This is a genomic window from Methylobacter psychrophilus (assembly GCF_025583945.1).
GTDB lineage: Bacteria > Pseudomonadota > Gammaproteobacteria > Methylococcales > Methylomonadaceae > Methylobacter_C > Methylobacter_C psychrophilus.
Genome location: NZ_JAOEGU010000025.1, coordinates 1 through 57,671 on the forward strand (window position 1 = coordinate 1; position 57,671 = coordinate 57,671).

55 protein-coding genes (1 of these 55 running past the window's edge) are annotated in these 57,671 nt (G+C 43.5%); 39 read left to right on the top strand and 16 right to left on the bottom strand.

Features of this window, described 5'->3' with window-relative positions; genetic code table 11:
* Positions 1-120 precede the first annotated feature (120 nt).
* The 10 genes from N7974_RS12375 (at position 121) to pdxJ (ending at position 8,230) form a co-directional block, all read left to right on the top strand.
* Positions 121-237 carry a type II toxin-antitoxin system PemK/MazF family toxin gene (locus N7974_RS12375; protein ID WP_262965917.1) on the top strand — a complete coding sequence of 39 codons (117 nt, stop codon included), beginning with the start codon at positions 121-123 and terminating at the stop codon, positions 235-237.
* A gap of 176 nt (positions 238-413) precedes the next feature.
* Entirely contained in the window at positions 414-593 is a 180-nt protein-coding gene (locus tag N7974_RS12380) for a hypothetical protein (protein WP_262965918.1), read from the top strand.
* Positions 594-669: 76 nt separating this feature from the next.
* A complete protein-coding gene (locus N7974_RS12385; protein ID WP_262965919.1) occupies positions 670-1,530 on the top strand; it encodes a DNA ligase in 861 nt (286 codons plus the stop codon).
* 546 nt (positions 1,531-2,076) lie between these two features.
* Positions 2,077-3,876, top strand: a complete 1,800-nt coding sequence (gene lepA / locus N7974_RS12390) for a translation elongation factor 4 (protein WP_262965920.1) — start codon at positions 2,077-2,079, stop codon at positions 3,874-3,876.
* 96 nt (positions 3,877-3,972) lie between these two features.
* A complete protein-coding gene (gene lepB / locus N7974_RS12395; RefSeq protein WP_262965921.1) occupies positions 3,973-4,749 on the top strand; it encodes a signal peptidase I in 777 nt (258 codons plus the stop codon).
* A 96-nt stretch (positions 4,750-4,845) separates the two neighbouring features.
* Positions 4,846-5,223, top strand: a complete 378-nt coding sequence (locus tag N7974_RS12400; protein WP_262965922.1) for a DUF4845 domain-containing protein — start codon at positions 4,846-4,848, stop codon at positions 5,221-5,223.
* Complete coding sequence (gene rnc, locus N7974_RS12405; RefSeq protein WP_262965923.1) at positions 5,220-5,903, top strand: ribonuclease III; 684 nt, start codon at positions 5,220-5,222, stop codon at positions 5,901-5,903. Before N7974_RS12400 ends, rnc begins: the two co-directional genes overlap by 4 nt.
* Positions 5,900-6,781: a GTPase Era gene (era, locus tag N7974_RS12410; protein ID WP_262965924.1), complete on the top strand. Its 882-nt coding sequence runs from the start codon at positions 5,900-5,902 to the stop codon at positions 6,779-6,781. Before rnc ends, era begins: the two co-directional genes overlap by 4 nt.
* Complete coding sequence (gene recO / locus N7974_RS12415; protein WP_262965925.1) at positions 6,744-7,481, top strand: DNA repair protein RecO; 738 nt, start codon at positions 6,744-6,746, stop codon at positions 7,479-7,481. Before era ends, recO begins: the two co-directional genes overlap by 38 nt.
* A gap of 2 nt (positions 7,482-7,483) precedes the next feature.
* A complete protein-coding gene (gene pdxJ / locus N7974_RS12420; RefSeq protein ID WP_262965926.1) occupies positions 7,484-8,230 on the top strand; it encodes a pyridoxine 5'-phosphate synthase in 747 nt (248 codons plus the stop codon).
* Between the two features lie 21 nt (positions 8,231-8,251).
* On the opposite strand, the gene N7974_RS12425 is transcribed toward pdxJ, so the two are convergent.
* From N7974_RS12425 to N7974_RS12440, 4 genes are all read right to left on the bottom strand, one after another.
* Entirely contained in the window at positions 8,252-9,211 is a 960-nt protein-coding gene (locus tag N7974_RS12425; protein ID WP_262965927.1) for a sigma-54 interaction domain-containing protein, read from the bottom strand.
* 11 nt (positions 9,212-9,222) lie between these two features.
* Positions 9,223-9,954, bottom strand: a complete 732-nt coding sequence (locus tag N7974_RS12430) for a sulfite exporter TauE/SafE family protein (RefSeq protein WP_262965928.1) — start codon at positions 9,952-9,954, stop codon at positions 9,223-9,225.
* Between the two features lie 70 nt (positions 9,955-10,024).
* Entirely contained in the window at positions 10,025-10,750 is a 726-nt protein-coding gene (gene pyrF, locus N7974_RS12435; RefSeq protein WP_243219077.1) for an orotidine-5'-phosphate decarboxylase, read from the bottom strand.
* Between the two features lie 162 nt (positions 10,751-10,912).
* Positions 10,913-11,308, bottom strand: coding sequence for a rhodanese-like domain-containing protein (locus tag N7974_RS12440; protein ID WP_262965929.1), 396 nt, complete (start codon positions 11,306-11,308; stop codon positions 10,913-10,915).
* A gap of 175 nt (positions 11,309-11,483) precedes the next feature.
* Between N7974_RS12440 and N7974_RS12445 the strand changes: the two genes are divergently transcribed.
* From N7974_RS12445 to N7974_RS12455, 3 genes are read left to right on the top strand one after another with little or no spacing between them, the layout of a single operon-like run.
* Complete coding sequence (locus N7974_RS12445; protein ID WP_262965930.1) at positions 11,484-12,416, top strand: AEC family transporter; 933 nt, start codon at positions 11,484-11,486, stop codon at positions 12,414-12,416.
* Entirely contained in the window at positions 12,413-13,636 is a 1,224-nt protein-coding gene (locus tag N7974_RS12450; protein WP_262965931.1) for a competence/damage-inducible protein A, read from the top strand. The genes N7974_RS12445 and N7974_RS12450 overlap by 4 nt, the downstream gene beginning before the upstream one ends.
* Before the next feature lie 55 nt (positions 13,637-13,691).
* Positions 13,692-13,928 carry a hypothetical protein gene (locus N7974_RS12455; protein WP_262965932.1) on the top strand — a complete coding sequence of 79 codons (237 nt, stop codon included), beginning with the start codon at positions 13,692-13,694 and terminating at the stop codon, positions 13,926-13,928.
* A gap of 122 nt (positions 13,929-14,050) precedes the next feature.
* Here N7974_RS12455 and fghA read toward each other — a convergent pair whose 3' ends face one another.
* The 5 genes from fghA to N7974_RS12480 form a co-directional block, all read right to left on the bottom strand.
* Positions 14,051-14,908, bottom strand: a complete 858-nt coding sequence (gene fghA, locus N7974_RS12460) for an S-formylglutathione hydrolase (protein ID WP_262965933.1) — start codon at positions 14,906-14,908, stop codon at positions 14,051-14,053.
* A gap of 12 nt (positions 14,909-14,920) precedes the next feature.
* Complete coding sequence (locus N7974_RS12465) at positions 14,921-16,030, bottom strand: S-(hydroxymethyl)glutathione dehydrogenase/class III alcohol dehydrogenase (RefSeq protein ID WP_243219093.1); 1,110 nt, start codon at positions 16,028-16,030, stop codon at positions 14,921-14,923.
* A gap of 542 nt (positions 16,031-16,572) precedes the next feature.
* A complete protein-coding gene (gene sucD / locus N7974_RS12470) occupies positions 16,573-17,460 on the bottom strand; it encodes a succinate--CoA ligase subunit alpha (protein ID WP_262965934.1) in 888 nt (295 codons plus the stop codon).
* Positions 17,461-18,657, bottom strand: a complete 1,197-nt coding sequence (locus N7974_RS12475) for a malate--CoA ligase subunit beta (protein WP_262965935.1) — start codon at positions 18,655-18,657, stop codon at positions 17,461-17,463.
* A 199-nt stretch (positions 18,658-18,856) separates the two neighbouring features.
* Positions 18,857-19,807 (bottom strand): HpcH/HpaI aldolase/citrate lyase family protein, encoded by a 951-nt coding sequence (locus N7974_RS12480; protein WP_243219097.1) that lies wholly within the window; start codon positions 19,805-19,807, stop codon positions 18,857-18,859.
* A gap of 267 nt (positions 19,808-20,074) precedes the next feature.
* Here N7974_RS12480 and N7974_RS12485 point away from each other — a divergent pair, with 267 nt between their 5' ends.
* Together N7974_RS12485 and N7974_RS12490 are read left to right on the top strand one after the other, a co-directional pair.
* A complete protein-coding gene (locus tag N7974_RS12485; protein WP_262965968.1) occupies positions 20,075-21,241 on the top strand; it encodes an aminotransferase class V-fold PLP-dependent enzyme in 1,167 nt (388 codons plus the stop codon).
* 107 nt (positions 21,242-21,348) lie between these two features.
* Positions 21,349-22,320, top strand: a complete 972-nt coding sequence (locus tag N7974_RS12490) for a 2-hydroxyacid dehydrogenase (protein WP_262965936.1) — start codon at positions 21,349-21,351, stop codon at positions 22,318-22,320.
* 158 nt (positions 22,321-22,478) lie between these two features.
* Here the strand turns inward: N7974_RS12490 and N7974_RS12495 are convergent, their stop codons facing one another.
* Positions 22,479-23,456: a malate dehydrogenase gene (locus N7974_RS12495; RefSeq protein ID WP_262965937.1), complete on the bottom strand. Its 978-nt coding sequence runs from the start codon at positions 23,454-23,456 to the stop codon at positions 22,479-22,481.
* 290 nt (positions 23,457-23,746) lie between these two features.
* On the opposite strand from N7974_RS12495, the gene N7974_RS12500 reads away from it, so the two are divergent.
* From N7974_RS12500 to pyk, 17 genes are all read left to right on the top strand, one after another.
* A complete protein-coding gene (locus N7974_RS12500) occupies positions 23,747-24,604 on the top strand; it encodes an NADP-dependent methylenetetrahydromethanopterin/methylenetetrahydrofolate dehydrogenase (RefSeq protein WP_262965938.1) in 858 nt (285 codons plus the stop codon).
* 42 nt (positions 24,605-24,646) lie between these two features.
* On the top strand, positions 24,647-26,017 hold the full coding sequence (locus tag N7974_RS12505) for a glycerate kinase type-2 family protein (RefSeq protein ID WP_262965939.1): 1,371 nt from the start codon (positions 24,647-24,649) through the stop codon (positions 26,015-26,017).
* Positions 26,018-26,029: 12 nt separating this feature from the next.
* The gene (glyA, locus tag N7974_RS12510; RefSeq protein WP_262965940.1) at positions 26,030-27,283 is read left to right on the top strand and encodes a serine hydroxymethyltransferase; all 1,254 of its coding nucleotides are present in this window, start codon (positions 26,030-26,032) and stop codon (positions 27,281-27,283) included.
* A 110-nt stretch (positions 27,284-27,393) separates the two neighbouring features.
* Positions 27,394-29,067: a formate--tetrahydrofolate ligase gene (locus tag N7974_RS12515; RefSeq protein WP_262965941.1), complete on the top strand. Its 1,674-nt coding sequence runs from the start codon at positions 27,394-27,396 to the stop codon at positions 29,065-29,067.
* Between the two features lie 111 nt (positions 29,068-29,178).
* Positions 29,179-30,783, top strand: coding sequence for an ABC transporter ATP-binding protein (locus N7974_RS12520; RefSeq protein WP_262965942.1), 1,605 nt, complete (start codon positions 29,179-29,181; stop codon positions 30,781-30,783).
* A 192-nt stretch (positions 30,784-30,975) separates the two neighbouring features.
* On the top strand, positions 30,976-31,608 hold the full coding sequence (locus tag N7974_RS12525) for a phosphoribosylanthranilate isomerase (protein WP_262965943.1): 633 nt from the start codon (positions 30,976-30,978) through the stop codon (positions 31,606-31,608).
* Entirely contained in the window at positions 31,605-32,807 is a 1,203-nt protein-coding gene (gene trpB, locus N7974_RS12530; protein WP_262965944.1) for a tryptophan synthase subunit beta, read from the top strand. Before N7974_RS12525 ends, trpB begins: the two co-directional genes overlap by 4 nt.
* Complete coding sequence (trpA, locus tag N7974_RS12535) at positions 32,804-33,607, top strand: tryptophan synthase subunit alpha (RefSeq protein ID WP_262965945.1); 804 nt, start codon at positions 32,804-32,806, stop codon at positions 33,605-33,607. Before trpB ends, trpA begins: the two co-directional genes overlap by 4 nt.
* Positions 33,608-33,652: 45 nt before the next feature.
* Entirely contained in the window at positions 33,653-34,582 is a 930-nt protein-coding gene (gene accD / locus N7974_RS12540) for an acetyl-CoA carboxylase, carboxyltransferase subunit beta (RefSeq protein ID WP_262965946.1), read from the top strand.
* Between the two features lie 23 nt (positions 34,583-34,605).
* Positions 34,606-35,877 (top strand): bifunctional tetrahydrofolate synthase/dihydrofolate synthase, encoded by a 1,272-nt coding sequence (gene folC / locus N7974_RS12545; RefSeq protein WP_262965947.1) that lies wholly within the window; start codon positions 34,606-34,608, stop codon positions 35,875-35,877.
* Positions 35,878-35,886: 9 nt separating this feature from the next.
* Positions 35,887-36,654 carry an SPOR domain-containing protein gene (locus N7974_RS12550; RefSeq protein ID WP_262965948.1) on the top strand — a complete coding sequence of 256 codons (768 nt, stop codon included), beginning with the start codon at positions 35,887-35,889 and terminating at the stop codon, positions 36,652-36,654.
* A gap of 49 nt (positions 36,655-36,703) precedes the next feature.
* Positions 36,704-37,195, top strand: coding sequence for a CvpA family protein (locus tag N7974_RS12555; protein ID WP_262965949.1), 492 nt, complete (start codon positions 36,704-36,706; stop codon positions 37,193-37,195).
* A 26-nt stretch (positions 37,196-37,221) separates the two neighbouring features.
* The gene (purF, locus tag N7974_RS12560; protein WP_262965950.1) at positions 37,222-38,721 is read left to right on the top strand and encodes an amidophosphoribosyltransferase; all 1,500 of its coding nucleotides are present in this window, start codon (positions 37,222-37,224) and stop codon (positions 38,719-38,721) included.
* Positions 38,722-38,832: 111 nt separating this feature from the next.
* Positions 38,833-40,017 (top strand): O-succinylhomoserine sulfhydrylase, encoded by a 1,185-nt coding sequence (locus N7974_RS12565; protein WP_262965951.1) that lies wholly within the window; start codon positions 38,833-38,835, stop codon positions 40,015-40,017.
* A gap of 41 nt (positions 40,018-40,058) precedes the next feature.
* Positions 40,059-40,937 carry a carbohydrate kinase family protein gene (locus tag N7974_RS12570; protein ID WP_262965952.1) on the top strand — a complete coding sequence of 293 codons (879 nt, stop codon included), beginning with the start codon at positions 40,059-40,061 and terminating at the stop codon, positions 40,935-40,937.
* 197 nt (positions 40,938-41,134) lie between these two features.
* Positions 41,135-42,148 (top strand): type I glyceraldehyde-3-phosphate dehydrogenase, encoded by a 1,014-nt coding sequence (gene gap, locus N7974_RS12575; RefSeq protein ID WP_262965953.1) that lies wholly within the window; start codon positions 41,135-41,137, stop codon positions 42,146-42,148.
* Between the two features lie 12 nt (positions 42,149-42,160).
* The gene (pyk, locus tag N7974_RS12580) at positions 42,161-43,609 is read left to right on the top strand and encodes a pyruvate kinase (RefSeq protein WP_262965954.1); all 1,449 of its coding nucleotides are present in this window, start codon (positions 42,161-42,163) and stop codon (positions 43,607-43,609) included.
* A 122-nt stretch (positions 43,610-43,731) separates the two neighbouring features.
* On the opposite strand, the gene uvrD is transcribed toward pyk, so the two are convergent.
* On the bottom strand, positions 43,732-45,921 hold the full coding sequence (gene uvrD / locus N7974_RS12585; RefSeq protein WP_262965955.1) for a DNA helicase II: 2,190 nt from the start codon (positions 45,919-45,921) through the stop codon (positions 43,732-43,734).
* A 104-nt stretch (positions 45,922-46,025) separates the two neighbouring features.
* Between uvrD and N7974_RS12590 the strand changes: the two genes are divergently transcribed.
* Complete coding sequence (locus N7974_RS12590; RefSeq protein WP_262965956.1) at positions 46,026-46,262, top strand: YgaP family membrane protein; 237 nt, start codon at positions 46,026-46,028, stop codon at positions 46,260-46,262.
* Positions 46,263-46,325: 63 nt separating this feature from the next.
* On the opposite strand, the gene N7974_RS12595 is transcribed toward N7974_RS12590, so the two are convergent.
* Positions 46,326-46,763, bottom strand: a complete 438-nt coding sequence (locus tag N7974_RS12595) for an FxsA family protein (protein ID WP_262965957.1) — start codon at positions 46,761-46,763, stop codon at positions 46,326-46,328.
* A 149-nt stretch (positions 46,764-46,912) separates the two neighbouring features.
* Here N7974_RS12595 and cutA point away from each other — a divergent pair, with 149 nt between their 5' ends.
* From cutA to N7974_RS12610, 3 genes are read left to right on the top strand one after another with little or no spacing between them, the layout of a single operon-like run.
* Positions 46,913-47,233: a divalent-cation tolerance protein CutA gene (gene cutA, locus N7974_RS12600; protein WP_262965958.1), complete on the top strand. Its 321-nt coding sequence runs from the start codon at positions 46,913-46,915 to the stop codon at positions 47,231-47,233.
* Positions 47,221-49,446, top strand: coding sequence for a protein-disulfide reductase DsbD (dsbD, locus tag N7974_RS12605; protein WP_262965959.1), 2,226 nt, complete (start codon positions 47,221-47,223; stop codon positions 49,444-49,446). Before cutA ends, dsbD begins: the two co-directional genes overlap by 13 nt.
* A complete protein-coding gene (locus N7974_RS12610) occupies positions 49,443-49,958 on the top strand; it encodes a TlpA family protein disulfide reductase (protein WP_262965960.1) in 516 nt (171 codons plus the stop codon). Before dsbD ends, N7974_RS12610 begins: the two co-directional genes overlap by 4 nt.
* A gap of 138 nt (positions 49,959-50,096) precedes the next feature.
* Here the strand turns inward: N7974_RS12610 and N7974_RS12615 are convergent, their stop codons facing one another.
* Positions 50,097-50,453: an FUN14 domain-containing protein gene (locus N7974_RS12615; RefSeq protein WP_262965961.1), complete on the bottom strand. Its 357-nt coding sequence runs from the start codon at positions 50,451-50,453 to the stop codon at positions 50,097-50,099.
* A 293-nt stretch (positions 50,454-50,746) separates the two neighbouring features.
* Here N7974_RS12615 and N7974_RS12620 point away from each other — a divergent pair, with 293 nt between their 5' ends.
* A complete protein-coding gene (locus N7974_RS12620) occupies positions 50,747-50,977 on the top strand; it encodes a PA3496 family putative envelope integrity protein (protein WP_262965962.1) in 231 nt (76 codons plus the stop codon).
* A gap of 107 nt (positions 50,978-51,084) precedes the next feature.
* Here N7974_RS12620 and N7974_RS12625 read toward each other — a convergent pair whose 3' ends face one another.
* On the bottom strand, positions 51,085-51,567 hold the full coding sequence (locus N7974_RS12625) for a CinA family protein (RefSeq protein ID WP_262965963.1): 483 nt from the start codon (positions 51,565-51,567) through the stop codon (positions 51,085-51,087).
* 413 nt (positions 51,568-51,980) lie between these two features.
* On the opposite strand from N7974_RS12625, the gene N7974_RS12630 reads away from it, so the two are divergent.
* Together N7974_RS12630 and mutS are read left to right on the top strand one after the other, a co-directional pair.
* On the top strand, positions 51,981-52,367 hold the full coding sequence (locus N7974_RS12630; protein ID WP_262965964.1) for a hypothetical protein: 387 nt from the start codon (positions 51,981-51,983) through the stop codon (positions 52,365-52,367).
* Positions 52,368-52,596: 229 nt separating this feature from the next.
* Positions 52,597-55,179, top strand: a complete 2,583-nt coding sequence (gene mutS / locus N7974_RS12635) for a DNA mismatch repair protein MutS (RefSeq protein ID WP_262965965.1) — start codon at positions 52,597-52,599, stop codon at positions 55,177-55,179.
* 402 nt (positions 55,180-55,581) lie between these two features.
* Here the strand turns inward: mutS and N7974_RS12640 are convergent, their stop codons facing one another.
* Positions 55,582-56,202: a PEP-CTERM sorting domain-containing protein gene (locus N7974_RS12640; RefSeq protein WP_262965966.1), complete on the bottom strand. Its 621-nt coding sequence runs from the start codon at positions 56,200-56,202 to the stop codon at positions 55,582-55,584.
* An 878-nt stretch (positions 56,203-57,080) separates the two neighbouring features.
* Positions 57,081-57,671: the 3' portion of a hypothetical protein gene (locus N7974_RS12645; RefSeq protein ID WP_262965967.1), read on the bottom strand. Its footprint extends 216 nt past the window's final position; the window shows 591 of its 807 coding nt (coding positions 217-807); the start codon falls outside the window, past its right edge — the gene reads right to left on this strand; its stop codon occupies positions 57,081-57,083.

Sequence of the window (57,671 nt, forward strand, 5' to 3'; positions counted from 1 at the left end):
CCGATGCAAAATCTTCAGAATTACCAAAGATGTTTATCGGGGTAAGCACAAGCATTACTCCCTGACATGGAATTTAGTGGCTGCTCTTGTTAACTTACGCTATGACTGTATTTAGGAAAGATGTCTAAAGTACAAACCATTCCACGCGAAAAAATAGGGAGCGTGCTTGGACGTCTAGCAGAAGAAGACATGTTGGCCGTTAATCGGGCATTAGCCGTGTTCCTGGGTGTTGTATAAAGATAACCATAGAAATTTTTCAATGCCAACAGATACGATTCCTTCAAGGGATGTTATCTGTTAGCCTATTTGAAAACCGGTGTGTGCCTGTGTGTGAGAAGTTTTAAAAGCGGCTTGACCAAAGCCGCAACAACCGGTGCAAAACAGCGTGAAAAACAGACCAGGAAAATGAAGCCTTGCTTGAAATACTAAAAAACTTGCCAAAAAATAAAATCAAAATACAAGAAACTGATAGCGATAACCGCTTGGACTTTGAACAGGAAATGGACTATACCCTGAAAAAAAACCAAGAACTTTATAAAAAAGTTTGTCATGATACGGCTGTTAACACTGGAGTAAACCCTGTTATTGCATAAATGAATCATTGAACAATCAAGTGGTTCAACAGGTATTCGTAATCAAGGTCTTTTAGAATCCGCAGAGGTTAAAACCATGTCTGCTTATCAATCTGCACAAAGCCCCCTTTCCTTCTCCCGTATCAAGTATTTTCTCATAGTGCTGCTATTGGCAATCACACTACCCGTTGTCGCAAATGAAGCGCCTGAGATAATGCTGGCCAACACTTATCGTCAAAATGAAGATGTTACGCAGTTTTGGGTAAGTGAAAAACTTGATGGAGTTCGAGCCAGATGGGATGGCAAACAACTGATCTCTCGTGGTGGCAGTATTTTTATGGTGCCTGCATGGTTTATACAAGGCTTTCCTGACCAGTTGTTGGATGGTGAATTATGGATGGGGCGGGGGCATTATCAAGACGTTGTTTCGGTAGTTCGAAAGCAAAGCCCCGATGATGGTTGGAAAGCGGTCAAGTTTATGGTGTTTGATTTGCCTGCTCATGGCGGTACTTTTACCGAGCGTGTTGAAGCCATGCGTCAACTGGCAACGACACCTCATCTGCAAATGATTGAGCAGTTTCGTGTAGCTTCCAATAAGGCCTTAATGGACAAGCTTGATACATTGGTCAAGCAAGGCGGAGAAGGTTTGGTGTTGCATCGCCAAAACGCGCTTTATCATAGCGGCAGAAGTGATGATTTGCTTAAATTAAAACCCTTTGAAGATGCAGAAGCCATTGTTATTGGCTATAAACCCGGTAAGGGGAAAAATACCGGCTTGATGGGCGCTATCAAAGTCCGCATAGATAACGGCAAGGAATTTTACATAGGCAGTGGTTTTACCCAGCAACAAAGAAAAAACCCGCCAGCGCTTGGAAGCTTGGTGACTTATCGATATCAGGGGTTTACTCGATCTGGAATACCTCGCTTTGCCGTGTTTATAAGGCAACGAAATGAATAATCGACATTAAAAACAGTCTGTTGTAATGTCATTAAGTTAAGCCGTTCGCTGAGCGGAGTCGAAGTGATTTTGCTCGCTTCGGCTCCGCTCAGCGAACGGTTTATCTTGCCATGAGACACTAAACTTAGGAATGCGCATTAAATAAAATCGCCAGCAAGACATTGCGAGCACCATGTAGGGGCGGATTTATCCGCCCCTACATGGTGCTCAAGTTATTTCGTGCCCGTTCCTTAACGGCATTGCCGTCTGTTGAATTTTTGCATCCCTGTCAGAATCACCAACCTTATCATCAGCTGAAACAAAATATCTATCCGAAAAGAGTATCACCACCAAGGAAACATAAAAGAAAACTTCGTGTCCTTCGTGCCTTTGTGGTGAATAAAAAACTATTAATTGCTTGCTTAACAGCATTTCGCGCTTAGCACATGACTAACTCTGTTATAATTTGCCACTTTATCAAGTACATAAAAATGCCTTGATGACATTCATTGCCGCAAGCGCTGAAGCAATATCGCCTTAACAACCTTAATAACCAGTTGAAACACAGTGGATTTAAAACATATCAGAAATTTCTCCATTATCGCGCATATTGATCATGGTAAATCAACACTCGCGGATCGTTTTATTCAAATCTGTGGGGGTTTAAGTGACAGGGAAATGTCAGCGCAAGTACTCGATACCATGGATATTGAAAAAGAGCGAGGCATCACGATTAAAGCCCAAAGTGTTACGCTGGACTTTAAGGCCAAAGATGGCGAAACCTATCAGCTTAATTTTATTGATACGCCCGGACATGTTGATTTCTCTTATGAAGTATCCAGATCATTAGCGGCTTGTGAAGGTGCGTTGCTGGTTGTTGATGCAGCGCAAGGCGTTGAGGCGCAAAGTGTGGCAAACTGCTATACGGCAATTGAACAGGGACTGGAAGTGGTTCCGGTACTCAATAAAGTTGATTTACCTTCTGCCGAACCGGAACGCGTACTGGCTGAAATTGAAGAAGTTATCGGTATTGCCGCAGATGAGGCATTAATGATTAGCGCCAAAACCGGTCTCAATGTTCTGGATGTTTTGGAACAACTGGTTATTAAAATACCGCCACCGGAAGGCAATATTGACGGCCCGTTACAAGCGTTAATTATTGATTCCTGGTTTGACAGTTATCTGGGCGTGGTATCTTTAGTTAGAATTATGCATGGCAGTATTCGCAAAAAGCAAAAAATTACCATCATGTCTACCGGCAAGTCGTTTATTGCCGATAAAGTCGGGGTTTTTACGCCCAAGCGTCTTGAAAAAGATATTTTAAATACCGGTGAAGTGGGTTATGTCGTTGCCGGTATTAAAGACATCTTTGGTGCTCCGGTTGGCGATACCATCACCTGGACAGATAATCCGGCTACCGAACAACTCACCGGTTTTCAACGGGTTCAGCCACGGGTATTTGCCGGCTTGTATCCGGTCAGTTCCGATGATTACGAAGATTTACGTGAAGCGCTTAACAAATTAAACCTTAATGACGCCGCTTTGCAATTTGAACCGGAAACCTCACAGGCTTTAGGTTTTGGTTTTCGCTGCGGTTTTTTAGGCATGTTGCATATGGAAATTGTGCAAGAACGTCTGGAAAGGGAATATGACGTTGATTTGATTACCACAGCACCGACTGTTATTTATGAAGTGATTACCCAGACTGACCAGATATTAATGGTCGACAATCCGGCTAAACTACCTGATGGCGGTACGGTCAAGGAAATCAGGGAACCTATTATTCGTGCCAATATTTTGGTACCGCAAGCCTATTTAGGCGGCGTTATTACGTTGTGTATTGAAAAACGTGGCGTACAAAAAGATATGCAGTACGTCGGCAGACAGGTTTCACTGCATTATGAGCTTCCGCTTAGTGAAGTGGTTTTGGATTTCTTTGATCGCTTAAAATCGGTGAGTCGCGGTTTTGCGTCATTTGATTATGAGTTTTTACGTTTTCAACCGGCCGATTTGGTTAAACTGGATGTGTTGATTAATACCGAAAAAGTGGATGCTTTATCAATCATTGTGCATCGTGATTTAAGCAATAATCGGGGCCGCGATTTGGTTGAAAAAATGAAGGACCTGATTCCTCGACAAATGTACGAAGTTGCCATACAAGCTGCGATAGGTTCTAAAGTTATTGCCAGATCGACGGTTAAAGCCCTGCGCAAGAATGTTATCGCCAAATGTTATGGCGGCGATATTAGTCGCAAGAAAAAATTGCTGGAAAAACAAAAAGCCGGTAAAAAACGTATGAAACAAGTCGGTAATATTGAAATCCCGCAAGAGGCATTTCTGGCTGTTTTGCAGTTAAATAAAGAATGATGAAGATCAGGTGAAAGGCGCAAGGCAAAAAACCAACCTTGAACCTTTCGCCTTAAACCCTTAACCTTTAACCTTTAACCTGAAATTAATATAACAATGGACTTTGACTTTTCTTTTTATCTTTTGCTGGCCACGGTAGTCACAGGTGTTATTTGGGGAAGTTATTTATTATTTCTCAAATCAAAAGGCCTCATTTTTAATGAAGAAGATGAGCCTGTACTTGTTGAGTATGCGCGTTCCTTTTTTCCGATTGTCTTGATTGTGTTATTGCTTCGCTCATTTATAGCCGAGCCTTTTCGCATTCCTTCAGGATCAATGATGCCGACTTTACTGGTCGGTGATTTTATCTTGGTAAACAAGTTTATTTACGGTATACGTCTGCCCGTTATCAACAAGAAAATCATTGAACTGAAAGAACCACAGCGTGGTGACATTGTCGTTTTTCGTTATCCTAAAGACCCTGCGGTCGATTATATAAAACGTATTATTGGCCTGCCTGGTGACAAACTTGTTTATAGCAATAAACAATTAACCATTAATGACGTTCCTGTTAAAGAAGTTTCATTGGGACGTTATCAAGGCTTGGGTCAGGGTGAAGACATGACCGGTGCTGAAGAATTATTGGAAAATTTGACCGGTGTTGAACACAGCATTCTGATTAGAAACGGCACACCGACGGTTGAATTTGTTTATGTCGTCCCGGAAGGCAATTATTTTGCCATGGGCGACAACCGTGACAACAGCAATGATAGTCGTTATTGGGGACCCGTTCCCGAAGCCAATCTGGTTGGTAAAGCTTTCTTTATCTGGATGAGTTGGGATTGGCAAGATAAAGGTGTCGGTTTTAGTCGTATTGGCACGGTATTAAAATAACATAACAGCCGTGGCAACAAACAAGGTTTATAGCTACTGAGATATGGTATCGTTACTGTTAATTTTATGTGCAGTTATGACTGACGGAGAAAATTGATGAACAGGTCACTTAAACATCAACAAGGTTTAACATTTATCTCGCTTGTTTTTATTCTGGGTCTCATCGCTTTTTTTGTTTTATTGGGCCTTAAAATAGGCCCGATTTATCTTAATCACAGCAAAGTAGTCAGTGCGCTAGCCGAAATTGAAAAAACCCCTGCTATTGAAGAACAAAGCGAAACTGAAATCAGAAACAGCCTGAGCAAGCGCTTTGATATTAATTATGTTGATGATGTTACTCAGGATGACATTACCATTACCCACTTGGGGAATTATTTAAAAGTGACTATTGAATACGAAGTTGTTAGAAAAATTGCCGGTAATCTTAGCGTTTTAGTAGAATTTAATGATGTTATTGAGGTCGGTAAGCAGTGATTAAAAAGCCCGAAGTTTTGTGTAGAAAGCTGGGATTAAAATTTAATAATCCACAATTTTTTACCATGGCTTTAACCCATCGTAGTGCAAGTTCCAATAATAACGAAAGACTGGAGTTCTTAGGTGATTCAATTTTGGGATTTGTTATCGCCCAAAAATTGTATGATATTTTCCCCGAAGCCAGTGAAGGTGTTCTAAGTCGACTAAGAGCCAGCTTGGTCAATCAAACATCATTAGCAGAATTAGCCAGGGAACATCATTTGGGCGACTATTTGTTGATGGGCTCAGGCGAGTTAAAAAGTGGTGGATTTCGCCGCGATTCAATTTTGTCGGACGCACTGGAAGCCATTATGGGTGCGTTATTTAAAGATCAGGGCATCGAATTTTGTCAACAATGGATCGAGCTGTTATTTGCAAAAAAACTAAGCCAATTGTCTTTGGATAACTGGCAAAAAGATCCAAAAACCCAGCTGCAAGAATTGATGCAGTCAAAGAAACTGGTCTTACCCGAATATACCCTAATAACCATGTCAGGACTTGCACACGAACAAATGTTTAAAGTTAAATGCACCATTCCGTTAATAAAAGACACTTGTATCGGTACAGGTATCTCCAGAAAAAGAGCCGAACAATCGGCAGCAGAACTTATGCTCGAATTATTAAAGAAGGATAGTCAATGAATTGCGGTTTCGTAGCGCTTATAGGGCGCCCCAATGTTGGTAAATCTACGCTGATGAATCATTTGCTGAAGCAGAAAATCAGCATTACCTCACGCAAACCACAAACTACCCGGCATCGAATTCTGGGTATCAATACCACTGAAGCAGGCCAAGCCATTTATATGGATACACCGGGCATGCACAACAATGAAAAAAGAGCCTTGAACCGGTATTTAAACCGGACAGCTGAAACAACATTGCTCGGCGTTGATGTGATTGTCTGGTTAATTGACGGCTTATCATGGCATGAATATGATGAAGTCATCTTTAAAAAGCTGGAACAAGCCGGATTACCCGTTATTCTGGCTGTCAATAAAGTCGATAAGGTAAAGGACAAGGATGCCATATTGGCTTTTTTTGCCGAAGCCCAACATCGCTTTCCCTTTGAGCATTTAGTACCTATTTCAGCTTTAAAAAGAACCAATCTTGATCAACTGGAAAATTTGATCATGAAGCTGTTACCGGAAAATGACTTAATTTATCCTGAAGATCAGATCACCGATCGGCCTGAGCGCTTTTTGGCTGCCGAAATTATCAGGGAAAAACTGACCCGGCGTCTGGGTGATGAATTGCCTTATGCGTTAACGGTTGAAATGGAGCGTTATGAAGAACTGCCGCACATCACTAAAATCTATGCCATTATTTGGGTAGAACGGTTGACGCAAAAAAATATTGTAATTGGCAAGGATGGCGAAATGCTCAAGAAAGTCGGCACGGATGCACGGTTTGATATAGAAAAATTGATCGGACAAAAAGTCTATTTACAACTTTGGGTTAAAGTTAAAAAGAACTGGTCAGATAATGAACGCGCCATGCAAAGCTTGGGGTTTAATGACTGATAGGGCGGTATATTTACAACCTGCCTTTATTCTGCAACAACGAAAATTTAGAGAAACAAGCCTTATTATTGATGTATTAACCCGGGATTTTGGCCGGGTTTCCTTACTGGCTAAAGGGGTAAGAAAAGCCAAATCCAAAACTGCGGGTCTATTGCAACCTTTTGTCCCTTTAACACTATCCTATTTTGGCAAGTCCGAGTTAAAAACACTGACTGATGTTGAAATAACACAACCATTCCCTCAGTTGCAGGGTCTCGCCGTTTATTGCGGCTTTTATGTGAATGAACTAATCGGTTTTTTTTTACATCAGTTCGATCCTCACCCGGAAGTATTTGCCTGTTATGAAAAATGTCTATCCGGGCTTTCTGATAGTTCAACAATAGAGGCGGCACTGCGTATTTTTGAGCTGGATTTACTGGATGCCGTGGGCTACGGACTACAACTGAACCATGATTTCCCTGATGGCAGAGCCATACAGCCATTAACCCACTATCACTTTAATGCAGAACAAGGGCCGATTGAAGCGACTGATGGCTCTTTCTCGGGCAAGACCTTACAAGCCTTACAGCTAAGACAACTCACCGACCCACAAGTACTGGCCGAAGCAAAAACACTGATGAGAAAAGTCATCGCCGTTTATTTAAACGGTAAGCCACTAAAAAGCCGGGGCGTCATTAACCAAATTATCCAACATCTATAAAAATGGACAAAACACATATCTTATTGGGCGTGAATATTGATCATGTAGCCACTCTCAGGCAAGCCAGAGGCATGCTTTATCCTGAACCGGTTCAGGCGGCATTAATTGCAGAACAAGCCGGAGCTGACGGCATTACGGCGCATCTACGGGAAGACCGCAGGCATATTCAGGACAGGGATATTTATCTGTTAAAAGAGATGCTCCATACCCGCTTAAATATGGAAATGGCAGTAACCGATGAAATGATTAATCTCGCGGTTAAAATACAACCTTACGCCTGCTGTCTGGTGCCTGAGAAACGTGAAGAATTAACCACTGAAGGCGGACTGGATGTCTTGGGAAGCTTGGAGCGACTGCAATCGGCGTGTGATAAATTAAGAGCGGCAAGCATTGAAGTCTCTCTTTTTATTGACCCCGATGAAGCGCAGATTGATGCCGCGGTAAAAGTCGGAGCACCGGTTGTTGAATTACATACAGGTTGTTATGCGCTGGCTAAAACCCCGGAGCAACAAGCCAAAGAACTGCTGCGCATCAGGCAGGCGGCACACTATGCGCATAGTGCAGGATTACAAGTCAACGCCGGTCATGGTTTGCATTTTTATAATGTCGAAGCTATTTGCGCAATACCGGAAATAGTCGAACTTAATATTGGCCATGCCATTATCGCTCAAGCTTTATTTTCAGGCTTGGCTCAATCGGTTAAAGACTTAAAGCACCTAATGAGACAAGCCCGCTTATCTATTGATTGATCAATCAATAGATAGAGCCGCTTAATTTAAGGTAAAGCCGTGTTTTTGCATACGATAAAGCAAGGTATCTCTGGAAAGTCCTAATAGCCTTGCTGATTTGCTGCGATTGCCTTTTGTGCGACCAAGTGCCTGATAAATCAAGTCGGCTTCTAAAGAGTCAAGCTGTATGCCACTTTCAGGCAGGGTAAAAGCGGGAGCTTTTGGAGTATTGCTGCTGTGGGTCATAAATTCGCGTGGGAGGTTTTCCGGCTCAATGATTCGACCAGACAATAAAATGCTAAGCCTTTCACACAGATTACGTAATTCACGAATATTACCAGGCCAGGCATAATCCTTTAAAACCTTCAAGGCTTGTTTACTAAATGTAGGCGCATCGATTAAATAAGTTGCTGCCATCATAGCCATAAAATGCTTGATAAGATGTTCTATGTCTTCAGTACGCTGTGCCAATGGTGGCAACTCTAAAGGTACCACGTCAAGCCGGTAATACAAATCCCGTCTAAACTCGCCCGTTTCAACCTGTTTATTTAAATCCGAGTTGGTTGCAGCGATAATGCGAACATCGACGTTATAGGGCTTGATGTCACCCACAGCAAGACATTCGCCAGATTCAAGAAAGCGTAATAATTTTGCCTGAATTGATACGGGCAGTGAATTTATTTCATCAAGAAATAAAGTACCACCATCAGCCGCTTGAAAAAGCCCCTGGGTATTTGCCGTTGCCCCCGTAAAAGAGCCTTTTTTATGGCCAAACAATTCAGATTCAATCAGGCTTTCAGGTAAGGCAGCGCAATTAAGGGTAATAAAAACTTTATCAGCACGCCGACTTTCTTTTTGAATGGCATTAGCGAAGACTTCTTTGCCCGTCCCGGTTTCACCCTTAAGCAAAACAGTTACATCAGTAGCGGCAACCATTCTGGCATTACGAATTAAAGAGTCCAATGCGGGAGATTGACCAATGATAGATTTAAAATGTCCCATAATAGTCTCTGTTAATGTAGTGCCGTGTGTGTGATTGAAAACGCCAATGGATTAAGCCATGGCAAAGCAGATAACAGCGCCAAAATTATCATAAACAGACCAATAGCCTGCTTAAAACGCTGCATTCTGGATAGCCGGGTCAAAACGCTGGTCATTATACCAACTCCCATGACTGCAGGCAAAGTTCCTAATCCAAAAGCCAACATGGTTAGTGCGCTCTTGCTGACATCACCGGCTGTTATAGCCAATGTTAAAGCCGCATAAACCAGTCCACAAGGCAACCAGCCCCAGATCATGCCAAAAAGATAGGCATGGCTAAGGCTTTTTACCGGGATCAGTTTACGTCCATAGGGTTCTATTTTTTTCCAAATATGCACCCCGGCTTTTTCAATATAAGCAAAACGGGGAAACCAACCCGCTATATATAGCCCGGCACTGGCCATAATAGTGGCTGAAAGCAATTGCAGCATCCTGTGCCCATGCGCTTCACCCAACTGCATGGACAATAAAACCTCAATAAAACCCGCCAGTGCACCCGCTATAGTGTAGCTGGTAATTCGGCCAATGTTATAATTAAACACAAACGGTAATAATCGTTTTTTGCTCTGGCGTATTTGGGGGCTCAAACTTAATGTTAATGTGCCAATAATCGAGCCACACATGCCGATACAATGCATACTACTAAACAAGCCCATTATAAAAGCGACCAGATAAGACGACGTAAAAGCGGGATCAAATGCCATGAGGTTCAAGGTTCAAGGTTCAAGGTTCAAGGTTCAAGGTTCAAGGTTAATAAATCCTGAACCTCATGCTTTAATTGTTTGAAAATTGGGCAAGAATCTGTGCCTGAATTTTTTCAGCCATGGCTTTACGATTTTCAGCATCACGAATAGGACGACCGACAACAATATAATCAGCACCATTCTGGAAAGCCATTTCGACACTAACCACGCGTTTTTGATCATCGTCTTCGCGATTATCAACCGGCCTGATACCCGGAGTAATAACCAATAACTTATTATCAAGTTGCTCCCTGAGCATGGATACTTCAAGTCCTGATGAGACAATACCGTCACAGCCGATTTGTAAGGCTCGTTTTGCGCGGGACAACACCAACTCGCGCACATCGCACTTAAAGCCCAAATCATCAAGATCGCCACGATCCAAACTGGTTAAAGCGGTAACTGCCAGCACCTTAAGATCACCCTTTTCTTTGGCTGCGGCTTCCATAATCGCATCATTACCATGAATGGTCGCAAGATCAACACCTTTACTGCTTAACGCCTTGATAGCCCGTCCAACGGTAGCCGGAACATCAAAAAACTTCAAATCAACAAACACTTTTTTATTCTGCTGCTTTAGCCATTCAATAAAACCAAAGTAATCACCCGACATAAACAGTTCCATGCCGACTTTATAAAAAATCACTGAATCGCCGAGCTCTTCTACCAAAGCTTGGGCTTCGGGAATACTGGAAACGTCCAGCGCCATAATCAGGCGCTCACGAACAGGAATAGGTTTGGTTGATATAAATGTCATAGGTTCAAATTTCAAAGTTCAAGGTTTAAAGTAAAGTTGGCACATCAATGCCGGTCGGGGTTTGCAACTCCGACTGAAGCGTTTAAAGGCTTCAATAGCTTTTAAAAGTAAGTAACGGGATTGCAAACTCCATCCCGCCTCAGTATTAATAATCCGGGTGAGCTATTGCGTTTTTAATCCTGCTTTATCCCAGGCCATTATGCCACCTTCCATGTTATAAACATTGGAAAAGCCGGCTGACGTTAATACATCAACAGCTTGTAGAGAACGCCCACCGCTTCGGCATTGTGTGATAACCGGACTGTCCTTATATTGTTTAAGCTCTGCCAAGCGTTCATTTAACTGCCCCAAAGGAATATGAATTGCCCCTGGAATATGCTGCTCGTTCCATTCACTGTCTTCACGAACATCGACAATAACCGCTTTTTGCGCTGCGGACATTGAAGAGGCTTCCTTAGGAGAAAGTGATTCGTTTGAACCGGCTTCTGCCCGCTCAACAGCACAAGCTATTAATAAAATGATAAAAGCTGACTGGAAAAACCTTAACAATAAACGCATATATTGGCTCCTGAATTATGGACCGGGCACGTATGCAGTAATGATATGATGAGTAACCCTGACAATTAAGATTAACTGACATAGATGCATACACCGGCTTGTTACAAGTATATTTTACCGGAAGTTTTTTAACAGTGGACGTTAATTTTAGTATATCAACACCACGCCTTCGCTTATGAACTCAACATTGATTCAAATGACCTTGTTAATGGCTTGCGGTGTAGGCTGGAGAATTCTTAAGCCTGCCGGACTGACAGCAGAACATGTGCGCCATGTATTAACTACTTTTGTCTATTATTTGCTGTTACCCGCCATGGTATTGGACGTATTATGGACAGCCGATATCGGCTTACAGTCCTTTCACTATACGATACTGGGTGTCAGTTGTATTTTCTTTGCGATGCTGTGCAGCTGGATAATCGGTACGCTTTTTAAATTTGAACATAAACGTCTGGGTGCCATGCTGCTGGCGGCGGCCTTCCCTAATGTCACTTATCTGGGCTTACCTGTTTTAGAACAAATTTTTGGTAGCTGGTCACGGTCGGTCGTTATACAAATGGATTTGTTTGCAACAGCGCCCATCCTGTTTACTATCGGCATTATCGTCGTCAGGCATTACGGTGAAGATCCGTCAGAAAAGCCGCAATCAACACTCTCATTTCTTAATGCTCCGCCTTTTTGGGCGGCGGCTGTTGCTGTTATTTTAAACCTTAATGAAATTGTCGCTCCGGTATGGTTTACCGGCGTTTTACAAAAACTATCGGCAGCGGTAGTGCCGTTAATGCTGTTTTCCTTAGGATTGGCATTAAACTGGAGATCGGTCACCGTCCGAAATGGTCCTTATGTCATGCCCGTTATCTTGATAAAGCTGCTGTTAATGCCGGTATTTGCAATCGCTCTGGCGGGTTATTTGCCACTGGAAGGTAAATATAAAGCCGCAGCCGTGTTGGATATGGCAATGCCAAGCATGGTTCTGGGGGTTGTTTTTTGTGATCGCTATAAACTGGATAGCGCTTTTTATGCCATGGCCGTTACTGTAACTACAGCGCTGAGTTTAATCACCTTGCCATTTTGGCATAACGTACTAATTAATGAGTTTATAAAATGAAGCCAACCCTGGAAATATTCTCTCAAGGCGAAGAAATTGTCACCGGACAAACCGTAGATACCAATGCTGCCTGGTTATCACAACAAGCGGTTGATTGCGGCTTTACCGTAACCCGACATACCGCTGTAGGCGACAAACTGGATGACCTGATTATGTTGCTACAGGATATAGCTCAACGAGCCGATTGCTGTATTTGCACAGGTGGCTTGGGGCCTACCAGCGATGACTTAACGGCTGAAGCCGTCGCTACGGCTTTTAATCTGCCGCTGGAATTTGACGAGGTTGCCTTTACCCAAATCAGTCGTTTTTTTACGCACAGAAACAGAACAATGCCTGAATCAAACCGAAAGCAGGCAATGCTTCCACAGGGTGCCAAGCGCATCGATAATGAATGGGGAACTGCACCGGGCTTTTCTCTGCAATACGGCCGTTGCTGGTTCGCTTTTATACCCGGCGTACCGATGGAAATGCAGCATTTATTTCTCGAAGGCATACTGCCGACGTTATCAACGCGTTTTTTATTACAACCGGGGCAATTAGTCTCTATCAAAACGGTGGGATTGGGAGAGTCTGTCATTCAAGAACGCATAAACGCTATCGAAATACCAGCAGAGGTAGAGTTAGGTTTTCGTGCCGGACCCGACGAAGTGCAAACCAAGTTATTATTTCCGTTTAATTATCCAAAAACGGCAATGGCTGCTTTAGTAAACCGGTTTGCAGAGAAAATGGGCGACTATGTATTTGCTATTGATGGCTTGGGTGAAATAACCGGTGATCTGGCTTTTGAAGTCAACAAGTTAATGAGCAATAAAAAACTGACTTTAGCGGTCGTAGAAACCGCCAGCCAAGGCTTGTTGGCAGCTAAATGCATGGGTTCAGAATGGTTGCTAAGCGCAAGTTATGAACAATCCACCGCCAAACTGGGACTTATAGAAACCAATGCAGAAAACTTGATAACAACAGCTAAAAAATTTGCCGTGGATCTGCAAAAATCCAGCGCAGCAGATTACGTTCTGGTTCAGCTTTATGCAGGAGATAATAATGCCCTGCATAACAAAGACAAGGCCATTATTGTGCATAATATTTTACTGACTGGAGACTGCTTTTATCAGACTACCCAGCCAATAAACGGTGCCATCAAACGCAAACAAAATCAGGCAGCATTACTGACGCTGGATTTACTGAGACGTCATTTACAACATAAAACCATTAACCAATGATTGCTTGTAACGATAGCTTTTCGGATAAATAATTTTAAGGTAGCTACATGATGTTATGCGCATACCACGTAGAGATACGTGCGTACCGCGTGAAGAAACTCGCGTATCACGTGAAGATACGCACGTACCACGTAAAGATACGCACGTACCACGTGACGGTATCGGCGTACCACGTGATGGTATCGGCGTACCACGTGACGGTATCAGCGTACCACGTGACGGTATCAGCGTACCACGTGACGGTATCATCGTACCACGTGATGGTATGCACATACCACGTGACGATTGTTAGGGTGGACAACGTTTTTTGCCCACCAAAACAACCAAAAGGCAGTAAATAATCGCGATGTATGGAATCAGGGAATAGAATTATCGTTGCCTGATGACACTACTCCCAATTAACGATGTTAAAATTTAATCCCTACAAATATGGGCTGCATGGAAGTCGATATGATCCTTAATGAAACTGGCGATGAAAAAATAACTGTGATCATAGCCTTCCTGCATGCGGATAGTGCAACTGTCGTTAAAGCCCTTGTCTATGATTTTTTTGGTAAAAACTTCGGTTTTTAACTGTTCAGCCAGAAAATCATCAGCCAAACCCTGATCAATCAACATCGGTGGAATTGACGTGGACTTTTCAACCAGCATAAGACTATCGTATTGTTCCCAATCGGCCTTGTTATCGCCCAAATAAAGAGAAAAGGCTTTTTGTCCCCAAGGGCAGTTCATCGGATTGATAATAGGCGAAAAGGCCGAAACTGACTTGAACTTGTCCTTGTTTTTCAACGCCATGATTAAGGCACCATGCCCACCCATTGAGTGGCCGGAAATAGCCAGATTATCTTTCGATATTGAAAAATTTGTATACAGAATTTCGGTGACTTCATTGACCACATAATCATACATGCGGTAATTTTCTGACCAAGGACTTTCTGTGGCATTTAGATAAAAGCCGGCACCGGAACCAAAATCGTAACTCTCATGCTCTCCCGGAAGATCAGTTCCCCGTGGCGAGGTATCGGGGCATATTACCGTAATACCATGCGCACTAGCCCAAGGAAACACTCCCGCTTTAGTCATGAAGTTTTCTTCGGTGCAGGTCAAGCCTGAAAGCCAGATCATGGCTGGTTTATGCGCTTTTGATGCGGCACTTTCAGGGATAAATACTGAAAAGGTCATTGGCGTTTTGGTCGATACTGAAGAGTGAGTATAGTACTCGACACTTCCGCCAAAACACTTTGCTTTTTTTATTAATTCAATAGTAGCCATTATGTATATATCCTAAAATATGACGACAGATCGTATGCTTTTACCATCATGCATATAATCAAATGCGGTGTTTATTTCTTCCAGTGGCATCGTGAAAGTAATCATTTCATCAATTTTTATTTCCCCCGCCATATATCTTTCAACATAACCCGGCAATTCTGTTCTGCCTTTTACGCCACCAAAAGCCGAGCCTCTCCAAACACGTCCTGTCACCAATTGAAAAGGCCGGGTTGAAATTTCTTGACCGGCTCCCGCCACTCCAATAATCACTGATTCGCCCCAGCCTTTATGGCAACATTCCAAGGCTTGCCGCATTAAGTTGACATTACCAATACATTCAAAGGAATAATCAACACCGCCATCGGTTAGCTCAACAATGACATCCTGAATGGGCGCGTCATATTTCTTGGGATTAATAAAATCAGTGGCCCCCAGCATTTTGGCCATTTCAAACTTGTCTTCATTAATATCAACAACAATGATACGTCCGGCTTTTGCCATAACCGCTCCTTGAACACAAGACAGGCCGATGCCGCCAAGGCCGAATATGGCAACAGTTGAACCAGGCTCCACTTTGGCGGTATTTAACACAGCACCAATTCCGGTAGTAATGCCACAGCCTAAAAGACAAACTTTCTCTAATGGTGCAGCTTTGTTGATCTTGGCCAAGGCAATTTCAGGAACTACGGTATATTCGGAGAAGGTGGAGGTACCCATGTAATGAAAAATGGGGGTGCCATTTTTAGAGAAACGGGTGGTTCCATCAGGCATAAGACCTTTGCCTTGAGTGGCTCGAATCGCCTGACATAAATTGGTTTTTCCGGAAAGACAGAATTTACAGACGCCACACTCCGGTGTGTAAAGTGGGATAACATGGTCGCCAACTTGTAAAGTAGTAACGCCTGCCCCCACTTCTTCAACGATACCGCCACCTTCATGGCCAAGAATAGTTGGAAAAATACCTTCAGGGTCATCACCGGAAAGCGTGAACAGATCAGTATGGCAGACACCGGTAGCAACCATCCTGACCAAGACTTCACCATGTTGGGGCCCTTGTAGATCAATTTCTTCTATAACCAGAGGCGAGTTTGCTTTCCATGCCACTGCGGCGCGAGTTTTCATAAATTATCCTGTTAATAAGTTTTTGTGAATAAGGCTGGATACAAAAAATTCTTTATAACCGGCAGCTTAATGTTTTGAGGGATTGTTTTGTCGAGAATATTACTCAAGAAAGTCATATCTGTTAAGGCTTTATTCAATCAGAGCAAAGACGATAAGCTATAAACAGCCGAATTGGGAACAAAGATACCAGATTTAGATAGTAAACGCGATGCTCAACGTTAAGCGAGGGCTAATTCTTTGAAATGAAAAAGGACATTAATCAAAATGTTATTGGAGCCTATAAGCAATACTACTACCGTAGAAATAAAACGGATAAATCAGAGCACTAAGCGTACTTGATTATTAAAACCCTTAACCACCGAGAGGTAACACCAATCCATTTTTAACTCGGCTTTGGCATCCCTGTTCTCGGCAAACTGCTTAAATTTGGTCGTAGAAAACCGTTTCAACAGTACTGGCAACGGTCTGTTGCTGATTAAAACCCAGTCACACGACTCCAAAAACCGGGATAAATAACACTCACTCGTCTATCATCCACAAACTTACAGCTTGGCCAGTACAGCCGCTATAGTCTCGCCCATTGCCGCAGGTGTTGGGCAAATAACAACGCCCAACTCTTTTAGTACGGCTATTTTTTCTGCTGCGCCTTCACCTGCCGAGGAAATAATCGCACCGGCATGACCCATGCGGCGACCTTCGGGTGCTGTTAATCCGGCGATATAAGCAACTACCGGCTTGCTCATGTGTTCTCTGGCAAAAAATCCCGCTTCAATTTCTTGCGGTCCACCGATTTCACCAATCATGAGGATAACCTTGGTTTCGTCATCCTGTTCAAATTTTTCCAGAATATCACGGTGCGAACTGCCATTGATAGGATCGCCACCAATACCCACTGACGTAGAAATACCAATACCTAAGCGTTTCATTTGATCGGCAGCTTCATAGCCTAACGTACCTGAACGACCAACGATACCGACATTACCATGCATGTAAATATGCCCTGGCATGATACCCAACATCGCACGCCCCGGACTGATAGTGCCGGCACAATTAGGTCCGGTCAGTATCATGCGTTGGTCTTTTGGGAAACGACGCAGAAAATTCTTCACGGTCATCATGTCCTGGGTAGGAATACCATCGGTAATTGCCACACAATATTTGATGCCGGCATCAGCCGCTTCCATAATGGAGTCAGCGGCAAAAGCCGGTGGAACAAAGATAATGCTGGCTTCAGCGCCTACTTGTTGCACGGCTTCTTTAACAGTATTAAAAACCGGCAAGCCAAGATGCGTTTGCCCGCCTTTACCGGGAGTAATGCCGCCTACGACTAGTGAGCCATAATTAAGCATATCTTGCGCATGAAAAGTACCGATTTTTCCGGTAAAGCCTTGAACAATAATGCGCGTTGTTTCGTCAATAAAAATAGCCATTTAAATCTCCTGAGCTGCTGCTTCTTTTGCAACCACTTCATTGCGTGCTTGCACCGCTTTTTCAGCGGCTTCGGCTAACGTTTCTGCGATAATAATAGGCAATCCGCTTTCTGCGATAATACGCCGCCCTTCTTCTACGTTTGTACCTGACAAGCGCACAATTAACGGCACTTTTAAGTCGATTTTTTTAACGGCTTGTACCACGCCTTCAGCAATCCAGTCACAACGATTAATACCGGCAAAAATATTAACCAACATCGCTTTCACACCTTTGTCGGCCAACACCAACCGGAAAGCTTTTTCAGTACGTTCAGCCGAGGCACCACCACCGACATCCAGGAAATTGGCAGGTTCACCGCCAACCAGTTTAATCATATCCATCGTGGCCATAGCCAAACCTGCGCCATTAATCATGCAGCCAATATCGCCATCCAAACCAATGTAGCTCAAGCCACGATCAGCAGCAGCCATTTCGCGCGGGTCTTCCTGCGTTTTATCGCGTAATTCAGAAATTTTTAGTTGTCGGAACAAGGCGTTGTCATCAAAGCCCATTTTTGCATCCAGCGCAACCAGTTCACCACTACGGGTAACCACTAACGGATTGATTTCCAACATACTGACATCAAGAGCACGCAATGCAAGGTAACAGCCCTTGATGGTTTTAACGGCATGACTTAATATTTCCGCATCCAAACCCAAGGCAAAGGCCATTTCACGAGCTTGATAGTCTTGCAAACCAACAGCAGGTTCAATATAAATTTTGGTAATGGCATCCGGATTATTGATTGCCAGATCTTCGATATCCATACCGCCTTGTGCAGAACCAATCATTACAATCCGTTCTTCACTGCGATCAACCAAAAAGCAAAAATACAACTCCTTGACAATATCCGTACCGGCTTCGATATATAACCGTGAACAGACCTTACCTGCAGGGCCGGTTTGATGAGTTACCAGTCTTTTACCCAATAAGGAACCAGCCGCTGCTTCAACTTCATCATGAGTTTTACAGATTTTAATACCACCTGCTTTACCACGGGCTCCGGAATGAATCTGTGCTTTTACTGCCCATACATGACCACCAATTTCTCTGGCACGTTGTACGGCATCTTCCGGACTATACGCCAAGCCGCCTTCAGCAATTTTAATTCCGTAACCGCTTAAAATGTCTTTTGCTTGATACTCATGAATATCCACAGCATCTCCCTTGTTGATTTTTTATTGGGGTGAAAAGTACCAAGGTGATTTCCTGCAAAGAATAGTCCCACATACAGATCTTTTTATTCGTTTACTATGATTGTAAAAATGAACAAAAATCCTGCTTAATTTAGAACTATTTATGTCTGGATATCACCCAAGACTAAAAACGCTATTTTTCGCTTTTAGTCTTGCCTTCCTATTGAGTTTTTGCAGCAATCGCCTCAGCTGCCCGTACCACATTACTGGCCATTTTTTCTGACGCCGCATCGATTAACCGACCGTCTAAAGCTGCAGCGCCTTTGCCTTGTGCAGCCGCTTCTTGCAAAGCCACTAAAATACGTTTGGCTTTTTCAACTTCAGCCGCAGGCGGAGTAAAAATTTCATTGGCTAATTCAACTTGTGACGGATGAATAGCCCATTTACCTTCGCAACCTAACGCCGCAGCACGTCTTGCGGCAAGCTTGAAACCGTCAGGATCTTTAAAGTCACCAAACGGACCATCAATAGGTCGTAAGCCATAAGCGCGGCAGGCAACTGTCATGCGACTAATGGCGAAATGCCATTGATCACCCGGATAATCAGGATTTAAACCGCCGATGTTAGTAGTTCTTGCACGATTACTTGCGGCATAGTCAGCCACGCCAAAATGTAACGCTTCAAGACGACCTGACGCACCATTGCGGGCAATGTCTTCTACATTAGCCATGCCCAGTGCGGTTTCAATCAGGGCTTCAATACCTATTTTATTTTTTAATCCCTGTTGCATTTCCAATTGGTTAAGCATGGCTTCAACCATATATACATCGGCATAAACACCGACTTTAGGAATCAAAATAGTATCCAGTTTTGCACCGCACTGCTCAACCAGATCGACAACGTCACGAACCATATATTGGGTATCAAGACCATTAATACGCACAGAAATGGTCACGCCATGACCTTTCCAATCCATGTCGTTTATGGCTTCAATGATATTTTTTCTGGCACGTAATTTATCATCGGGAGCTACCGCATCTTCAAGATCCAGGAAAATGAAATCTGCCCCACTTTTCATCGCCTTTTCGAACATTTCAGGGTTTGAGCCCGGAACCGCTAACTCACAACGTTGAACACGTTGTACTGACGCTGCATATAAAGTGTGGCTCATTTGTACATCCCTAATGTCATTAGTATAAAAAATTTATGCTTGTTTCTTAACGGTAGTATGACCTAAACCGGAAACAAATAAATCGCCCATTCTACTTTCAGTGCAACCAAAGTCAATTTTTATAGCGCACTATCGATGTAAACTCGCAATCAAATCTTGCTGATTGTTAGTGCCTATGTCATTATTATTGGTTTTTTGGGTATTTATTTTCAATCCCCAAGTCCTGATTTAATCAATCATTCACCTACCTACAAAAGAGGCAAAACCATGGCTGGTCGTAACCACCTATATATTCCAGGTCCAACTAACGTACCTAATGAAATCTTAAGTGCGATGCACATCCCTATGGAAGATCATCGCTCCCCGGTTTTCCCCAAGTTACTGACGCCTCTGTTACAAGACTTGAAGAAAATTTTCAAAACAGAAACAGGACAAGCTTTTGTTTTCCCTGCAACCGGCACTGCCGGCTGGGAAGTTGCCTTTACAAACATATTAAATCCGGGCGATAAAGTATTGATCTACCGTTTTGGTCAATTTAGCCATTTATGGGCTGAAATGGGTAAACGCCTGGGTTTTGATGTTGAAATTCATGAAGAATCCTGGGGTAAAGGCATTCCGCTAGACAAGCTGGAAGCGCGCTTAAAAGAAGATACCCAACACCAGATCAAGGCAGTTTTAGCTACGCATAACGAAACAGCTACCGGAGTTACCAGTGATATTGGCGGCGTTCGTAAAGCCATGAATGCAGCAAGTCATCCTGCCATGTTATTTGTTGACGGCGTCAGTTCGATTGCCAGCATTGATTTCCGCATGGACGAATGGGGCGTTGATGGCGCCATCAGCGGTTCTCAAAAAGGCTTTATGATGCCGGCCGGCGGCGCTTTTCTGGCCTTTAGCCAAAAAGCGTTAAAAGCCACTGAAACATCAACTTACCCACGTTGCTTTCTGGACTTAAGAGACCAGATGAACGCCAACAAAGACGGCTATACACCCTACACACCCTCTTTGCCTATCTTGTACGGTTTACGTAAAGCACTGGATATGTTGCTTGAAGAAGGTCTGGAAAATGTCTATGCACGTCACTTCCGTCTGGCGGAAGGTACACGTAAAGCCGTTGCCGCCTGGGGTTTAAAAATATGCTCTGAAGCCGGCTTTGAATCTGATACAGTGACGGCAATTATGGTCCCTGAAGACAAAGATGCCCGCACAGTCATCAGCACTGCCTTTAGCAAATACAATATTTCTTTAGGTGCAGGTCTTTCTGTCTTGGCTGGAAAAGCTTTCCGTATCGGTCACGTTGGCGATATGAATGACGTGTCCATGCTGGGCGCTATCGCCGGTGTTGAAATGGCATTATTGGACTGCGGTTTTGATATAAAACCAGGTAGCGGCGTTGCAGCGGCTATCGAATATTATCGTTCAACAGCAAAATAAACTGCCTTAACCAGCGTAATCAGGCAATAGCTACTGTTGTCGGATTACGCGACTTCTACAAATATCTTCTGCTTCAATCCATAACCCTACTCTGTGGAGAATATTCAATGAGCAAACCTAAAGTCATCGTCACGCGTAAATGGCCTGCCGAAGTCGAAGCACAGTTAACAGCACTTTACGACGTACAGCTGAACGAAAACGACATCCCCATGACGGCAGACGAGCTTAAGCAAGCATTGCAATCGGCAGATGCCGTACTGCCCACTGTTACGGATGCAATGACTGCCGACATACTGAATGTTGAAGGCAAACGCGCTAAAATTATAGGCAATTTTGGTGTCGGTTATAACAATATCGACATCTCTGCTGCCAAAGAACAAGGACTGGTGGTTACCAACACGCCACATGTTTTAACCGACTGTACCGCTGATATTGCCATTTTATTACTGTTAATGTCGGCACGACGCGCCTCTGAAGGTGAGCGCTTGATACGCAACCAACAATGGACAGGCTGGAAGCCAACACAGTTACTCGGACAAAAAGTAACCGGTAAAACCTTGGGGCTTATTGGTTTTGGTCGCATAGCACAAGCAATGGCTAAAAAAGCGCATCATGGTTTCGGCATGAAAATCCTGTTTTACGCGCCGTCACAACCAGCTCAACCTGTTATTGATGATTTACAGGCAGTCCGTTGCGACACAGTTGAAGAATTATTATCGGCAGCCAATTTTGTCTCATTACACTGCCCCGGCGGCGAGGCAACAAGGCATTTAATTAACGAACAACGCCTACAATTAATGCAGCCATCTGCCCATTTGATTAATACTGCGCGTGGTGATGTTGTTGACAGCAAGGCCCTGGTTAAAGCCTTAACAGAAGGCTGGATTGCCGGTGCAGGCTTGGATGTGTTTGAAGGCGAACCGAATATTGATCCCGGTCTTTTGGCTCTAAATAACGTGGCCCTGTTACCGCATTTAGGTAGTGCAACAGAAGAAACACGCACTGCAATGGGGAATCGGGTATTGGCAAATATCGCCGCTTTTTTTGCCGGTGAAGAACCAGCCGATCGGGTTGTTTGAAATCCAAAGAATAACGAAACATCCCGTTGGAATGAAGCCAAAGATTGGGAAGATTTATACACCTTCTCCCCAATCCGTGCCCAATAAAGCAACTTCGTTTATTGCAAGTCGTTCCATTCGGCCTAAAGGCCGATGTTTAAACCAACAAAGAAGATTGCTTAAAACAAATGCTTAACAGCATCCCTTTCCTCTTTTAACTCGGTTTCTGTCAGCTTTAGCCTTTGCTTGCTAAATTCATTAATCACGAGATCCTTTACGATACTGACCTTACCTTCAACCACGGTTACCGGAAATGAATAAACCAAGCCTTTAGCGATACCATAACTACCGTCCGAAAGCACGCCCATGCTGACCCAATCACCTTCCTTGGTACCCTTTATCCAATCTCTCATTTGATCAATAGCGGCATTAGCGGCAGATGCAGCACTCGATTGACCTCGTGCGGTAATAACGGCTGTACCCCGTTGCTGAACGGTAGGAATAAATTCGTTAACAAACCAGTTTTTATCAACCAATGACAAAGCATCCTGCCCCTTTACCTTGGCATAATGTAAATCAGGATATTGCGTGGTTGAATGATTACCCCAGATAGTCATATTTTTTATATCGGTAGTCAAAACGCCGCATTTTTCAGCCAACTGACTTATCCCTCTATTATGATCCAGCCGACTCATTGCAGAAAAATTTTCCGGACTTAAATCCGGCGCGTTTTTCAAAGCAATCAAGGCATTGGTATTGGCCGGATTGCCGGTTACCAATACTTTTACCTCTCTGCTGGCAACGGCATTTAAGGCCTTGCCTTGTGCCGCAAAAATTGCTGCATTAGCCTCCAGCAAATCTTTACGCTCCATCCCTGCACTTCTTGGACGAGCACCTACCAGAAAAGCGTAATCAACATTCCTGAATGCCACCAGTGGATCATCGGTTATTTCAATCCTGTGCAGCAAAGGGTTGGCGCAGTCATTTAACTCCATAACCACACCCGCCAAAGCATTCATTGCCGGCGTAATTTCCAGTAAATGCAAAACTATAGGCTGATTAGGCCCCAGCAATGAACCCGCTGCCAAACGAAAAAGCAAAGAATAACTAATCTGCCCTGCCGCACCGGTAACCGCTATATGAACGGGTGTTTTCATTTAATTTCCTTTATTTTTATTTTTAGCATGTATAAAGATTATTTTAATAAAGCCTCACTCAATAATAAGGCCATCAATATTTCCAACAACAAGTCTAGCAATCGAACAACAGCTGTCTTTTGCCCATTTACTTTTACCAATGAACAAATGGCTGACATCTGGCGTAATCGTATCACTCCTGTCTCAGTAAAAACACCCATTAATCGCGGCGCTTAATCACGGCACACTTTTTTTTATCGGGTATAATACGTCACAAAATCATCACATTAACCATACACACGGATAAGTTAATGAAAAAACTGCTATTCCAGTTCGATACAGACACTCACCCATCGGTTTTTGATACCGTAGTCGGCTATGATGGTGGCGCAGATCATGTTATCGGCCATGGCGGTTTGATGCCGGAAAATGTCACGGCACTGGTAGAAGGTGCCATGTTTACACGTTCTCCTAAAGATAAAAAAAATACCGCTATTTTTGTTGGCGGCAGCAATATGATTGCCGGCCAGAAATTATTTACTGCCGTACAAAACTGCTTTTTTCCCGGCTTTCAAGTTTCTGTCATGTTGGATAGTAACGGCAGTAATACGACCGCTGCAGCAGCTGTTGCCAAACTGGCATCAAGCGGCATACTCGCAGGCAAAAACGCCGTGGTATTGGCAGGAACCGGCCCGGTAGGCCAGCGTGCAGCAGCGATGCTGGCTCAAGAAGGTGCCAACGTCTCATTGACTGCCCGTAAAATGAGCCGTGCCGTAGAAGCATGCAATAATATGAGGCTACGTTTTGGCGTTGACATTACCCCTGTTGAAGCATTTGATAATGATGCCAGAGCCAGGGCAATCGAAAATGCCACAATTATTTTGGCTACCGGAGCGGCAGGTGTTGAGTTACTCACGGCTGACCAATGGCAATATAACAGCAATATTGAAATGATAGCTGATGCCAATGCTACGCCACCGCTGGGTATTGGCGGCACCGATATGATGGATAAAGGCAACCTGCGCCATGGCAAGATAATCTGGGGCGCAATTGGCTTTGGCGCACTAAAGCTGGCTTTGCACCGTGCCTGTATTGCCAAATTATTTGTAGACAACAAGCAGATTCTTGATGCCGAAAACATCTTTGCTTTAGCCAAAGAAATGGCTTAATTGAAACCTTTATCAATAAACCATTCGGCAAGCTCGACAAACTTGTCCTCAAGAAAAGATGCAGTCAGTATTTTTAAGGCAGGCATCGCTGCGGCTGACCCCTATCAAGCCGTTAAAAACTGTTTGTTTGCTAACGATGCACAGTTGGAAATCCTGCTGGACTTGAATGATCCTACCCAAAAGCGTATCGGTAACTGGTCAAAAGTCCATCTTATCGCCTTTGGCAAAGCCGCCTGCGCGATGGCAAAAGCGGCTCAAGAAATTATCCCTGCTCATTTACTGGCCGGTACTGGCATTGCCGTTACCAATTATGAAAACGTCACCTTAATTGATGCTATTGAAGTAATCGGCGCTGCACATCCACTACCTGATGAAGCCGGCCTTATCGCTGCAAAAAAATGTGCAGAACAAATAAGCCACGCACAAATAAACGAACTGGTTTTGGTTTTGGTGAGTGGCGGCGGCTCAGCGTTAATTCCCTGCCCTGTCAACACAATCTCGCTGGCAGAAAAGATTGCTACCACCGATTTGCTACTCGCCAGTGGCGCGACCATTAACGAAATTAATTGTGTACGCAAACACTTATCACAATTAAAAGGTGGTGGACTGGCCAAACTGGCTGTACCTGCCGACTTACATGCGTTTATTTTATCGGATGTCTTGGGCGATGACTTAAGCGCCATTGCCAGCGGGCCAACGGTTCCCGACCCCAGCACTTTTAGCGATGCCATTGCCGTTTTTATAAATAAAGGTATTTGGGACAAAGTTCCTGTTCGCGTTCAACAGTATTTGGAACAAGGCAATCAGGGTAAAGCGCTGGAAACACCAAAACCTGGCGATAACATTTTTAAAAATACCAGCTATACCTTGGTTGGTAGTAATTCTATCAGCCTCAAAGCAACGCTCAAAACTGCGCAAGAGTTAGGTTACGAAACCCGGCTATATGATGCGCATCTTTGTGGCGAAGCAAGACAATCGGCTGAAAAATGGGTACGTTACGCAAAAAATTTAATCGACAACGGCATTGATAAACCGCTGGCCTTGTTGGCAGGTGGCGAAACTACTGTTACATTAAAAGGCACTGGATGCGGTGGCCGTAATCAGGAAATGGTCCTGGCTTTTGCACTTGCGGCAGAGCAACACGACTTAACAGGTAACTGGACATTTCTTAGCGGCGGCACCGATGGTCGTGATGGCCCAACAGATGCAGCTGGCGGCATCGCTGACCAAAACTCCATAAAACGCATGCGCTACGCAGGCATAAATCCACTTGCCATGCTGGACAATAATGATTCATATACTGCATTAAAAAGCTCACAGGATTTATTGAATACCGGCGCAACCGGAACTAACGTAGCTGACTTGCAAGTATTACTTATTCACCCTAATTCTTATACAAACACCCACGCTTAATCAGGAGCTACCATGTTTAAAAAATCTATGTCCATAGCCGGTTTTGATGATGATCTGTTCAATGCGATGGAAGAAGAACGTAACCGCCAGGAAGATCACATTGAATTGATCGCCTCGGAAAATTACGCCAGCCCACGAGTGATGGAAGCACAAGGCTCACAGTTAACCAATAAATATGCCGAAGGCTATCCCGGCAAACGTTATTATGGTGGCTGTGAATTTATTGATAAAGTCGAGCAACTCGCTATCGACCGCGCCAAAGCCTTATTTGGTGCAGATTATGCCAACGTACAGGCACACTCAGGCTCTCAGGCCAACATGGCCGTATTTATGGCATTGATTCAACCGGGCGACACCATCATGGGCTTAAGTCTGGCTGATGGCGGCCACTTGACACATGGTGCCAAACCTAATTTCTCCGGCAAAATTTATAATGCCATTCAATACGGATTGAACCCTGAAACCGGTGAAATCAACTATGAACAAGTTGAAGCTTTGGCACTGGAACACAAACCAAAAATGATTATTGCCGGCTTTTCCGCTTACTCACGCATTTGGGATTGGCAACGCTTCCGTGACATTGCCGATAAAGTGGGCGCTTATTTTGTCGTTGATATGGCGCACATCGCCGGTTTGGTTGCAGCGGGTTTATATCCTAATCCGGTGCCTTTTGCCGATGTTGTTACCAGCACGACGCACAAATCCTTACGCGGCCCTCGTGGCGGTCTTATCTTATGCAAAAGCAATCCTGAAATCGAGAAAAAAATCGATTCCAATATTTTTCCGGGCATACAAGGCGGACCGGCCATGCACATTATTGCTGCAAAAGCGGTTGCCTTTAAAGAAGCCATGCAACCCGAGTTTCGCGTTTATCAGCAACAAGTGATTAAAAACGCTCAGGCAATGGCTGGCGTTTTTATCCAGCGCGGGTTTGATGTGGTTTCAGGCGGCACCGACAATCATTTGATGCTGGTTTCTCTTATTCCTAAAGGTATTACCGGAAAAGCCGCAGATGCAGCACTCAGTAAAGCACACATAACAGTCAATAAAAATGCCGTGCCTAACGACCCGCAATCGCCTTTTGTCACCAGTGGTATTCGTGTCGGTACACCAGCTCCAACCACACGCGGCTTTAAGGAACCGGAAATGATTGAAATTGCCAACATGATGTGTGATGTTATGGAAAACATCGACGACGAAGACGTCAGTGCGGTAGTACGCGAAAAAGTCAGTAATCTTTGCGCGCGGTTTCCGGTTTATAGTTGATGTAAAAACAACCACTACATAACCCGTAGAGACGCGATTTATCGCGTCTCTTTGATTTATACGCCATAAATTTAGAGATGCGGCAGAGCTGCCCCATCTCAGGAAACACGATGTCCGATATAGAAATAGCCCAACAAGCCAAGATGCAACCCATCATCGGCTTGGCAAAAGAACAGTATGGCATAGATGCCGAACACCTTGACCCCTTCGGTCATTACAAAGCCAAAATATCGCTGGAATACATCAACAGCCTGACCGACAAAAAAGACGGTAAATTGATTCTGGTGACGGCCATTAGTCCGACTCCTGCAGGAGAAGGCAAAACCACAACGACAGTTGGCTTGGGCGACGCCATGAACCGACTGGATAAAAAAACCATCATCTGTCTGCGCGAACCGTCTTTAGGTCCCTGCTTTGGTGTAAAAGGAGGAGCTGCCGGCGGCGGTTACTCTCAAGTGGTACCCATGGAAGACATTAACCTGCATTTTACCGGTGACTTTCATGCCATCGGCGTGGCGCACAATCTGTTGTCAGCATTAATAGACAACCATATTAATCACGGTAATGTCCTAGATATAGACCCCCGACGCATCCAATGGAAACGGGTCGTTGACATGAATGACCGCGCCCTGCGTCACATCGTCATCGGCATGGGTGGCCCGGCAAATGGCTACTTGCGTGAAGACGGTTACGACATTGTCGTCGCTTCTGAAGTGATGGCAATTCTTTGTCTGGCAACCGATCGCGCTGACCTTAAAGAACGCTTGGGCCGCATCGTCATCGGTTATAAATCTGATAGAGTAACACCGGTTTATGCACGTGACTTAAATGCGCAAGGCGCTATGGCAGCCCTATTAAAAGACGCGATCAAGCCCAATCTGGTACAAACACTGGAAAACAATATCGCTATTATTCATGGCGGGCCGTTTGCCAATATTGCGCACGGTTGCAACACAGTAACGGCAACTAAAACCGCGTTAAAACTGGCGGATTATGTCGTCACTGAAGCCGGTTTTGGAGCTGATTTAGGCGCTGAAAAATTTATTGATATTAAATGTCGCATGTCAGGATTAAAACCCTCGGCAGTGGTTTTGGTTGCGACTATCAGAGCGCTTAAATTTCATGGCAACGTAGCCAAAGAAGATTTAAACACCGAAAATCTGGCGGCAATCGAACAAGGCTTTGTTAACCTTGAACGTCATTACCACAACATTACCCAACATTACGGCTTGCCTTGTGTAGTCTGCATTAACCACTTCACTTTTGATACTGATGCAGAAATTGCTTTACTGCAACAAAAATGTGCCGACTTGGGCGCTACCTGTATCGTTTCAAAACATTGGGCAACCGGTAGTGCAGGTGCAGAAACACTAGCACAAGCGGTTATTGATATTGTTGATAATCGAGAACCTGGGTTTACTTACGTCTATGATGAAAATATCAGCTTGTGGGAAAAAATTGAAACAATTGCTACCAAGCTATACGGTGCCTCCAAGGTTACGGCCAATGCCAAAGTAAAAGCCCATCTTGCCGAGTGGAATGCCGATTACGGAAAATTTCCAATCTGCATGGCAAAAACGCAAATGTCATTTTCAACCAACCCCAATGATAAAGGTGCTCCCACAGGGCATACCGTAGAAATCCGGGAAGTTAAACTGGCTAACGGCGCCGGTTTTATTGTCGCCATTGCCGGCGACATAATGACCATGCCCGGCTTACCCAAAGTACCTGCCGCAGAAAGGATTGATATCGATGATGATGGCAGGATAACCGGCTTGTTTTAGGATTTAATTCCAACGTAGGGGCAATCCTATGTGGCTGCCCTTTCGCCAATTAGGTAACCACACAAAGATTGCCCCTGCATTATGTCCATTTTCTTATGTCAAATTCAGGCTATGAATATTCCATTACTCTCTGTTGAAAACCTTAGTGTTACTTTCAATCATCAGCAGACGGTTGTTGATGACATCAGCTTTGTTATCTATCCAGGCGAAACCTTTGCCTTGGTCGGCGAGTCAGGCTCAGGCAAATCGATCACGGCCTTGTCCGTACTGAGATTATTGCCCAACAATGCCAAGATTAAAGCCCATGCTATCAGCTTACAAGACGATAACTTAATAAAACGGGCAGAATTTGAACTCTGTAAAATTCGCGGCAGACGCATCGGTTTGATTTTTCAAGACCCCATGTCCTCGCTAAATCCGGTGATGACTATTGGTAGTCAAATCGAAGAAGTGTTAAACATCCATTTCTCTTTGCCCAAAAAAACCGTTAAACAGCGGGTACTGCAATTATTGCAGCAGGTTGAAATACCCGAACCCGAGCAGCGGATTAAAGACTACCCGCATCAACTTTCTGGCGGCCAACGACAACGAGTGATGATTGCCATTGCCTTGGCAGGACAACCGGATTTATTAATTGCTGATGAACCCACGACCTCTCTGGATGTGACCATTCAGGCGCAGATATTGGCGCTACTAAAAATCATACAGCAACAAACCGGGATGGCCTTGTGGTTAATCAGCCATGATTTGGCATTGGTATCGACCATGGCAGACCGCGTTGCCGTAATGCAGCAGGGTAAAATTGTCGAAACCGGATTAACCAAAACCATTTTCAACCAACCCCAGCATCCCTATACCTGCAAGTTACTTAAAGCCTTGCCCTCCATGCAAAGCTGTTTAAAGCACATACCTAAAGAAAAACCGCCCTTATTACAGGTTAACGATTTTTATTGTTACTACCCGATCAGAAAAGGTCTTTTTAAACGCGTAGTTGATCATGTACGCGCAGTCGATGGCGTAAGCTTTAACATCCAGCAAGGCAAAACACTGGCTTTAGTCGGCGAATCAGGTTGCGGCAAAACCACGTTAGGCAAAAGTTTGTTAAACTTGATCCCTGACGGCAGTGGCGAGGTCATTCTTAATGGTATCAACCTTAACAAGCTGACCGGCGAAACATTAAGACAGCAACGCGCCAATATCCAGATCGTTTTTCAGGATCCTTTTTCCTCAATGAACCCGAGAATGCTGGTTGGCGATATTATCGCCGAGGGCCTGCGGGCATTACACCCTAAAATTAACGCTACCGAACGCAAAGTCAGCGTCGCACAATTATTGCAACAAGTTGATTTACCGATTGATTCAGCGTTACGTTATCCACACGAATTTTCCGGTGGTCAGCGGCAACGAATATGTATAGCCCGCGCCTTGGCCGTTAATCCCAAGCTGATCATCTGCGATGAACCGACCAGCGCACTGGATGTGTCTGTGCAAGCGCAAATCATTCAATTACTCAAGACCTTGCAACAAGAAAAAGGCTTAAGTTATTTATTTATTACCCATGATCTTGGCGTGGTTGCAGAAATAGCCGATGAAGTTGCCGTTATGTATCAAGGGAAAATTGTTGAACACGGCACTGTAAAGCAAGTACTCACACAACCTGAACATGCCTATACCAAAAAGCTGTTGGCCGCTGTTCCGGTTTTGGCTATCGACTAATAATCCGGCATTGCCAACATGACAACGTGTGGTAAATACCGCCGGGAACCAAAAATGCTAAAATGGTATGAAGTCCCAAATAATTATGGCCATAAATTTTTCTGGCAATGATTTATTTTCTGACAAATCCAATCAGTATTTTGTGTTATCCTAGGCGGCTAAATTTCACGTAAAAAATGCACTTATTCCTTTATGCGAACTCGCGTTAAAATTTGCGGCTTTACCCGTGTTGAAGATGCTGTTTATGCCGCTTACTCAGGTGTCGATGCGATTGGTTTGGTATTTTACCCTCCCAGTCCACGACATGTTGAGATTGAACAGGCAATTAAAATTGTTAATGCACTGCCCGCTTTTACCTCGGTAGTGGCTTTATTCGTCGACGAACAGGAAGTGCGAATACGTGAGGTGTTGGCACAAGTACCGATTGACTGCCTTCAATTTCATGGTGATGAGCCTGCCAAAGCTTGCAGAATTTATGGCAAGCGTTACATTAAGGCGATAAGAATGCAGGATGGCATCGATATTTCTGCTTTGGCAGACTATTATCACGATGCCGCAGGCTTGTTACTGGACGCTTTCCATCCCGATGCCAAAGGTGGAACCGGCAATCAATTTGATTGGGACATGATTCCAGGGGAGTGTGCTTTGCCAATTATACTAGCCGGTGGCCTGGATGAAACCAATGCCAAACAGGCAGTACAAACAGTAAAACCTTATGCGCTTGACGTCAGTAGCGGCGTGGAAGCGAAAAAAGGCATTAAAGACTCGCTTAAAATGGCGGCATTTATAAATCAAGTTAATGAAGGTAACCAAGTAACAGCATGACCGAAAAATATAATATGCCCGATGAGCGGGGACATTTTGGCCCTTATGGTGGAATTTTTGTTGCTGAAACATTAATTCCACCCATTCAGGAATTAAATGCTGCCTACCAGCAGTATTTAAACGATCCCGAATTTATCGCGGAACTGGATGCTGATTTAAAATATTATGTAGGCAGACCGTCACCTTTATATCATGCTGAACGTTGGAGTCGTGAACTGGGCGGCGCACAAATCTATTTAAAACGTGAAGATCTTAATCATACGGGATCTCATAAAATCAACAATACGGTAGGCCAGGCCTTATTGGCGAAACGCATGGGTAAAACGCGGATTATCGCTGAAACCGGTGCCGGCCAACATGGCGTTGCAACCGCGACAGTTGCCGCAAGACTGGGCCTTGAATGCGTGGTTTATATGGGTGCCGTTGACGTTGCCCGGCAGTCTTTAAACGTCTATCGCATGAAGTTACTGGGTGCAACAGTGATCGCTGTTGAGTCAGGCTCTAAAACCCTGAAAGATGCTTTAAACGAAGCACTCAGGGATTGGGTAACCAATGTTGACAATACGTTTTATATTATTGGTACGGTTGCAGGGCCTCATCCTTACCCTGCCATGGTCCGCGATTTTCAGGCGATTATTGGCCGGGAAGCCAAGGAACAATGCCTGGAGGCAACCGGACGATTACCCGATGCGCTGGTCGCTTGCGTAGGCGGCGGCTCAAATGCCATTGGCTTGTTTCATCCCTTTATTAATGATGCTTCGGTAAAAATGTACGGTGTTGAAGCTGCAGGGGACGGCGTTGCCACAGGCAGACATTCGGCGCCTTTATGTGCAGGTCGTCCGGGTGTATTACATGGTAATCGTACCTATTTAATGGCTGATGATGACGGTGAAATCATCGAAACCCATTCCATTTCTGCAGGCCTTGACTATCCTGGTGTTGGCCCGGAACATGCTTGGTTAAAAGACACCGGACGGGCAACTTACGTCAACATAACCGACACCGAAGCGCTGGAAGGTTTTTATGCCTTAACGCATATGGAAGGCATTATTCCTGCACTGGAGTCCAGTCATGCGATGGCTTACACGATGAAACTTGCACCTACCATGAACAAAGACGAAACCATTATTATTAATCTGTCCGGTCGTGGCGATAAAGATATGCAGACCATGGCTAAACGTGAGGGAATAGAATTGTGAGTCGATTAGCTGCCCGATTTGAAGAACTTGCCAAAACAGGTCGCAAGGCCTTAATTCCTTTTATTACCGCCGGTGATCCAAAACCCGAATTTACGGTGCCAATGATGCACGCCATGGTAGAAGCCGGCGTTGATGTTATTGAACTGGGCGTGCCTTTTTCTGACCCGATGGCCGACGGCCCGGTTATTCAACGCGCCAGCGAACGCGCCTTAGCCCATAAAATGAGCTTAAGACGGACGTTGGAAATTGCCACTGAATTTAGAAAAACCGACCAAAAAACTCCTGTGGTATTAATGGGTTATTTAAACCCGATTGAAGCAATGGGTTATGAAAACTTTGCCAATGCCGCGCAACTTGCCGATATTGATGGCGTTTTAACCGTTGATTTACCACCGGAAGAAGGCGTTGAGTGCGGTGCTTTGTTAAAGGCGCGTGGAGTTGATCCTATTTTCTTGCTGGCACCCAACAGCACTGATGAACGCGTTAAAAAAATGGATGCTTCAGGCAGTGGTTATATTTATTATGTTTCGCTTAAAGGCGTGACCGGTGCCGGCCATTTGAATGTTGCTGATGTTGAAAACAAAGTAAAGCAAATTAAAGCCAATACGCAATTGCCTATCGCTATTGGTTTTGGTGTAAAAGATGCCGATACGGCAAAAACGGTTGCCAACATAGGTGATGGTGTTGTTATCGGTAGCGCGCTGATCAGTAAAATTGAAGCCAATCTGGATGATCCTGATCAGGCTAAAAATGAAATTATTGAATTATTAACATCGATACGTCACGCGCTGGATAATTAAAAGCGTGTTCATAAGCCTATTGATGAAGCATTACGGAGCAATCGAATGAGTTGGTTTGAAAAATTACTGCCTACGACAATCAGAACAGAAAGATCCAGTAAAAGAGGCACTGTACCCGAAGGCTTGTGGACCAAGTGTCCTGGCTGCAATGCAATTCTTTACAACACAGAACTGGAACGAAACCTTAGCGTCTGTCCAAAATGCGAGCATCACATGCGCATTTCAGCAAGAACACGACTGGATATGTTTTTGGATGAAGAAGGCCGTGAAGAAATTGGCAAACACATTAAACCGGTTGATCCGTTAAAATTTAAAGATACCAAAAAATATAAAGACCGTATTGTTCAGGCACAAAAACAAACCAAAGAAAATGATGCCCTAATCGTCATGAAAGGACAGCTTAAAGGTAATGATATTGTTGTTGCCGCCTTTGATTTTAAATTTATGGGCGGTTCGATGGGCTCGGTAGTCGGCGAACGCTTTGTTCGTGGTGTTAATAAAAGCGTTGAGCTGGGCATACCTTTTATTGTCTTTACCTCAAGTGGTGGTGCCCGAATGCAGGAATCGCTATTTTCGTTGTTTCAAATGGCAAAAACCAGCGCTGCATTGACCAAACTGTCCGAGGCAGGAATACCTTATATTTCTTTTATGACAGATCCAACCATGGGTGGCGTATCCGCCAGTTTAGCCATGTTGGGCGACATTAATATTGCCGAACCTAATGCCCTAATTGGTTTTGCAGGGCCCCGGGTGATAGAGCAAACTGTCCGTGAAAAACTGCCGGAAGGTTTTCAGCGTAGCGAGTTTTTACAAGAGCATGGCGCCATTGATATGATTGTCGACAGACGTGAAATGTGTAATAAAGTCTCCAGTATTTTGACGCTATTGATGGCCAACAGGGTAAAGACACCGGCGTCCAACATCACCTTATTAATGCCTATTGAAGCTGTAGAAAACGCTTCTGATCAGGAATAATTTACGTCTAAAGAATTCGGTTAATGATGCGTTTTGATTCGCTAAAAGGTTGGCTGGATTGGCAAGAAAGCTTGCATCCCTTGGCAATAGACTTGGGATTGGAGCGGGCAGCACAGGTTTTTCATGCATTGAATCCTGATTGCCTTAAGCCACCTACGATTACGGTTGCCGGGACCAACGGAAAAGGTTCATGTATCGCTTATCTTGAGGCTATTTACAGAGCCCAAGGTTACCGCGTAGGTGCTTATTCTTCTCCGCATATCCTGAAATATAATGAAAGAATAAAAATAGATGGCAAACCTGTATCTGATGAATTGATTTGTGAGGCCTTTGCAAGAATAGAAGCGGTTCGAGGCAATACCTCTCTAAGCTATTTTGAATTTGGTACACTGGCTGCACTTGATATATTCTGGCGCTCAGGATTGGATGTTCAATTACTTGAAGTCGGTTTGGGTGGAAGGCTTGATGCCGTCAATATTGTTGATCCCGATGTCGCATTAATATCCAGCATCGGTATTGATCATGTTGATTGGCTGGGTGCCACACGCGAAGCAATAGGACAAGAAAAAGCCGGTATATTCAGGGCAAAAACGCCCGCTATCGTAGGCGATTGTGACCCTCCTGCCTCGTTGCAGCAAAGTGCCATTGATAAAAATGCCCTACTCTATTGTATTGGCAAAGATTTCGGTTTTAAAAAACAAATGACAACCTGGAATTGGTTTGCTGGTGACCGGCACATTCGCCAAATACCTGAACCGGGCTTAAAAGGCGAGCACCAATATCGCAATGCCTCTGCAGTTATTTTAGCGGTAGAAGTATTATCAAAAATCTTGCCGGTAAGCGATAAAGCTATTCGTAGCGGAGTGAAAAACAGCCATTTACTCGGTCGCTTTCAATTAATTAATGATAAAATCCCCATCCTGTTGGATGTCGGGCACAATCCGGAGGCAGTCAAAACATTAGTTGATTACCTGAACAGGACTTTCCCCGACAGACGGATACATGCAATTTTTTCAATGATGAAAGATAAAGATATAGCAAGTGTTATCAACATCATGAATCCAGTGGTTTACGACTGGTTTTTTGCACCGTTGGCCAACCCAAGGGCGGCTACAGAATCGATTATGCAGGAAATTTTTTCTCAAAGCTCAGTGACCAAAGTCTCCTTTGGCTTTAACGGCTTTGCACAAGCTTATGAGGCAGCAAAAAGCCAGTCACTGGAAAACGATTTGCTGCTGGTTTTTGGTTCTTTCTTTTTAGTGTCTGATTGTTTAAATGAATTTGAGAAAAGGTGAGTTGACAAAATGAATCAAGAATTAAAACAACGGTTAATTGGCGCTATAGTTGTTACGGCTCTGGCTGCCATTTTCATTCCCATGCTGTTTGATGACCCTATTGATAATAGCGGCCAATCAATCAGTGAACTGGTTATCCCTCCAACACCGGTTAAAACGGGAGAAGAGTCGGCAAACAAATTACCGACCAATGTCAACCAGATTTTAAATGCTCCTGATGCGGGTTCTGAAACTGTTGTGAACACAGAAGAAGAGTCTGAGCTATCTTCAAGTAATCAACTTACTCCGGAAGCGCCTTTAGATGATGAACCTCAAGTCGATACTGAAGACCTGGGCGAACCCGTAGCTAGTGCAAATGGCAATGATGGCGCATCGACGTCTTTGGATACCGACATAGTAGACGAACCACCTAAACCGGTAACAACCCTAAAAAAAACTGAATCAAATACCGCTAAAGCTGTTACAAAAGTAAAGCCGACAACACCTGCTACCGTTAATACCACAGAAAAATCAGCGGTTAAGGCAGTAAAACCAAAGTCTGAATTCAGTCGTTGGACTATTCAAGCCGGTAGCTTTGGTAAAAAAGAAAATGCCATGTCCCTGATGGAAACTTTACGTAAACAAGGACTGCCAGTAACCCTTGATGTGACTAAAGGTTCAGGCAATACGCCCATATATCGGCTTAAAGTCGGTCCGGTACTTGACAAGAAACGTGCTCTGGAAATGAAGGCAAAAATGGATAGCCAAAAAATCCAATCCCTTCTGATTGCTGAGTAACATAGGATGAGTCAATCCACACATTGAATTTGATAAACCAAAACAAACAATGATCTGGATAGATTATGTCATTGCCGGACTGGTTTTTATTACTGTTATAAGCGGATTCATACGGGGTCTCGGCCCTGTATTTTTTTCGTTAATATTATGGTTACTGGCAATCGGGGTTGGTTTAAATTTTAGCCGTGAATTTTCTGTTTTTCTGAAACCACTTATCAATAATCCTTTACCTAAAATCACTGCCGCTTTTTTATTGTTGTTTTTGATAACCCTGATTGTTGGTAGTTTAATTCGGATGCTTTTGGGTGACTCCATCAAAAAAACTACTTTAAACTTTACCAATCGTTTGGGGGGAATGGTTTTTGGTGCCTTACACGGTATGGTCGTTGTTCTTGTATTGGTTATACTGGCCGGGCTAACCGCTTTACCGGATGATCTTTGGTGGCAAGAATCAACATTACTGCCACCTTTTCAAACATCCGCCATTTGGTCACGCGACCATATTCCGTCAGGGCTGGCTGAATATATTCATTATCGTTAACAACTATATAAATTCAAGTAAAAATTATGTGTGGTATTACTGCTATCGTTTCACATCAAGCTGTTAATCAAGAACTCTATGATGCATTAACTGTCTTGCAACATCGCGGCCAAGATGCCGCTGGCATAGTCACCTGTGAGAACGGCCGTTTACATTTACGCAAAGATAATGGCTTGACCCGCGATGTGTTTACCAATTCGCAGATGCTGAAATTAAAAGGCAACATGGGTATCGCCCATGTTCGCTATCCAACGGCGGGATGTACCAGTTCGCTGGAAGCGCAGCCGTTCTATGTAAACTCTCCCTACGGACTGACACTTGCACATAACGGTAATTTAACCAATACCGAGGAATTAAAAAAAGCCCTGTTTGTAGAAGATCTTCGACATATTAATACCGACTCCGATTCTGAAGTCCTGTTAAATGTTTTTGCTCATGAACTACAAAGTCTGGGTAAACTGGAATTAAGTATCGATGATGTTTTTCAGGCGGTAGCGGGCGTTCATCGGCGCTGCCGTGGCGCTTATGCCGTCGTTATCATGATCGCAGGCTTTGGGGTTGTGGGCTTTAGAGACCCTCACGGAATCAGACCCGTAGTATTTGGGGTAAGAGAAACCGAACAAGGTCAAGATTTCATGATTGCCTCAGAAAGTGTCGCACTCGATTTATTAGGTTTTGATCTTATTCGCGATATAGAACCTGGTGAAGCCGTTTTTATTGAAGAATCAGGCGTATTGCATACCAAGCAATGTGCTGAAAAAACAGACCATTGCCCTTGTATTTTTGAGTATGTCTATTTTGCCCGCCCGGATTCAATTATTGACGACATTTCAGTATACAAAGCACGTCTGCGTATGGGCGATAAACTGGCCGCAAAGATTATCAGAGAGTGGCCTGATTACGATATTGATGTGGTAATTCCCATACCCGATACCAGTAGAACTGCTGCCTTGCAAATGGCTAACAAGCTGGGTGTCAAGTATCGTGAAGGCTTTATGAAGAACCGTTATATCGGCAGAACCTTCATTATGCCTGGACAAAAAATGCGTGAAAAATCGGTCAGACAAAAACTCAATGCCATAGATCTTGAATTTGACGGCAAAACTGTCTTACTGGTTGATGATTCTGTAGTAAGAGGTACAACCTCCGCACAAATTATCCAGATGGCACGCGATGCCGGCGCTAAAAAGGTCTACTTTGCATCTGCTGCGCCACCGGTTCGCTTTCCCAATGTTTATGGTATTGATATGCCTGCAGCCCACGAATTGATTGCACATAATCGTACCGAAGCTGAAGTGTGCGAAGCAATCGGTGCCGATCGCTTGATTTATCAGGATCTTGCTGACTTGATTGAGGCGGTTCGCAAAGGCAACCCCGACATTCAGCATTTTGATACCTCATGCTTCAGCAAAGAATACATTACCGGCGATATTGATGACGCCTATCTGGAACGTACCGAGGCATTACGCAACGACAATGCCCAAGCGGATCGCAACGCCGATAACTCACTTATTGAAATGTTATAGCAGGTAAAAGGTACAAGGTGAAAGGTTAAAGAACCTGATATTTAACGTAATCGCTGCTTGCCTTTAGCCATTAACCTTTTACATTAAACCTTTTACCTTAAATCTCTATTTATGAAAGACATTAACTGGAACGACTATTCTTTAGAAACTCAGGCCATAAGAGCCGGACATAAGCGTACTCATGAAGATGAGCACAGCATACCTATCTTTGCGACCTCCAGTTATGTGTTTAAAAGTGCCGAAGAAGCCGCCTTGCGCTTTACCGGAAAAAAACCGGGCAATATCTATTCAAGGTTTACCAATCCAACAGTCGATGCCTTTCAGGAAAGATTGGCCTTGATGGAAAACGGTGAGCGTTGCCTGGCATTTGCATCCGGAATGGCGGCGATTATGGCAGTGGGTATGGGACTTCTTAAAGCAGGGGATCATGTCGTGTGTTCTCGCGGTGTGTTTGGTAATACCGTCTTGATATTCCAAAATTATTTCGCAAAATTTGGCGTTGAAACCGATTTTGTTGATTTAATAGATACGGCGGCATGGGAATCTGCTATCAAGCCCAACACCCGGTTTTTATTTCTGGAAACACCGTCCAATCCATTAATTGAAATTGCTGATATTTCAGCATTAGCCGATATTGCCCACGCGCACAATTGCTTACTGATTGTTGATAATTGTTTTTGCACTCCTATTCTACAAAAGCCTTTTGATTTAGGGGCTGATATTGTTATCCATTCAGCAACCAAGTACATAGACGGTCAGGGTCGCTGCGTAGGTGGCGCTGTTATAGCCAGTGATGAAATCATTGAAAAAGCCATTTATCCTTATCTACGTACCGGTGGCGCAACCATGAGTGCGTTTAATGCCTGGGTATTTTTATCAGGACTGGAAACCTTGGCCATCAGAATGAAAGCACACTGTGACAATGCCTTTGAGTTAGCCAAATTTCTGGAACAACAACCGGCCATAGCCAAAGTTCACTATCCCGGCTTGCAATCTCACGCACAGCACGAACTGGCAAAGCGTCAACAAAGTCAATTTGGCGGGATTGTCAGTTTTGAAGTTCACGGTGGTAAGGAAGAAGCCTGGAAATTAATTGATGCGACAGAAATGATATCAATCACGGCAAATCTGGGCGATGTTAAAACAACCATAACGCATCCTGCGACAACCACACATGGCCGGTTAATGCCTGAAGCGAGAGCGGCAGCAGGTATTAAAGATGGTTTGGTCAGAATTTCAGTCGGACTGGAAGCGATAACTGATATAAAAAATGATATTTTAAAAGGCTTGGCATAGAGACATAAATTTTTCACACCACTACCAGCCATCTTTCCATCATGAACATCGACGTACTTTGTGTGGGCCACGCTTCTTATGATTTGGTATTTTCGGTCGATCACCACCCTGGCGAAGATGAAAAAATTGTCGCAGAAAGCTTGGTAAGTTGCGGAGGCGGCCCTGCCGCCAACGCTGCCGTAATCGTTGCCAAACTTGGCTTCAAAGCGGCCTTTGCCGGCTACCTTGGACAAGACATTTATGGCGAAAAACACTATCAGGAACTACGCCAATATGGTGTTAACACTGATCTTATTATTCGTGGTATCTCCGCTACCCCGCTATCTACCGTTCTAGTCAAACCGGACGGAAAACGGGCTTTAATTAATTACAAAGGTGAAACAAGCCCACTGCTTTCAGGAGCCATTGATTTCTCAGATATGACACCCAAAGTCATTTTGTTCGATGGCCACGAACCACAGTTATCTTTATCCCTGTTAAAAACAATGCGTAATGAGCCTGTGCCTACCGTACTGGATGCAGGCTCCGTTCATGAAGGCACGTTAGCTTTAATGGAACAGGTAGATTATCTGGTTTGCTCCGAAAAATTTGCCAGGCAATTTGCAGGTAATGAAAAGACAGCCTTAACTCGATTAGCGAAAAATTCTCCAACGGTTATCATTACTTTGGGCGAAAAAGGCCTGATCTGGCAACGTGGCCAAGAGCGAGGAGTCTTGCCGGCTTTTTCTGTTAATGCCATTGATACGACTGGCGCAGGGGATGCTTTTCATGGCGCATTTGCAGCGGCCATTGCCTCAAAAATGAACTGGCTTGACGGGTTGCGCTACGCCAGTGCTGCTGGCGCACTGTGTTGCACAAAAATAGGTGGCCGTTCAGGACTGCCTTCAAAGGAAGAGCACCAGATACTGTTCAAGTGTTAAAAAATGAATCCGTTATAAACCTGCACTGACAGCGCTAAAATGGCAAAGCGAGGTAAACAAACTTCAGGTACTGACAACAAACCTTGTCGTTATCATCAATAGACTAAACACCCTTTATTTTGGTATAGTTATACCCTTTAAAAGCTTAGATACACCTGTTTTAATAATTTTTCACATTATCACTCTGGAGATACTCAATGCCAATTAAAGTTGCAATCAATGGTTATGGTCGTATTGGACGCAATATCGTCCGCGCATTATACGAGTCAGGCCGTACCAATGAAATCCAAATAGTTGCGATCAATGACTTAGGTGACAGCAATACCAATGCTCACCTGACACAATACGATTCAGTACATGGAAAATTTCCCTTTGAAGTTACTGTTGATGGCGACTACATTGTTATTAATGGCGACAAAATTAGAGTTTTCTCTGAAAGAGATCCTTCAAAACTGCCTTGGGCTGAGCTGGATGTTGATGTTGTTCATGAATGTACCGGTTTTTTCACCAGTAAAGCTAAAGCATCAGCACACATTACTGCTGGCGCAAAAAAAGTCATTATTTCAGCCCCAGGTGGCGATGATGTTGACGGAACAATCGTATTTGGCGTAAACCACAACACCCTGAAAGCATCTGATACCGTTATTTCCAACGCATCATGCACAACCAACTGTCTGGCACCGATTGTAAAGCCTTTAAATGACGCCATTGGTATTGAAAGTGGTTTAATGACGACTATTCATTCATATACTAATGACCAGGTTCTGACTGACGTCTATCACAGCGATTTACGTCGTGCCCGTTCAGCCACACAATCGATGATTCCTGCCAAAACCGGGGCTGCTGCGGCTGTTGGTTTGGTATTGCCTGAACTGGCTGGAAAACTGGATGGTTTTGCCATGCGTGTACCCACCATCAATGTTTCTGTTGTTGATTTAACTTTCTATGCCGCCAGAGACACCAGCGTAGCAGAAGTTACCGAAATTTTGACAGCGGCCTCTAAAGGCACCTTAAAAGGTATTCTGGATATCAACGACAGACCGCTGGTCTCTATTGATTTTAATCATAATCCTGCATCCTCTATTTACGAAGCACCACTGACTAAAGTATCGGGTGGACGCTTGGTAAAAGTTCTATCCTGGTATGATAACGAATGGGGTTTCTCAAATCGCATGCTGGATACCACTATTGCTCTTGTAAATGCTAAATAACGGATTTAATTAATGTTAAGAAGAACCAAAATTTTAGCCACACTCGGCCCTGCAACTGATAAGCCAGGTGTACTTGAAGGCTTATTCAAGGCAGGTATTGACGTTGTCCGGATGAACTTTTCTCATGGTTCTGCTCAAGATCATCTCGACAGAGCTGATGCTGTTCGTGCACTCAGCAAAAAAACCGGTAGACGCGTAGGTATTCTGGCAGATTTACAAGGCCCTAAAATTCGTATTGCCCGATTTAAAGATACCAAAATATTTTTAAATGAAGGCCAGGATTTTGCCCTGGATATCAACTTTGATCCTACCGCTGGCGATCATACTCAGGTTGGTATTACCTACGAACCTTTGGCTTTGGAAGTTAAACCCGGTAGCAGACTGTTGCTGGATGATGGTCGTATTGTGCTGGATGTTGTTGATGTTGTTGATATGCGTGTTAACTGTACCGTTATTGTCGGTGGCGCGCTATCCAACAATAAAGGCATAAACCTGATGGGTGGCGGTCTTTCTGCAGCGGCATTAACTGAAAAAGATAAAGAAGACATCAAAACTATCGCTCTCATGAATTGCGATTATGTAGCGATCTCTTTTCCACGTTGCGCTGAAGATCTTAATGAAGCACGTCGTTTATTGGAAGCAGTAGGCTGTTATGCAGGTATTGTTTCTAAAGTTGAACGTGCAGAAGCAATAGTTCCAGACGTTATGGATGAAATCATTCTGGCATCTGATGCCGTAATGGTAGCTCGTGGCGATCTGGGCGTTGAAATTGGCGATGCCAACTTGCCTGCCGTACAGAAATTACTGATTAAACGTACGCGGGAACTCAATCGTGTCGCTATTACCGCAACACAAATGATGGAGTCCATGATCGAAAATCCGATTCCTACGCGGGCTGAAGTATTTGATGTTGCCAATGCCGTTTATGACGGTACTGATGCCATTATGTTGTCAGCGGAAACAGCTTCCGGAAACTACCCCATAAAAGCTGTTGAAGCCATGCACCGGATTTGCATAGAAGCAGAAAAGCAAAAAAGCGTTCGTGAATCGGATCACCGCATCAATATTCAATTTGAGCGCGATGATGAAGCTATCGCCATGTCAGCTATGTATATGGCTAACCATACCAAAATTAGAGGTATAGTAGCGCTAACCGAGTCCGGCACAACACCGCTATCTATGTCCAGAATCAGTTCTGGCATTCCTATTTTTGCGTTTAGCAGCCAGGAAAAAACCTTAGGTAAAGTCACCTTATTTCGCGGCGTTTTCCCTATGTACTTTAAAATTGAGGACACTCAGGATCATGCTGAAGTGAACCGCAGTATTGTTAAAGAGCTTAGAAGATGGAACAAAGCAAAAGACGGCGACAAATTCATTATCACTAAAGGCGACTTGACGGGTATAGAAGGCGGCACTAATGCGTTAAAAGTTATTGTCCTTGGACAAGGTTTAACGCCTTAATACTGATCGATTCTGCATCTGGATTATTATCCGGGTGCAGAGTTGCTTTTGGTTTTACTGAATATAGTGGAAAGCAGATCTACCGCTATAAAAACGGGCTTAAGCACTCGACAAGACTCCCGCTACAAAACATCCAACTTGGCATAAGCCAGCATTAGCCATTTAACGCCTACCTCTTTAAAATTAATTTGCACCATTTCCTGCGCACCGGATCCTTCCAGTTGCAAGACTGTGCCTTCACCAAATTTGGCATGACCCACTCGCTGTCCAAGCTTATAACTTCCTGTTACCTGTAACGATAGTGCTTTCGGTTTTACTGCGGTAACCGGACGACTAATTGTCGCCCTCAGCCTCACTTCCTGCAAAAATTCAGAAGGAATTTCGCGTAAAAATCGTGACGGACGGGGATAAGTTTCACGACCATATAAGCGTCTGGATTCGGCATAAGTTAAATATAATTGCTGCATGGCCCGGGTAATACCGACATAACAAAGCCTACGCTCCTCTTCCAAGCGGACAACATCATCGACAGATTGTTGTGACGGAAACAAGCCCTCTTCCATACCCACCAGAAAAACCAACTTAAACTCCAGGCCTTTCGCAGAATGAATGGTCATAAGTTGCACGCAGTCATCAAAATCATCCGCCTGACTATCGCCCGACTCCAGGGCAGCATGGCTAAGAAACATATCCAGCTCCCCCATATTCTCTTCGTTATTCTGATCAAAATCAAAAAGACGCGCCGCGTTGACTAACTCTTCGAGGTTTTCTATTTTCTCCTCGCCTTTGTCCATTTTCTCTTTATTGTAAAGCTCAATCAATCCGCATTTTTCAACAACCAGCTTAACCTTTTCATAAAGCTCCAGACCATCCGCTTCTTTGGTTAATAGCTTGATTAGTTCCATGAAGCCAATTAAGGCGTTGGTGGCGCGTGCTGTCATGGTTCGCTGATTAATCAACACAATCGCTGAAGCCCATAATGACAGAGTCTGATCACGGGCTATACTGCGTATATCATCGATAGCTTTAGCGCCTATGCCTCGCGTTGGCGTGTTAATAACCCGCTCAAAGGAGGCATCATCATGGCGATTGGACATAAGCCGCAGATAAGCCAGTGCATTTTTAATTTCTGCGCGATCAAAAAAGCGTAACCCGCCATAAACACGGTAAGGTGTACCGGTAGCCATCAATTTTTCTTCAAACTGCCGGGACTGGGCATTAGATCGATATAAAATAGCCGTATCACTGCGAAGCCGTTCGGCTCCGCTCGCAGCAAGCCCGCCTTCTTTGACCCAGGCTCTGATACGCTCGACTACAAAATAAGCCTCATCCTGCTCATTAAAAGCCGTATACAAAGAGATTAAATCGCCGTCACCGGCATTGGTCCATAACTCTTTACCCATACGTCCGGCATTATTGGCAATTATCTGGTTAGCCGCCTTAAGGATGGTGCCAGTGGAGCGATAATTCTGTTCCAGCTTGATGACCTGATGATTGGGATAATGTTTTTGAAAGCTGTAAATATTTTCAATTTTTGCTCCACGCCAGCCATAAATAGACTGATCGTCATCACCGACCACAAACAGGTTGTCCCTGCCATCTGTCAATAGTCGGAGCCAGGCATATTGGATGGTATTGGTATCCTGAAACTCATCAACATGAACCTGCCGGAAACGCTGCTGATAAAAATCCAGCAAATGCTGGTTATCGCGTAACAATTCATGTGCACGTAATAATAACTCGGCAAAATCCACCAAACCGGAACGATCACAAAGCTCCTCGTAAGCTCGATAAACTCCCAGCATTTGCCGTTGCTGCATATCACCTGTCTCGACCATATGCCGCGCCCTGATACCCTCATCCTTCTGTGCATTGATAAACCATTGCACTTCCCGTGGCGGCCACTTGGAGTCATCAAAGTTAAGCGTGTTTAACAAACGCTTGATAACTCTTAGTTGGTCTCCCGAATCCATAATCTGAAAGGTCTCCGGTAATTTCGCCTCTTTTGCATGTCGCCTTAATAAACGGTACGCTATCCCGTGAAAAGTACCTATCCATAAAGTATGAGCAGGTATGTTAAGCAGCTCCTCAATTCTTCCGCGCATTTCCTTTGCGGCTTTATTGGTAAAAGTTACCGCCAAAATGGCTTGCGCAGATAAGCCTTCTACCTGTATCTGCCAGGCAATACGATGTACTAATACCCGGGTTTTTCCACTGCCCGCGCCAGCTAATACCAGCATGGCTTGAGCGGGTGCAGTCACCGCCTGACGTTGAGCATCATTAAGAGGGTCTATAATTTTTGTAATATCCATTTGTTATCGCTTGCACATTTTTTAGAGCTGTGTATATTGTTTGAAATTACAATGGCTAAAAAACCATTACTTTAATAATAACAATTAAACAGAAGGAGATTAAGATGAGTTTTGATTATAAGCGTATGATTAAATTTGAACACAATATCGGCGAGAAAGAGAAAAAATACCGCATATACGGAGGCGCTGCATTAATTGCAGTTTCAATTTTTACCGCCTCAATTGCTTTTTTACTGATTGGCATGATTATTCTTGCAACCGGATTTACCGGCTGGTGCCCTGCATACTCAGGGTTTAACAAAAACACCTGTACCACTGACGATAGCTCTACAAACAGCTAACAAACACAAAGGCGCAAGTTGAATAAGTCCCTTTTTCCTTGCGCCTGACAGCTTTTTACTGCTTTACTCATCCTTGTGAAACTCACCTTCCAAAATATTTTTTTCAGCGGTTTTTTCTTGCTGAAAAGGTCCTCCAGCCTGAATAAGACGATTTTCAATCACATACTGGGCAAGTTTTTTGCGTAAAGGCGGAATTAAACAAATAAAGCCCAAGATATCGGTAATAAATCCGGGGGTTAACAACAATAAACCACCCAACAGAATAATCGGGCCTTCAATCATTTCATAAGCAGGTATCACGCCTTGCGCAAGATTCTCCTGAAACCGCCGAAAAGTGGCGAAGCCTTGCATTCTTAATAACCAGGCACCCAATGCAGCAGTAAATACCACTAAAAAAATAGTCGGTAAAGCGCCAATAATACTACCTACTTGTAGCAGCAAATAAATTTCCGCAAAGGGAATAATCAAAACCACCAAAAACAAAATTTGAAAAACTTTCATCTACACACTCTTAAGTTATTATAATAACGGCTAAAAACCGGCTATTTACGTCTTACTACTTGCATCTTTAACCTTATAACTACAATATAAAGGCAATCCAGTATAATTTCTAGGATAATATCCATCCTTGCGTATTACTATCCAAAAAAATGCCGACTCAGTATCAAATAACGCTTTGTACTTGCCCCGATAAAAATACCGCAGAAAAAATTGCCCACTTACTTGTCGATGATAAGCTGGCTGCTTGTGTCAACATTTTGCCGGGTATTACTTCTGTTTATCGCTGGCAAGAACAAACAGAATCCGCCCAGGAATATTTATTATTGATTAAAGCCAATAAAAATAGTTATCAAGCGATAGAAATGACTATAAAAAAGCACCATCCTTACGAGCTTCCTGAAATAATTGCCGTCCCTGTTGAAAGCGGCTTACCTGAATATCTGCATTGGATTGATTCATGCCATTCTTAAAACCAATTTTTTTCTGTTTTATCTTATTGTTGACGCATTCAGCTGTTGCAGTGGCTGAACAAGAACTACTGCCTCCCGATCAGGCATTTAAAATTTCTGTCAAAGCAATCACAACCGATCAGCTTGAAATTTCCTGGGATATTGCCGAAGGTTATTACCTTTATAGCAATAAAATTCAGTTTACCTCCAAAACTGAACAAATACGGATAGTGCCCCCTATTTTTCCGGCCGGTAAAACCAAACACGATGAAAACTTTGGCGATGTTGTTATTTACCGTAACCATCTACAAATACCGGTCTCTTTAATAGTGGCAAACCAAACTCCGTCCATAAAGCTGCTGGTACAATATCAAGGCTGTGCCGATAGAGGCATCTGTTATCCCCCGCAGAAGAAAATCATTGATATTATTTTACCCGTAGCGACACCGGGCGCTAATGATAATCCACTTGAGCGCCTGCTAAAGAAACTTCCCGGATTAAAACTTGACGCCACTCAAGATGAATTATTGCCTGCTGAACAGGCCTTCCAATTTTTTGCGACCATCAAAGATGCCAACACAATCCATGTTAACTGGGAAATTGCCAAAGGCTATTATCTTTATCGTGAAAAAATCCAACTTGAATTAACCAATGAAACCGGCAATCAATTAGCACCTTACGTAATACCTCAAGGTATACCTAAGCACGACGAAGCCTTTGGCCAGGTTGAAACATTCTATAACGAACTTGGCTTTGACCTGCCCATTATCCGGAAAAGTAGCTCAACAAACTCCATTACCCTACAAGCAGGCTTTCAGGGCTGCGCTGATCGTGGCGTTTGCTATCCGCCGATGACTAAAAAAATTGACCTGGAACTACCTGCTGTCCAGAACATTACGCCGGTAGCCGTTACCCAAGCACCGCCGGCTATTTCTGAACAAGATCAGATTGTACAATCGTTAAAAAATGACAGTCTGCCGATGACCTTACTCAGCTTTTTTGGTTTTGGCTTATTATTATCTATGACGCCGTGTATTTTTCCGATGATTCCTATTTTGTCGGGCATTATCGTAGGTCATGGCAATCGTATTACCACCGCCAGAGCATTTTTACTATCTCTTAGTTATGTCGTCGCCTCCGCTTTCACTTATACAGTGTTTGGCATACTCGCGGCATTATTCGGCAGCAATTTACAAACAACTTTCCAGCAACCCTGGATAGTTGTCCTGTTCAGTGCCATTTTTGTGCTGCTGTCCTTATCCATGTTTGGTTTTTATGAGCTGGAACTACCCAACTCACTAAAAACCAAACTGCATAACTCCAGCGAAAGGCACCGTGATGGCTCGCTCTGGGGAGCTGCCATAATGGGTGCCTTATCCTCGCTGATTGTAGGTCCCTGTGTTGCTGCACCACTGGCAGGTGCACTTATTTTTATCGGCCAAAGCGGGAGCGCTTTATTAGGCGGTAGCGCCTTGTTTGCCATGGGCTTGGGCATGGGAGTTCCATTGTTGTTATTGGGCGCATCTGCGGGTAAATTGTTGCCCAAAGCAGGAACCTGGCTTTACTCAACCAAAGCTGTTTTTGGCGTTATTATGCTGGCGGTCGCCGTCTGGATGCTCAGCCGTATTTTGCCGCCTTCCATCACTATTTTGCTATGGGCGATGTTGCTAATCCTTCCGGCTATTTATCTCAGCGCCATTGATTCACTACCGGAGAATAGTTCCGGTTGGCGTAAATTGTGGAAAGGTTTGGGTTTAATGATGCTCGCCTACGGCTTGTTGTTATTGATAGGCTTTAGTATGGGTAACAGCAACCCTTTAAAACCACTACAAGGCTTTGGCGTCAATAATGCTCAAGCGACTGAACAAGGACTCGTTTTTGAAAAAGTGGCATCATTATCTGCCCTGGAAACCAGAATTCAGCAAGCCAGTGCGAACCATCAACCGGTCATGCTGGATTTTTATGCCGATTGGTGCATATCGTGTAAAGAAATGGAAGCGTATACCTTCGCAGACTCTAAAGTAAAACAAGCACTTAACGGATTTTTACTCTTGCAAGCCGATGTTACTAAAAATTCTGATGACGACAAAGCCTTACTGGCAAAATTTAACCTCATTGGGCCACCCGCCATTTTATTTTTTAGCACCAACAATCAAGAAAAAGCAGCTCACCGGGTAATCGGTTATCAAAACGCTGAAACCTTTATCAACACTTTACAACGAGTAAAATTATGAAACCAACAGGGCTGATTATCATTGCTGCATTGCTTGCTTTGGGTGGAGGCATTATGGTTAGAGGATTTTTATCACCAACCGAACAAACCAAGCCAATACCTTTACCAGAATTTAACTTACCCGATGTAGAAGGCAATCAACATAATATTTCAGAGTGGCAAGGAAAAATACGCATCATTAATTTCTGGGCAACCTGGTGTCCACCCTGTATTAAAGAAATACCCGAGTTTATAGCGTTACAGGAACAATATGCCGCTAAAGGCGTGCAATTTATCGGCATCGCGATAGACGACCAGGAATCAGTTGAAAAATACCTTGCTTCAACTAAAATCAATTACCCGATATTAATCGGCGAGGTTAACGGCATTGCTCTCGCTCATCAACTAGGTAACATTGTTGATGCAGTCCCCTTTACCCTTATTGTTAACCAACAAGGACAAATCATACATCGGCAACCGGGTGAGTTTTCACGGGAACAAATAATGGCGATTATTAAGCCCTTGCTTCAGTAATCTGGCCTTTTTACCGGCAAACTGACTATTATCCAAGCCATCAATAAAGCCTATGGGGTCGTGGTATGCACGTTAAATAAATACGCTAATATTTAACCACTACGGCTCAACCTTTAAAACGATTACTCTCTTGAAAATCTAGCCCAACTTAAATCCAACAAAAAAACCGCCGGCGGCGCTAACACCTTTACTGGTAATGCTCGACAGGCGTTTAACCAAAAAGTCACCTGATTGTTTGACAGCATCGGTTGCTGAATCAGCAGCCTGTTGTAAATTAACATTACTTATTTCAGTGATACCAAAATGCTCACTGACAAACAATAAAACGATTGCCGCACCACACAAAAATAGCGCTATCAATAGCATTTTTTTAGCAAAATAACCCACGGCCAAACCAATAGCGAATGGCGTTCCCACATTACCAATCATAAAATCCGAAGAAAAAATGTCGTTGGCAGAAGGTACGTCAATAGAATTATTTTTTATAAAAGTCATTTTCTTTTTTTGTTAAGTAGCCGTTAATCTGACATCATCAATATCACCGAAATTATACCAAGTGCGCTTACAGTCGCAATAATATTTAATTGGTACCCCACATTTAAAATGCGATTATAGAAATATTTATAACCTACGTCATATAACGACATATTGATACTTACCCTAAAAAATTTACTCACCAATAGTAACCATAATATTGGTTTGACAAGGAATTATAGGCATAGATATATTTTTACTTTACATTCGGCCATTTTACGATTTTAATGTGAGCTTTTATGGAGAGTATAAAAATGACTAAAGCATCTTCTAAATCAGCGACCAAACCCAGCGCAAAAAACAAACCGGAAGTAGATACCGATGACGATGATATATTTGAAGGTGGTGATTTTGTGTCACTGACCGAAAGTATTGAAGAAGCAACAGTCAAAAGGGATTCACGCAGAAAAATAGAAATTTATTGGGAAAAAAAGCGCTTAAAAGAACAGTTTGACGATTTTGATGAATCTGAATTTGGCTTCTGATCGCCACTAAATCAAACAATTATTATTATATTCAATCTATAGTCACCATGGAGAAATATACTATTTAACTGACACCGAGCATAGGCATTATGCCGGGTTTACGTTTTTTATTGTCCTATCTCCACTCCCTCAAGTGCAATTTTAACAGTTTGCCTTCTAATTTCATGTCTGTTGCCCGTTAATTTCTGTTGAATCACCTTAACACTCTTGTTTTTGTATGCCCAGGCAATAAAGACAGTGCCTACCGGTTTTTCTGCTGTGCCGCCATCAGGCCCTGCTATGCCAGTCACCGCAATAGCGCAATCCGCATCACTATGGGCTAAGGCACCATTAACCATTTCGGTTGCCGTTTCAGCACTCACCGCACCAAATTTATCAAGAGTCTCAGAGTTGACACCCAAAATTTGCATTTTTGCCGCATTACTATAAGTCACAAACCCTCTGTCAAACCAGGCTGAGCACCCCGAAACTTCTGTTATAACTTGGGCAATCCAGCCGCCGGTACATGACTCCGCTGTCGCTATTTTTTTTTCGTTTAACTTTAGTAACCGACCCAATTGCTGCGCAATTTCAAATAATTCATTATCCATGATATGACCTCATACGACTTTGGATAAAATAGAGTCATGATTATAAAACAAAAAACACCGACAAGTAGATCCCGATGATCAGTTGCGCTTTAATGTCGAGCGTTCTTGGTTTTGGATTTTTGGATTATCCAGCAAGCCTGACTACTCTCCTCTTTTACCTCGCTACCCATCATTCCGTATATTTCAAAAGGTCGGGTTATAGAGTGCGTTAAAAAAACGACTGAATTTTTTATAGGATATTTCTACGCTATAGCTGACATGGCTTTGAATTAATTTTTAAAGTACATTTTCCCTGTAATTTTGAAAGGTATTATCTAAATCACTTGCTAGATAAGGCAATAATTCTTTAGTTCTCACCAATCGATGGGTAGAATGATTAGGCTATTATTCAATTTTAATATAGGAAAATGATAATGAAAAAAATAAAACTGGCAGCAGCGTTATTGGGTTTGTCCGTATTTGGAAGCGTTGTTTATGCGGATGTTGCTTTGAAATCTAAAGAAGAAGTTCAAGGTACCTGGAAATTAGAATCCACCAAAAATTCTTTAAACGATAAGCAATCTGTTACGCGCGAAGACACTTGGGTATTTAAAGATGGCAAAGTAACGATATTACATATTCCTCGCGAAGGAATTTATTACGATCAACCGCCGGTAGTTTACGACATAGAGGACGGTAAATTAAAAATTGCTCTTGTAGGTAGCAGCCGATTTGAGCAGTACACAGTAGTAGACATAGACGATAAAAATATGACCCTGAAAGGTAAGTTTGGCGGCTATTATTATTTTAATAAAAAGTAATAATTAGCGCTGTAGGTCAGACGCATCTTTTCGCGCCCAATATTTTTATGTTGTAATAAGCCCGCAAGATTGATGCCATCCCGATTTTAACTACTGAAATGTCGGGCAACGATAAAGCCGTTGCCTGACCTACAAAGTTATATACAGATTGCGAACGGATAGAAAAATATAAAACAAATATGGCGTTATCGATGATGTAACCTCATCCGACTTCGGATAAAATAGCGCCATGATTATAAAACAAAAAACCGCCGACCAGCAGACCCCGATGATGCAGCAATATTTGCGCATCAAATCAGACCACCCTGATACCCTGTTATTCTATCGAATGGGGGACTTTTACGAACTGTTTTTTGATGACGCCAAAAAAGCCTCACAATTACTGGATATTACCTTAACCAGTCGTGGCAGCTCATCAGGCTTGCCAATACCTATGGCTGGCATACCCTATCATGCCGCAGAAGGTTATCTTGCCCGATTGTTAAAAAATGGTGAATCAATCGCCATTTGTGAACAAATCGGTGATCCGGCAACTTCTAAAGGCCCTGTTGAACGTAAAGTCGTACGAATTGTGACACCCGGAACCGTCACCGATGAAGCGTTATTGGAAGACCGGAAAGATAATTTACTGGTCGCTATCTGCGTATTGACAAGCTCAAGCCAAGGAGCACAACACGGTATTGCCAGCCTGGATTTAACCAGTGGCCGCTTTGTCTTGCAACAGGTAGAATCTGAAGACCAATTACTCAGTGAACTGGGCCGCCTTAATCCTGCCGAACTGCTGTTTAGCGAAGACTGGACACTGCCTTTAAACTTACAACAACGCAGCGGTTTATGCAGAAGACCATCGTGGCATTTTGAGCACGAAAGTGCCAGACAACGCGTGTTAAAACAATTTGATACGCTTGATTTAAAAGGCTTTGGCTGTAATAACTTACCGGCTGCCATTGCTGCTGCAGGCGCTTTACTTCAGTATATTAAAGACACCCAACAAGCTGCATTACCGCATATTCAAGGTATCCGTACAGAAAACAGTGCTGACAGCATATTGCTGGACGCTTCCAGTCGCCGCAATCTTGAGTTGGATTATCATCCTACAGGAAACCTGCACTACACCTTGTTGGGCGTGTTGGATAAAACCGCCACCGCCATGGGTAGTCGCTGCTTAAGGCGCTGGATCAACAGACCTTTGCGTGATCAACGTATTCTTAAAGATCGTTATGCCTGTGTTGCCAGCTTAGTCAATGGTAATTTGTATCAGGACGTACAATCTCACCTCAGGCACGTCGGTGATATTGAAAGGATTAGCTCACGCATCGCCTTAAAATCAGCGCGTCCTCGTGATTTACTGGTCTTGCGTAATACTCTTGCGGTGTTACCTGCCTTACAACAGACACTTGCGACCAGCGCTAATGAACAGCTTAATTACACCGCCAAACAAATCGGTGAACAACCGCAAATATTAACGCTGCTTGAGCAAGCCATCATTGATAATCCACCGGTGCTTATTCGTGACGGCGGGGTTATAGCAACAGGCTACAATCAGGAGCTGGATGATTTGCGGCACTTAAGCCAAAATGCCGATCAATTTCTCATTGATATGGAAAATCGCGAAAAGGCGGCAACCGGAATTTCTACACTTAAGGTTAATTATAATCGCGTACACGGTTATTATATTGAGATTTCCCACTTACATGCATCAAAAGTTCCTCCGCATTACACCCGCAAACAAACCTTAAAAGGTGCAGAGCGGTACATTACCGAGGAATTAAAATCGTTTGAAGATAAGGTGCTCAGTGCCAAGGAAAAATCACTATCTTTTGAAAAAGCCTTGTACGAGGAATTGCTCAATACTATTGCAACGGCTTTAATCCCCTTGCAACAATGTGCTGCGGCCTTGGCTGAACTGGATGTACTGGTCAACTTTGCCGAACGTGCCGAAACCTTAAATTTATCGCAACCGACACTGTTGGATAAACCGGGTATAAGCATTGAAGGCGGCAGGCATCTGGTCGTTGAACAGGTTTCCGACATTCCTTTTGTACCTAATGATCTTATCTTTTCAAACCAGCGTCGTATGCTGGTGGTTACCGGCCCTAATATGGGCGGTAAATCAACTTATATGCGCCAAGCCGCGCTTATCGTTTTAATCGCGCACATTGGCTGTTATGTGCCGGCAAAAACTTTGGTTTGCGGGCCTGTCGACAAAATTTTTACCCGCATTGGTGCATCCGATGACTTGGCCAGCGGTCGCTCTACGTTTATGGTTGAAATGTCGGAAACGGCCAATATTCTACATAACGCCACCTCAAAAAGCCTGATTTTGATGGATGAGATAGGTCGTGGCACCAGTACGTTTGACGGCTTGTCTTTAGCCTGGGCGTGCGCCGACCATTTGGCTAAAGAAACCAAGGCCTTTACGTTATTTGCAACCCACTATTTTGAATTAACCACCTTGGCTGATGAACAAAAAGCCATCCATAACGTGCATTTGGACGCGATTGAACACGGCGACAAAATTATCTTTTTACATACCGTTAAAGAGGGCCCGGCCAGTCAAAGTTACGGCCTGCAAGTCGCTGCTTTAGCGGGTGTGCCACGCTCAGTGATAGAGAAAGCCAAGACCAAATTACAACATTTGGAAGATCATGCTTACAACGAGCAACAAACAGCCACTGGCGTTAATCAACTGGATTTATTTTCAGCGCAAGAATGTCATCCCGTGGTCACCTTGCTGGAAGATGTCAAACCGGATGATCTAAGCCCAAAGCAGGCATTGGAGTTGATTTATAAACTTAAGGGCTTGGTGTAGCCGTCATGTCCGTCTTTGCTTTTTTTAAATTGCGTACGAAAACCTTAAGTAAAGATAAGGCAAAAGGTAATCAATGTTGTATAACCAGATAAGTGATATGGATGGGAGTAGTGAGTTATACGAATTGATTGCGGAGACTTGATATGGACTTAGACTTAGATGATTTGATGGCTTGGTACTATAGCGGGTGATTCCACTTTAATGTAGTATTAATTAGTCAGTTACAAATTAATGAACCTGTTTTTTCGAGAGCATTACCAGTGATATACAGCGTTTGGCGTGATGAATTTTACAGGCCCTAACCGGCTTTTTAGTATAAAAAAAGCCACCTCAGATGAGATGGCTTTGTTTGGCTCACCATGACGCGAGGACTGTCATGGTGTCATGCGAGCTTGGATAAAATTATGCTTGAGCCTTTTTACGTAAAGCGCCTAAACCTAACAAGCCCGATGCAAATAACCAGACTGCGCCGGGTACTGGGACTGCACTGATTGCAGTTGAAAAATACACGGTATTAAAATCACCGCTGTTGTTTGAATAGTAGTTCCAAATCCATTGTGCGTTTGGATTATTGGCCGACCGATATCCCCATGGACTTACTCCGTTTAGACCTTCGTTAGTAGCAGCAGTATATATACCGTTGATAGTTGATGATTGAGACCATACAGAATCACCGGTTAAGAGGGACTGCGTGCCATTGGCAAACTGGTAACCTGAGCCTGATAAAGAGAAACTACCCAAAAAGCCACCAGGACCTCCCTGATTGACTGCTTCGATTATCAAATATTGCGTTGCCCCAGTGATGATGTTGGCAGAGCTGTATGTTGTCGGCCAGTCTTGACCAGACTGAATGAGTGTTGCGCTTGTTAGATCAGTAGCACTTGAGCTAATGTATTCATTAAATGTGTTATCTACATTTATATTGCTGGTTAATGTTGTTGAAGCCTGTGCTTGGTGTACGTTAAATGCCAGCACAGCTAATGATAGTGTTGCAATTTTAGAAAGTGAAGTGAATATATTCATAATAATTTTTTTGTTTTTATATTTAAATTACAGCCCAACCAACTTTTCAGAAAAAAGTCTAACTGGGCTACTGATTGCCACAGCAACTATACCCACATTCACTTATGCCTATATTTACGTCCAGTTTAAAGGTCTTAAGATGAGGCGTGAAACGTGAGGCGTTTAGATTATATTTTTATAATCTATATTGCAACAAAATATAAATAATTGCATTCTATGGTTATTTATATTTACATTATAGTTCGATATCCAGCAATGAATTAAAGGTCTTGTAAACTTCACACGTCCTTGGTTTGAGCGAATTAATGGCAAAAGAAGCAATCAAATTGATGGGGCAGATTGTAGTACTGCTACCTTAAAATAATTCATAGAATTAATCAGGCCTCATATCCGGGTACAGTAAGCAGAAGAAAAGGTTTGGGTTGTCGCTTAATAACTCAAGGTTGGTTCTTTCGTTTTTGCAAACCTATTGATGCCGATGCAATGGCCAAACCTTTAAAGTCTGAAATGATGCCGGTCAGGATTTGCAGTCCTGACCGAAGCATTTGAAGTCGCTTGGGTTGGGTTGGATTGGGTTGCGTTTTTTGCAACTCAAACGTTATTGCATCAATGTGTTGGGTTAACGATAAAGCGGTTAACCAACCGGTGCTGCTTTAAAAACGTGATTAGGGCTTGGTGGTGTAACTAGCTTGTAAATTTGTTAACTACACAAGCCCGGTCAAAGTAGATTTCTTCTGCTTTGACACCACAATTAATAGATCGTAATTTAGCCTGCCTATCACCCAAGACTCAGTAGAATAAATCAGCCCCGTTCCGCAGAAATAAATATACAGTAAAAACAGCAAAAAGTTGCCAGCCAGACATTTCCTCTGACTGTTTTAGGCAATCGATGCAACTTTGCGCTGGGTTAAACCTAAAACACCTATGAAAGCGGACAAAAACAACCAGACGGCACTTGGAAGGGGGACTTGTGAAAGTGAGCTAACAGAAGATACATAAGCGACGGCATTAATATCGCCTGTGATATTGTTACTTCCATTACCAAATATGGCAAAGCTGAAGGTGCCATTTTCACTGTATGAGCCGTTATCAGCACTGCTATTACCTGAACTGGTTGAACTCGCTGAACCAGAACCATAATTGCCGTCGAATAAACTTCCGTTGATAAATGCCTGGGCATAACTATAATCTGACGAGTCATTGATGACTCCGGTTACTGATACATTCCAATCAAGGGTAATTAGCGCAATACCATAACCGGTAAGGCTAAAATTACCGAAATTTTGAGCAGAAGCAGAAGCAGTATTCTCATAATAATTAATCAAAGTGCTTGGTTGACTGGCTGCATAGGCTTGCAACACAGCGGTATTTCTCAGCGTACTACTTTGCGCCGATGCAGTTACCGTATTGGTCGACAGCGTCGAGCTAAAATCAGGTATATAATTAGAATCACTTTGACTATCATAAGG

Bases quoted from the DNA above. Each gene is read 5' to 3' on its own strand.
- N7974_RS12375 (WP_262965917.1), top strand. From the start codon at position 121: ATGTCTAAAGTACAAACCATTCCACGCGAAAAAATAGGGAGCGTGCTT.
- N7974_RS12385 (WP_262965919.1), top strand. From the start codon at position 670: ATGTCTGCTTATCAATCTGCACAAAGCCCCCTTTCCTTCTCCCGTATC.
- lepB (WP_262965921.1), top strand. From the start codon at position 3,973: ATGGACTTTGACTTTTCTTTTTATCTTTTGCTGGCCACGGTAGTCACA.
- N7974_RS12400 (WP_262965922.1), top strand. From the start codon at position 4,846: ATGAACAGGTCACTTAAACATCAACAAGGTTTAACATTTATCTCGCTT.
- era (WP_262965924.1), top strand. From the start codon at position 5,900: ATGAATTGCGGTTTCGTAGCGCTTATAGGGCGCCCCAATGTTGGTAAA.
- recO (WP_262965925.1), top strand. From the start codon at position 6,744: ATGAACGCGCCATGCAAAGCTTGGGGTTTAATGACTGATAGGGCGGTA.
- pdxJ (WP_262965926.1), top strand. From the start codon at position 7,484: ATGGACAAAACACATATCTTATTGGGCGTGAATATTGATCATGTAGCC.
- N7974_RS12425 (WP_262965927.1), bottom strand. From the start codon at position 9,211: ATGGGACATTTTAAATCTATCATTGGTCAATCTCCCGCATTGGACTCT.
- N7974_RS12430 (WP_262965928.1), bottom strand. From the start codon at position 9,954: ATGGCATTTGATCCCGCTTTTACGTCGTCTTATCTGGTCGCTTTTATA.
- pyrF (WP_243219077.1), bottom strand. From the start codon at position 10,750: ATGACATTTATATCAACCAAACCTATTCCTGTTCGTGAGCGCCTGATT.
- N7974_RS12440 (WP_262965929.1), bottom strand. From the start codon at position 11,308: ATGCGTTTATTGTTAAGGTTTTTCCAGTCAGCTTTTATCATTTTATTA.
- N7974_RS12445 (WP_262965930.1), top strand. From the start codon at position 11,484: ATGAACTCAACATTGATTCAAATGACCTTGTTAATGGCTTGCGGTGTA.
- N7974_RS12450 (WP_262965931.1), top strand. From the start codon at position 12,413: ATGAAGCCAACCCTGGAAATATTCTCTCAAGGCGAAGAAATTGTCACC.
- N7974_RS12455 (WP_262965932.1), top strand. From the start codon at position 13,692: ATGCGCATACCACGTAGAGATACGTGCGTACCGCGTGAAGAAACTCGC.
- fghA (WP_262965933.1), bottom strand. From the start codon at position 14,908: ATGGCTACTATTGAATTAATAAAAAAAGCAAAGTGTTTTGGCGGAAGT.
- N7974_RS12465 (WP_243219093.1), bottom strand. From the start codon at position 16,030: ATGAAAACTCGCGCCGCAGTGGCATGGAAAGCAAACTCGCCTCTGGTT.
- sucD (WP_262965934.1), bottom strand. From the start codon at position 17,460: ATGGCTATTTTTATTGACGAAACAACGCGCATTATTGTTCAAGGCTTT.
- N7974_RS12480 (WP_243219097.1), bottom strand. From the start codon at position 19,807: ATGAGCCACACTTTATATGCAGCGTCAGTACAACGTGTTCAACGTTGT.
- N7974_RS12485 (WP_262965968.1), top strand. From the start codon at position 20,075: ATGGCTGGTCGTAACCACCTATATATTCCAGGTCCAACTAACGTACCT.
- N7974_RS12490 (WP_262965936.1), top strand. From the start codon at position 21,349: ATGAGCAAACCTAAAGTCATCGTCACGCGTAAATGGCCTGCCGAAGTC.
- N7974_RS12495 (WP_262965937.1), bottom strand. From the start codon at position 23,456: ATGAAAACACCCGTTCATATAGCGGTTACCGGTGCGGCAGGGCAGATT.
- N7974_RS12500 (WP_262965938.1), top strand. From the start codon at position 23,747: ATGAAAAAACTGCTATTCCAGTTCGATACAGACACTCACCCATCGGTT.
- glyA (WP_262965940.1), top strand. From the start codon at position 26,030: ATGTTTAAAAAATCTATGTCCATAGCCGGTTTTGATGATGATCTGTTC.
- N7974_RS12515 (WP_262965941.1), top strand. From the start codon at position 27,394: ATGTCCGATATAGAAATAGCCCAACAAGCCAAGATGCAACCCATCATC.
- N7974_RS12520 (WP_262965942.1), top strand. From the start codon at position 29,179: ATGAATATTCCATTACTCTCTGTTGAAAACCTTAGTGTTACTTTCAAT.
- N7974_RS12525 (WP_262965943.1), top strand. From the start codon at position 30,976: ATGCGAACTCGCGTTAAAATTTGCGGCTTTACCCGTGTTGAAGATGCT.
- trpB (WP_262965944.1), top strand. From the start codon at position 31,605: ATGACCGAAAAATATAATATGCCCGATGAGCGGGGACATTTTGGCCCT.
- accD (WP_262965946.1), top strand. From the start codon at position 33,653: ATGAGTTGGTTTGAAAAATTACTGCCTACGACAATCAGAACAGAAAGA.
- folC (WP_262965947.1), top strand. From the start codon at position 34,606: ATGATGCGTTTTGATTCGCTAAAAGGTTGGCTGGATTGGCAAGAAAGC.
- N7974_RS12550 (WP_262965948.1), top strand. From the start codon at position 35,887: ATGAATCAAGAATTAAAACAACGGTTAATTGGCGCTATAGTTGTTACG.
- N7974_RS12555 (WP_262965949.1), top strand. From the start codon at position 36,704: ATGATCTGGATAGATTATGTCATTGCCGGACTGGTTTTTATTACTGTT.
- purF (WP_262965950.1), top strand. From the start codon at position 37,222: ATGTGTGGTATTACTGCTATCGTTTCACATCAAGCTGTTAATCAAGAA.
- N7974_RS12565 (WP_262965951.1), top strand. From the start codon at position 38,833: ATGAAAGACATTAACTGGAACGACTATTCTTTAGAAACTCAGGCCATA.
- N7974_RS12570 (WP_262965952.1), top strand. From the start codon at position 40,059: ATGAACATCGACGTACTTTGTGTGGGCCACGCTTCTTATGATTTGGTA.
- gap (WP_262965953.1), top strand. From the start codon at position 41,135: ATGCCAATTAAAGTTGCAATCAATGGTTATGGTCGTATTGGACGCAAT.
- pyk (WP_262965954.1), top strand. From the start codon at position 42,161: ATGTTAAGAAGAACCAAAATTTTAGCCACACTCGGCCCTGCAACTGAT.
- uvrD (WP_262965955.1), bottom strand. From the start codon at position 45,921: ATGGATATTACAAAAATTATAGACCCTCTTAATGATGCTCAACGTCAG.
- N7974_RS12590 (WP_262965956.1), top strand. From the start codon at position 46,026: ATGAGTTTTGATTATAAGCGTATGATTAAATTTGAACACAATATCGGC.
- N7974_RS12595 (WP_262965957.1), bottom strand. From the start codon at position 46,763: ATGAAAGTTTTTCAAATTTTGTTTTTGGTGGTTTTGATTATTCCCTTT.
- cutA (WP_262965958.1), top strand. From the start codon at position 46,913: ATGCCGACTCAGTATCAAATAACGCTTTGTACTTGCCCCGATAAAAAT.
- dsbD (WP_262965959.1), top strand. From the start codon at position 47,221: ATGCCATTCTTAAAACCAATTTTTTTCTGTTTTATCTTATTGTTGACG.
- N7974_RS12610 (WP_262965960.1), top strand. From the start codon at position 49,443: ATGAAACCAACAGGGCTGATTATCATTGCTGCATTGCTTGCTTTGGGT.
- N7974_RS12615 (WP_262965961.1), bottom strand. From the start codon at position 50,453: ATGACTTTTATAAAAAATAATTCTATTGACGTACCTTCTGCCAACGAC.
- N7974_RS12620 (WP_262965962.1), top strand. From the start codon at position 50,747: ATGACTAAAGCATCTTCTAAATCAGCGACCAAACCCAGCGCAAAAAAC.
- N7974_RS12625 (WP_262965963.1), bottom strand. From the start codon at position 51,567: ATGGATAATGAATTATTTGAAATTGCGCAGCAATTGGGTCGGTTACTA.
- N7974_RS12630 (WP_262965964.1), top strand. From the start codon at position 51,981: ATGAAAAAAATAAAACTGGCAGCAGCGTTATTGGGTTTGTCCGTATTT.
- mutS (WP_262965965.1), top strand. From the start codon at position 52,597: ATGATTATAAAACAAAAAACCGCCGACCAGCAGACCCCGATGATGCAG.
- N7974_RS12640 (WP_262965966.1), bottom strand. From the start codon at position 56,202: ATGAATATATTCACTTCACTTTCTAAAATTGCAACACTATCATTAGCT.